48 protein-coding genes, 9 tRNA genes, 1 other RNA gene and 2 pseudogenes (2 of these 60 cut by a window edge) are annotated in these 55,689 nt (G+C 70.6%); 30 read left to right on the plus strand and 30 right to left on the minus strand.

Going from position 1 to position 55,689, the window contains the following annotated elements; translation table 11 throughout:
• The 5 genes in view from ACIBNA_RS08045 to ACIBNA_RS08065 are tightly spaced (at most 60 nt apart) and all read left to right on the plus strand, a layout consistent with a single transcriptional unit that may run on beyond the window.
• A protein-coding gene (locus ACIBNA_RS08045; RefSeq protein WP_399164415.1) for a hypothetical protein crosses the window boundary here: on the plus strand, positions 1–94 show its final stretch. It extends 425 nt beyond the left edge of the window; only the last 94 of its 519 coding nucleotides appear in the window; its start codon lies beyond the left edge, outside the window; it ends in the stop codon at positions 92–94.
• Between the two features lie 60 nt (positions 95–154).
• A complete protein-coding gene (locus tag ACIBNA_RS08050) occupies positions 155–1,048 on the plus strand; it encodes an N-acetylmuramoyl-L-alanine amidase (protein WP_399164416.1) in 894 nt (297 codons plus the stop codon).
• 3 nt (positions 1,049–1,051) lie between these two features.
• Complete coding sequence (locus ACIBNA_RS08055; RefSeq protein WP_399164417.1) at positions 1,052–1,252, plus strand: hypothetical protein; 201 nt, start codon at positions 1,052–1,054, stop codon at positions 1,250–1,252.
• 9 nt (positions 1,253–1,261) lie between these two features.
• On the plus strand, positions 1,262–1,531 hold the full coding sequence (locus ACIBNA_RS08060) for a hypothetical protein (protein WP_399164418.1): 270 nt from the start codon (positions 1,262–1,264) through the stop codon (positions 1,529–1,531).
• On the plus strand, positions 1,528–2,235 hold the full coding sequence (locus ACIBNA_RS08065) for a collagen-like protein (RefSeq protein ID WP_399164419.1): 708 nt from the start codon (positions 1,528–1,530) through the stop codon (positions 2,233–2,235). The genes ACIBNA_RS08060 and ACIBNA_RS08065 overlap by 4 nt, the downstream gene beginning before the upstream one ends.
• Positions 2,236–2,295: 60 nt before the next feature.
• Here the strand turns inward: ACIBNA_RS08065 and ACIBNA_RS08070 are convergent, their stop codons facing one another.
• Entirely contained in the window at positions 2,296–3,063 is a 768-nt protein-coding gene (locus ACIBNA_RS08070) for a GntR family transcriptional regulator (RefSeq protein ID WP_399164420.1), read from the minus strand.
• 140 nt (positions 3,064–3,203) lie between these two features.
• Between ACIBNA_RS08070 and ACIBNA_RS08075 the strand changes: the two genes are divergently transcribed.
• Genes ACIBNA_RS08075 through ACIBNA_RS08085 form a run of 3 tightly spaced genes read left to right on the plus strand, consistent with a single transcriptional unit; the run spans position 3,204 to position 3,971 of the window.
• A complete protein-coding gene (locus ACIBNA_RS08075) occupies positions 3,204–3,542 on the plus strand; it encodes a hypothetical protein (RefSeq protein WP_399164421.1) in 339 nt (112 codons plus the stop codon).
• A 46-nt stretch (positions 3,543–3,588) separates the two neighbouring features.
• Complete coding sequence (locus ACIBNA_RS08080; protein ID WP_399164422.1) at positions 3,589–3,813, plus strand: hypothetical protein; 225 nt, start codon at positions 3,589–3,591, stop codon at positions 3,811–3,813.
• The gene (locus tag ACIBNA_RS08085) at positions 3,810–3,971 is read left to right on the plus strand and encodes a hypothetical protein (RefSeq protein WP_399164423.1); all 162 of its coding nucleotides are present in this window, start codon (positions 3,810–3,812) and stop codon (positions 3,969–3,971) included. Before ACIBNA_RS08080 ends, ACIBNA_RS08085 begins: the two co-directional genes overlap by 4 nt.
• Positions 3,972–4,305: 334 nt before the next feature.
• On the opposite strand, the gene ACIBNA_RS08090 is transcribed toward ACIBNA_RS08085, so the two are convergent.
• The 4 genes from ACIBNA_RS08090 to ACIBNA_RS08105 all read right to left on the minus strand — a co-directional run bounded on the left by ACIBNA_RS08090 (position 4,306) and on the right by ACIBNA_RS08105 (position 8,021).
• Positions 4,306–4,378: transfer RNA gene (locus tag ACIBNA_RS08090), tRNA-Lys, on the minus strand.
• A 185-nt stretch (positions 4,379–4,563) separates the two neighbouring features.
• Positions 4,564–6,687 (minus strand): DEAD/DEAH box helicase, encoded by a 2,124-nt coding sequence (locus ACIBNA_RS08095; RefSeq protein ID WP_399164424.1) that lies wholly within the window; start codon positions 6,685–6,687, stop codon positions 4,564–4,566.
• Between the two features lie 350 nt (positions 6,688–7,037).
• On the minus strand, positions 7,038–7,583 hold the full coding sequence (locus tag ACIBNA_RS08100; RefSeq protein ID WP_399164425.1) for a hypothetical protein: 546 nt from the start codon (positions 7,581–7,583) through the stop codon (positions 7,038–7,040).
• 87 nt (positions 7,584–7,670) lie between these two features.
• Complete coding sequence (locus tag ACIBNA_RS08105; protein WP_059420586.1) at positions 7,671–8,021, minus strand: metallopeptidase family protein; 351 nt, start codon at positions 8,019–8,021, stop codon at positions 7,671–7,673.
• A gap of 83 nt (positions 8,022–8,104) precedes the next feature.
• On the opposite strand from ACIBNA_RS08105, the gene ACIBNA_RS08110 reads away from it, so the two are divergent.
• From ACIBNA_RS08110 to ACIBNA_RS08140, 7 genes are all read left to right on the plus strand, one after another.
• A complete protein-coding gene (locus tag ACIBNA_RS08110) occupies positions 8,105–9,691 on the plus strand; it encodes a metallophosphoesterase (RefSeq protein ID WP_399164426.1) in 1,587 nt (528 codons plus the stop codon).
• 80 nt (positions 9,692–9,771) lie between these two features.
• A tRNA-Glu gene (locus ACIBNA_RS08115) sits at positions 9,772–9,844 on the plus strand.
• Between the two features lie 37 nt (positions 9,845–9,881).
• Positions 9,882–9,956 (plus strand) — tRNA-Asp (locus ACIBNA_RS08120).
• Positions 9,957–9,980: 24 nt separating this feature from the next.
• Positions 9,981–10,054: transfer RNA gene (locus ACIBNA_RS08125), tRNA-Phe, on the plus strand.
• Between the two features lie 145 nt (positions 10,055–10,199).
• Positions 10,200–14,168: an ATP-dependent RNA helicase HrpA gene (hrpA, locus tag ACIBNA_RS08130; protein ID WP_399164427.1), complete on the plus strand. Its 3,969-nt coding sequence runs from the start codon at positions 10,200–10,202 to the stop codon at positions 14,166–14,168.
• 93 nt (positions 14,169–14,261) lie between these two features.
• Positions 14,262–14,336 (plus strand) — tRNA-Asp (locus tag ACIBNA_RS08135).
• A 192-nt stretch (positions 14,337–14,528) separates the two neighbouring features.
• Positions 14,529–14,729 carry a DUF6274 family protein gene (locus ACIBNA_RS08140; protein WP_086601707.1) on the plus strand — a complete coding sequence of 67 codons (201 nt, stop codon included), beginning with the start codon at positions 14,529–14,531 and terminating at the stop codon, positions 14,727–14,729.
• A gap of 461 nt (positions 14,730–15,190) precedes the next feature.
• Here ACIBNA_RS08140 and bldC read toward each other — a convergent pair whose 3' ends face one another.
• Together bldC and ACIBNA_RS08150 are read right to left on the minus strand one after the other, a co-directional pair.
• Complete coding sequence (gene bldC / locus ACIBNA_RS08145) at positions 15,191–15,397, minus strand: developmental transcriptional regulator BldC (protein ID WP_003949541.1); 207 nt, start codon at positions 15,395–15,397, stop codon at positions 15,191–15,193.
• 596 nt (positions 15,398–15,993) lie between these two features.
• A complete protein-coding gene (locus ACIBNA_RS08150; RefSeq protein WP_399164428.1) occupies positions 15,994–16,839 on the minus strand; it encodes a hypothetical protein in 846 nt (281 codons plus the stop codon).
• Positions 16,840–17,061: 222 nt separating this feature from the next.
• On the opposite strand from ACIBNA_RS08150, the gene ACIBNA_RS08155 reads away from it, so the two are divergent.
• Together ACIBNA_RS08155 and ACIBNA_RS08160 are read left to right on the plus strand one after the other, a co-directional pair.
• Entirely contained in the window at positions 17,062–18,165 is a 1,104-nt protein-coding gene (locus ACIBNA_RS08155; RefSeq protein ID WP_399164429.1) for a Leu/Phe/Val dehydrogenase, read from the plus strand.
• 299 nt (positions 18,166–18,464) lie between these two features.
• Positions 18,465–18,716, plus strand: coding sequence for a DUF3073 domain-containing protein (locus tag ACIBNA_RS08160; protein ID WP_020277200.1), 252 nt, complete (start codon positions 18,465–18,467; stop codon positions 18,714–18,716).
• Between the two features lie 84 nt (positions 18,717–18,800).
• Here the strand turns inward: ACIBNA_RS08160 and purM are convergent, their stop codons facing one another.
• The 9 genes and pseudogenes from purM to purS all read right to left on the minus strand — a co-directional run bounded on the left by purM (position 18,801) and on the right by purS (position 27,679).
• On the minus strand, positions 18,801–19,868 hold the full coding sequence (purM, locus tag ACIBNA_RS08165) for a phosphoribosylformylglycinamidine cyclo-ligase (RefSeq protein ID WP_399164430.1): 1,068 nt from the start codon (positions 19,866–19,868) through the stop codon (positions 18,801–18,803).
• Between the two features lie 45 nt (positions 19,869–19,913).
• A complete protein-coding gene (gene purF, locus ACIBNA_RS08170) occupies positions 19,914–21,443 on the minus strand; it encodes an amidophosphoribosyltransferase (protein ID WP_399164431.1) in 1,530 nt (509 codons plus the stop codon).
• 63 nt (positions 21,444–21,506) lie between these two features.
• Complete coding sequence (locus ACIBNA_RS08175; RefSeq protein ID WP_399164432.1) at positions 21,507–22,280, minus strand: META domain-containing protein; 774 nt, start codon at positions 22,278–22,280, stop codon at positions 21,507–21,509.
• 72 nt (positions 22,281–22,352) lie between these two features.
• Positions 22,353–23,150 (minus strand): sterol carrier family protein, encoded by a 798-nt coding sequence (locus ACIBNA_RS08180; RefSeq protein ID WP_399164433.1) that lies wholly within the window; start codon positions 23,148–23,150, stop codon positions 22,353–22,355.
• Positions 23,151–23,198: 48 nt separating this feature from the next.
• A pseudogene (locus ACIBNA_RS08185) lies at positions 23,199–23,804 on the minus strand (M23 family peptidase); the annotation flags it as partial.
• A gap of 23 nt (positions 23,805–23,827) precedes the next feature.
• Entirely contained in the window at positions 23,828–24,328 is a 501-nt protein-coding gene (locus ACIBNA_RS08190) for an ArsR/SmtB family transcription factor (RefSeq protein WP_399164434.1), read from the minus strand.
• A gap of 155 nt (positions 24,329–24,483) precedes the next feature.
• Positions 24,484–26,742 (minus strand): phosphoribosylformylglycinamidine synthase subunit PurL, encoded by a 2,259-nt coding sequence (gene purL / locus ACIBNA_RS08195; protein WP_399164435.1) that lies wholly within the window; start codon positions 26,740–26,742, stop codon positions 24,484–24,486.
• Positions 26,739–27,419, minus strand: coding sequence for a phosphoribosylformylglycinamidine synthase subunit PurQ (gene purQ, locus ACIBNA_RS08200; RefSeq protein ID WP_274817449.1), 681 nt, complete (start codon positions 27,417–27,419; stop codon positions 26,739–26,741). The genes purL and purQ overlap by 4 nt, the downstream gene beginning before the upstream one ends.
• Entirely contained in the window at positions 27,416–27,679 is a 264-nt protein-coding gene (gene purS / locus ACIBNA_RS08205) for a phosphoribosylformylglycinamidine synthase subunit PurS (RefSeq protein ID WP_010045045.1), read from the minus strand. The genes purQ and purS overlap by 4 nt, the downstream gene beginning before the upstream one ends.
• 267 nt (positions 27,680–27,946) lie before the next feature.
• Between purS and ACIBNA_RS08210 the strand changes: the two genes are divergently transcribed.
• From ACIBNA_RS08210 to ACIBNA_RS08245, 8 genes are all read left to right on the plus strand, one after another.
• Complete coding sequence (locus ACIBNA_RS08210; protein WP_399164436.1) at positions 27,947–28,264, plus strand: Lsr2 family protein; 318 nt, start codon at positions 27,947–27,949, stop codon at positions 28,262–28,264.
• 134 nt (positions 28,265–28,398) lie between these two features.
• Positions 28,399–28,470: transfer RNA gene (locus ACIBNA_RS08215), tRNA-Gly, on the plus strand.
• 82 nt (positions 28,471–28,552) lie between these two features.
• Positions 28,553–28,625 (plus strand) — tRNA-Gly (locus ACIBNA_RS08220).
• A gap of 130 nt (positions 28,626–28,755) precedes the next feature.
• Entirely contained in the window at positions 28,756–29,727 is a 972-nt protein-coding gene (locus ACIBNA_RS08225) for an ABC transporter ATP-binding protein (RefSeq protein WP_399164437.1), read from the plus strand.
• Positions 29,724–30,527 carry an ABC transporter permease gene (locus ACIBNA_RS08230; RefSeq protein WP_399164438.1) on the plus strand — a complete coding sequence of 268 codons (804 nt, stop codon included), beginning with the start codon at positions 29,724–29,726 and terminating at the stop codon, positions 30,525–30,527. The genes ACIBNA_RS08225 and ACIBNA_RS08230 overlap by 4 nt, the downstream gene beginning before the upstream one ends.
• A 22-nt stretch (positions 30,528–30,549) precedes the next feature.
• Positions 30,550–31,845 carry a sensor histidine kinase gene (locus tag ACIBNA_RS08235; RefSeq protein WP_399164439.1) on the plus strand — a complete coding sequence of 432 codons (1,296 nt, stop codon included), beginning with the start codon at positions 30,550–30,552 and terminating at the stop codon, positions 31,843–31,845.
• Positions 31,842–32,462, plus strand: coding sequence for a response regulator (locus ACIBNA_RS08240; protein ID WP_399164440.1), 621 nt, complete (start codon positions 31,842–31,844; stop codon positions 32,460–32,462). The genes ACIBNA_RS08235 and ACIBNA_RS08240 overlap by 4 nt, the downstream gene beginning before the upstream one ends.
• 22 nt (positions 32,463–32,484) lie before the next feature.
• Positions 32,485–32,560 (plus strand) — tRNA-Gly (locus tag ACIBNA_RS08245).
• Positions 32,561–32,615: 55 nt separating this feature from the next.
• On the opposite strand, the gene ACIBNA_RS08250 is transcribed toward ACIBNA_RS08245, so the two are convergent.
• The 6 genes from ACIBNA_RS08250 to ffs all read right to left on the minus strand — a co-directional run bounded on the left by ACIBNA_RS08250 (position 32,616) and on the right by ffs (position 41,575).
• Complete coding sequence (locus ACIBNA_RS08250; RefSeq protein ID WP_399164441.1) at positions 32,616–33,515, minus strand: phosphoribosylaminoimidazolesuccinocarboxamide synthase; 900 nt, start codon at positions 33,513–33,515, stop codon at positions 32,616–32,618.
• 68 nt (positions 33,516–33,583) lie between these two features.
• Positions 33,584–35,059, minus strand: coding sequence for a N,N-dimethylformamidase beta subunit family domain-containing protein (locus ACIBNA_RS08255; RefSeq protein ID WP_399164442.1), 1,476 nt, complete (start codon positions 35,057–35,059; stop codon positions 33,584–33,586).
• Between the two features lie 249 nt (positions 35,060–35,308).
• Positions 35,309–37,144: a hypothetical protein gene (locus ACIBNA_RS08260; RefSeq protein WP_399164708.1), complete on the minus strand. Its 1,836-nt coding sequence runs from the start codon at positions 37,142–37,144 to the stop codon at positions 35,309–35,311.
• A gap of 330 nt (positions 37,145–37,474) precedes the next feature.
• Positions 37,475–38,725 (minus strand): phosphoribosylamine--glycine ligase, encoded by a 1,251-nt coding sequence (gene purD, locus ACIBNA_RS08265; protein ID WP_399164443.1) that lies wholly within the window; start codon positions 38,723–38,725, stop codon positions 37,475–37,477.
• 201 nt (positions 38,726–38,926) lie between these two features.
• Positions 38,927–41,422 carry a DNA polymerase III subunit gamma and tau gene (locus ACIBNA_RS08270; protein ID WP_399164444.1) on the minus strand — a complete coding sequence of 832 codons (2,496 nt, stop codon included), beginning with the start codon at positions 41,420–41,422 and terminating at the stop codon, positions 38,927–38,929.
• A gap of 54 nt (positions 41,423–41,476) precedes the next feature.
• Positions 41,477–41,575, minus strand: an RNA gene (ffs, locus tag ACIBNA_RS08275) — signal recognition particle sRNA small type.
• 72 nt (positions 41,576–41,647) lie between these two features.
• On the opposite strand from ffs, the gene ACIBNA_RS08280 reads away from it, so the two are divergent.
• Positions 41,648–41,735: transfer RNA gene (locus tag ACIBNA_RS08280), tRNA-Ser, on the plus strand.
• Between the two features lie 161 nt (positions 41,736–41,896).
• On the opposite strand, the gene ACIBNA_RS08285 is transcribed toward ACIBNA_RS08280, so the two are convergent.
• The 7 genes from ACIBNA_RS08285 to ACIBNA_RS08315 form a co-directional block, all read right to left on the minus strand.
• Complete coding sequence (locus tag ACIBNA_RS08285; RefSeq protein WP_399164445.1) at positions 41,897–42,448, minus strand: hypothetical protein; 552 nt, start codon at positions 42,446–42,448, stop codon at positions 41,897–41,899.
• A gap of 384 nt (positions 42,449–42,832) precedes the next feature.
• Positions 42,833–44,188 carry an ABC transporter substrate-binding protein gene (locus ACIBNA_RS08290; RefSeq protein WP_399164446.1) on the minus strand — a complete coding sequence of 452 codons (1,356 nt, stop codon included), beginning with the start codon at positions 44,186–44,188 and terminating at the stop codon, positions 42,833–42,835.
• Positions 44,185–45,159 carry a hypothetical protein gene (locus ACIBNA_RS08295; protein ID WP_399164447.1) on the minus strand — a complete coding sequence of 325 codons (975 nt, stop codon included), beginning with the start codon at positions 45,157–45,159 and terminating at the stop codon, positions 44,185–44,187. Before ACIBNA_RS08295 ends, ACIBNA_RS08290 begins: the two co-directional genes overlap by 4 nt.
• Positions 45,156–46,733 (minus strand): VWA domain-containing protein, encoded by a 1,578-nt coding sequence (locus ACIBNA_RS08300; protein ID WP_399164448.1) that lies wholly within the window; start codon positions 46,731–46,733, stop codon positions 45,156–45,158. Before ACIBNA_RS08300 ends, ACIBNA_RS08295 begins: the two co-directional genes overlap by 4 nt.
• Before the next feature lie 66 nt (positions 46,734–46,799).
• Positions 46,800–49,001 carry a tetratricopeptide repeat protein gene (locus ACIBNA_RS08305; protein WP_399164449.1) on the minus strand — a complete coding sequence of 734 codons (2,202 nt, stop codon included), beginning with the start codon at positions 48,999–49,001 and terminating at the stop codon, positions 46,800–46,802.
• Positions 48,998–50,623 (minus strand): trypsin-like peptidase domain-containing protein, encoded by a 1,626-nt coding sequence (locus tag ACIBNA_RS08310; RefSeq protein WP_399164450.1) that lies wholly within the window; start codon positions 50,621–50,623, stop codon positions 48,998–49,000. The genes ACIBNA_RS08305 and ACIBNA_RS08310 overlap by 4 nt, the downstream gene beginning before the upstream one ends.
• A gap of 448 nt (positions 50,624–51,071) precedes the next feature.
• Positions 51,072–51,503: an arsenate reductase ArsC gene (locus ACIBNA_RS08315; protein WP_399164451.1), complete on the minus strand. Its 432-nt coding sequence runs from the start codon at positions 51,501–51,503 to the stop codon at positions 51,072–51,074.
• A gap of 114 nt (positions 51,504–51,617) precedes the next feature.
• Between ACIBNA_RS08315 and ACIBNA_RS08320 the strand changes: the two genes are divergently transcribed.
• The 3 genes and pseudogenes from ACIBNA_RS08320 (at position 51,618) to ACIBNA_RS08330 (ending at position 54,171) form a co-directional block, all read left to right on the plus strand.
• Positions 51,618–51,926 (plus strand): ArsR/SmtB family transcription factor, encoded by a 309-nt coding sequence (locus ACIBNA_RS08320; RefSeq protein WP_399164452.1) that lies wholly within the window; start codon positions 51,618–51,620, stop codon positions 51,924–51,926.
• Entirely contained in the window at positions 51,923–53,032 is a 1,110-nt protein-coding gene (gene arsB, locus ACIBNA_RS08325; RefSeq protein ID WP_399164453.1) for an ACR3 family arsenite efflux transporter, read from the plus strand. The genes ACIBNA_RS08320 and arsB overlap by 4 nt, the downstream gene beginning before the upstream one ends.
• Before the next feature lie 106 nt (positions 53,033–53,138).
• Positions 53,139–54,171: pseudogene (locus tag ACIBNA_RS08330) on the plus strand (ArsO family NAD(P)H-dependent flavin-containing monooxygenase).
• 7 nt (positions 54,172–54,178) lie between these two features.
• On the opposite strand, the gene ACIBNA_RS08335 reads toward ACIBNA_RS08330, so the two are convergent.
• Positions 54,179–54,556: an ArsR/SmtB family transcription factor gene (locus ACIBNA_RS08335; protein WP_399164454.1), complete on the minus strand. Its 378-nt coding sequence runs from the start codon at positions 54,554–54,556 to the stop codon at positions 54,179–54,181.
• A gap of 145 nt (positions 54,557–54,701) precedes the next feature.
• Here ACIBNA_RS08335 and ACIBNA_RS08340 point away from each other — a divergent pair, with 145 nt between their 5' ends.
• A protein-coding gene (locus ACIBNA_RS08340; protein ID WP_399164709.1) for an FAD-dependent oxidoreductase crosses the window boundary here: on the plus strand, positions 54,702–55,689 show its 5' portion. It continues 386 nt past the right edge of the window; the window shows 988 of its 1,374 coding nt (coding positions 1–988); its start codon is at positions 54,702–54,704; its stop codon lies beyond the right edge, outside the window.

Raw genomic sequence — 55,689 nt, forward strand, 5'->3', positions numbered from 1 at the left:
GACCGTCGCGCTGGCCTGGGCTCAGGAAACCAGCAACGCGACCGCCACCAAGGTCGCCGCCGGCAGCTACGGGCGCCTCAAACGCGTCGCCTGACCCCGCACACCGTCCGCCCCGAGCCCGCCGGCCGGGGCCTTTCTCATGTCTGGAGGCCCCATGGCCTGGTACGCCCGAGCCACCAAGATGGAGCTGCAACCGGAATCGGACGCACAGCCCGCGATCCGGCCGACCCAGCTCATCGTTCACAGCATCGTCGGCCCGTGGACGCCTCGGCGTACTTACGAGTACTGGCGCGACTCGACGTCCCTCGAAAGCCACTTCGGGCTCGGCTACGACGGTGACATTGCGCAGTACATCGGCACGGAGACCCGCGCGGACGCCAACGCGCAGGCCAACCGGCGCCCCGACGGTACGGGCGCCGTGTCCGTCGAGACCGCGTCCAATACCAGCGCGAGCGACCCGTGGACCGACGAGCAGGTCGAGGAACTCATCCGGCTCGGCGTGTGGATGCACCAGCGTCACGGGGTCCCGCTGCGGATCTGCCGCACGCATTCCGACCCGGGGTTCGGCTACCACAGCCTGTTCCCGCAGTGGTCGACATCCGGCACGGCCTGCCCGGGCCCGGCCCGCATCAAGCAGTTCAGGACGGTCGTGTTCCCGGGGATCGTCGCCCGGGCCACCGGCAAACCCACCGAGGAGGACGACGTGGCACTGACCGACGCCGACGTCAAGAAGTTCTGGTACGGCGACCACATCCCGGCCGTCGCCCCGCCGTACAACAACGCCGACTGGAACGAGGGCAACCGGACCTGGACGGCGAAGTACGCGCTCCACACGGTCGCCGCCTCCGGGCGGGAGACCCTGGCCCGGGTCAAGGCACTGGAACACGCGGCGAAGCAGCTGCTCGCCCAGGGCGCCGCCCGGGACGCGGTGCTGGCGAAGCTCGCCGAAGGCGGCGGACTTACCACCGCCGAGATCAAGGCCGCAGCAGAGGCCGGCGCACAGGCCGCCCTCGACAAGCTCGGCGACGCACTCACCAAGGAGTCCTGACCCATGAAGATCTCCCGCATCGCCAAGGCCGTCGTGTCCGGCATCGCCGCCGGATCCGCGGCCGCCCTCACCGCCGCACAGGACAGCGTGATCACCACCGGCGAGGGTGTCACCATCGCCCTGGCCGTCCTCGGCGCGTGGGGCATCACCTACGCCGTGCCCAACCGCCCGACCCAGACCCGCTCTCTGCCGCGCGACCTGTAGGGAGCCACCTTGGACGCCACCACCATCGGCAGCGTGATCGCGCTCGTCGGGGTGCTGTCCGGCAGCGTGGTGGCGTACCTCGGCAAGCGTGGCGAGAACGCGACCACCCGCTGGAACGCGGAGCTCGACCAAGTTCAGGAAGAGCGCGACAAGCTGCGCGAGCAGCTCACAGCCCGGGACCAGAGGATCGAGCAGCTGCTTGAGCAGCGCATCGCCGACCGGGAAGAGAACGCGCGTCTTCGCATCCAACTCATCAACCTGGGAGGCGATCCACCGTGACCCGTGCAGAACGGGCGCTCGCCGGGCGCTGGCGGTGGATCGCCGTCTTCTGCTGGCTGCTGGCCCTGTCCGGGGCTGCGGTCATCGTGTGGAGCCGCATCGACGCCGAGGCGACCGCACGACAGGAGGCGGTCGCAGAGGCGAACCGCAGAGGCGAGGCGGTCTCCACCCTCGCGACCGACGTGCGGCAGCTGCGGGAGCAGGTGAAGAGCGAGGGGCAGACACCCGTCGCCCCCGATCCGTCCGTGGCCGTGGACGACCTGCCCGACCGGGCCGAGGTGCCCGTGCCCATACCCGGTCGGCAGGGCGACCCCGGCAGGCCAGGGCAGGACGGCTCGCCGGGCGCCGACGGACAGCCTGGTGACGATGGCGCACCGGGCACGCCCGGCCAGGACGGCGACCCCGGCGAACCCGGGGAGGACGGTGCACCCGGAGCGGACGGCGCGCAGGGACCGGCCGGACCGGAGGGACCGCAGGGACCGCCCGGCGAGCAGGGAGAGCAGGGCCCCCGCGGGGAGCAGGGGCCTCGCGGTGACCAAGGTCCGCCCGGCCCAGACTGCCCCGACGGCTACTCCCTCCAGGCCCCGAGCTGGGACCCTGACGCCCTCATATGCCGCCGCGACGGTGCACCACAGCCGAGCCCGAGCGACGAGGGCAACCTGCTCTCCATAGGCCTCGATCCGTACCGTCGCCAGTACCCATGATGTTCGTGAAGCGGCCCCGCTCTCCTCCGGGAGGGCGGGGCCGCTTCGTCATGTCTGGGGTCAGTCGTCGAGGTCGATACGGAAGTCGACCACCGTCGTGTCGCCCCTCCTGACGATCGGGTGGGCGACCTCGACGACCCGGCCGGTGTCGGCGATGTGCCTGCGGGTGTACCGGAGCACGGGCACGCCGGCACCGATCCGGAGTGTGGCCGCCTCCAGCTCGGTCGGCATGGCCGCCGTGAAGCTCTCGGTGATCTGCGTAACGTGGATGCCGAGGCTTCCCAGCTGGGCCCTCGTGCCGCCCGGCCAGGGCTCGTTGATGGGGTCGGCGACCGGAGTGCCGGCCACGTCGGACCACCGCACATAGCTGGTCGACATCTGGGTGGGCTGGTCGTTGTCATAGAACACAAAGTGCCGTGCGAGCAGTTCCTCACCCGGCTCGCACTCGAACAGCGCGGCCAGCTCGGTGTCTGCCTGGACCCGCTCGAACCGCTTGTCGAGCCGGTACTCACTCCAACCAATGCCCTGATCCCGGGTGTACGGCGTCGACTTGGCTCCCGGCGCAGCCCGGTAGCGGTCGGCCGGCATGCGGTGCACGGGCGGCCGCGGGCGCACGCGCGTACCGGCGCGGGCCCGGGTCTCGATGAGGCCTTCCCCACGCAGGATGCCGAGGGACTGCCGGACCGTCGTCTGCGATACGCCGTAGGTAGCGGACAGCTCGGGGAGCGTCGGCAGTTGCGCGCCGGGCGGGTAGTCGCCAGCGTCGATGCGGGCGCGCAGTTCCGCCGCGATCCGCACGTATTCGGCTTGCTCCTGGCGGTCAGCCACCGCGCCCACCTCCCACAGTGATCCATCCGATTCTGTGCACACATAGTGCCGTGACTGACTTGACCGGCGCCAACACGCCCGCCAATCTGTAAGCAGATAACCACTATCCGCAAGCAGGAACTAGGCGGCGGGGGACAGCTATGCCCGAGTCGGGCCAGACGTGGCAGAAGCCCTTCAAGGCCGAGCCCATCGAGGCGCGCCACGTCCGCCTGTGGGTCGCTGGCCGCGTGAGGCACTCCGACGCCCCGACGGTCGCACACGAGCTGTACGTGGCGATCCTCAGCTCGGGCGCCTCGGCCGTCGACATGACCCTGTCGACGGCCGGGCCGCGCGTCCGCATCACCGCACTCGGACCCGACCCGCTTCCCCTGCTCTACAGCCACGGGCCCGGCTGGCAGATCATCACCGGCCTCGCCACAACGTCCGGGCTCACCACCGACGAATGCGGGCTGTGGGCGCAGTTAGGGACGAGCCGGTGACCGGGGACCTGGAAGCCGCCGACACGCAAGCCGCGAGGGACAGCAGATGAGCAGCATCACCGAGAACCCGCCGCAAGCCATACCCCTGACACCGTGGCAGGAGGCGTTCGTGCGCCTCGCGGACCACTGCATCCGCTGTCCGGAGTGCAGCGCCGTGGACGCGAAGGGCTGGAACCTCAACCTCCCCTGCGCCGGGCGCGACCCGCTGCAAGCGGAGTACCGGCAGGCCTGGCGCCAGGCCGCGGCGACCCGAGAAAGGAGCCGGGCATGATCTGCGCACGCTGCGACGAGCCGCTCCGCGAGGGCGACGACTTCGACGAGCAGTCGGTCGACGGGGCGAGCGGCCCCGGCATCACGATCTACCGCCACCGACAGCCCTGCCGTCCGGCCGTGCCCAGGCAGACGGCCCCCGCGCCGCTGCGACGCTGACCCCCGGTGCCGGCAGCGCCGCCGACCGCGCCGGTAGCGGGATGAGCCCGCCGAAGGTGCTGGGATCGCTCGTGGGACCCTCCCCCGCGAGCAATCCCGGAGAGGACACCGGAGGCGGGGCAGGGTGGCCGCCCCCCGTGGGGCGGCCACCCGCTCCCCTTCCCCCCAGGGGAGTTGAACGGCCCTCAGCTGGGATCCCCGCCAGCTGGGGGCCGTTCGCATGTTCAGCATGATCCTTTGACCCTCGGGCCAGCTACGGGCCAGCTAGCGATCATGGAACTTGCCTATAACGGACAAACCCCAGGTCACTCCTGGGTGACCTGGGGTTTTGCGGTAGGCCCTGTGGGACTCGAACCCACAACCAATGGATTAAAAGTCCACTGCTCTGCCAATTGAGCTAAGGGCCCGGGCGATGTTGCTCCCACGAGCATAGCCGGACGAGGCCGAGTCTCCGATCGGGTATCGGTTCCCGGCCGTGCCGGAGGGGGGAACAGACGCTGTGACGGCCGCGGATCCACCCGTGCGGGACGCAACGGCAAAGCGCCGCGGCCCGCCCGTAGGAGAGGGCCGCGGCGCTCGTCACGCGTCTGTGTCAGCCGTTGCGCTTCCAGCGCGGCTTGTCCTCACGGCGGCCGAAGGAACCGCCGCCACGGTGGTCGTCACGACGGCCGTGCGGACGCTCGTGACCGCCGGCACGGTAGCCCGGACGGTCGTCCCGGCGGTCCCGGTTGAAGGGACGGTCGCTGCCGCGGTGCCCACCGCGCTCGTCCCGGCGGAAGCCGCCGCGGTCGTCACGACGCTCGAACGGACGCCCGCCGCGGTCGTCACGACGCTCGAAGGAACGGCCGCCGCGGTCGTCACGACGCTCGAAGGAACGCCCGCCGCGGTCGTCACGCCGGAAGCCCCCGCGCTCACCCCGGTCGCCCTGGTCGGCCCGGTCGTCCCGGCGGAAACCACCACGGTCGTCACGACGCTCGAACGAACGGCCACCACGGTCACGATCCCGGTCACGGTCCCGGTTGAACCCACCGCGGTCGTCACGGCGCTCGAAGGAACGGCCACCACGGTCGTCACGGCGCTCGAACGAACGGCCACCACGGTCGCGGTCGGAGGAACGGCCGCCACGGTCGTCACGACGCTCGAAGGAGCGGTCCCGGTCGGCGTACCGGTCACGTCCGGACCCGCCGCGCTCCTCGCGCCGCTCCCGCCGCTCGTACGGCGCGGGAGCCTCGGCGCGCTCGGCGTCCTGCGCGGTCCGCTGCTCCGGCACCGAGATCTCGACGTCGGCCGGAACCTCCACGGACGCCTCGGACACCGCCGCCTGCGGCTCCTCGCCGCGCTCGCGAGCGACCCGCGCGAGCAGCCGGTCGGACTCCTCACGCAGCTCGTTCGCACGCCGCTGCGCCCGCTCCAGCTCCTTGGTGAGCTGGGCGACCTCGCGCTCGGCCTGCTGCGCGGCGTTGCCCACGGACTCGGCCTGGACCTCGGTCATCGACCGGGCACCGGTGATCTCGGCGACCTCCGGGTCGAAGGCCGCGCCGCCCTGGATGATGTGGCGCGTGGCGTCGACGCCCGCGTCCTCCATCAGCCGGAAGATCTGGCGCCGCTGGTGCGGCAGGGACAGCGACACGACCGTGCCGGTGCGGCCGGCACGCGCCGTACGGCCCGCGCGGTGCAGGTAGTCCTTGTGGTCGCCGGCCGGGTCCACGTTCAGCACCAGGTCGATGCCGTCGACGTGGATGCCGCGCGCCGCGACGTCGGTCGCGACGAGCACGTTGACGTACCCGTCCTTGAAGTCGGCCAGGGTCCGCGTGCGCGCGCCCTGCGTCATGCCGCCGTGCAGCGCGTCGGCCTTCACACCGGAGTCGCGCAGCTGCTCGGCGACTCGGTCGGCGCCGAGCTGGGTGCGGACGAAGATGATCGTGCGGCCCTTGCGGGAGGCGATGGCCGCGGTGACCGGCGCCTTGTCCTTGGGCTTCACGATGAGGATGTGGTGCGACATGGTCGTCACCGCGCCCTGGGCGGCGTCCACCTCGTGGTGGACCGGGTCCTTCAGGTACCGGTCGACGAGGGTCTTGATCTCGTTCTCCATGGTCGCGGAGAACAGCATCCGCTGACCGCCCGCGGGCACCTGGTCCAGCAGCTCCGTCACCTCGGGCAGGAAGCCCAGGTCGGACATCTGGTCGGCCTCGTCGAGAACGGCGATCTGCACGTTCTCCAGCGAGCAGGCGCCGCGGTTGATGATGTCGCGCAGCCGGCCCGGGGTGGCGACCAGGACGTCGACGCCCTTCTCCAGGGCGTAGATCTGGTTGCCCATGGACGTACCGCCGCAGACGACCTTCATCTTGAGGCCGAGGACGTCGCCGTAGGGCTGGAGCGCGTCGGCGACCTGCATGGCGAGTTCACGCGTCGGCGTGAGGATGACGGCCCGCGGCTTGTGCTTCTCGGTCCGGCCGCCGGCCAGCGTGGCCAGGGCCGGCAGACCGAAGGAGAGGGTCTTGCCGGAGCCGGTGCGGCCACGGCCGAGGATGTCCTTGCCGAGCAGGGCGTCCGGGATGGTGGCGGCCTGGATCGGGAAGGGGGTGGTCACGCCGTTCTGCGCGAGCTTGCGGACGACGCCCTCGGGCAGACCGAGGTCGGCGAAAGTGACCTCGGGGGCGTCGTCGGCTGCCTCGTTCTCGGGCAGGACGATGTGATCAGTACTGGTGATGGACATGCGAATGCGAAACCTTCCGGAGTCTCGTCGGCACGCGCCCGTCAACTCCGTGATTCGCGATTCGCAATACGACCGCCTCAATGCGGTCCACCACGGCAAGGGAGAGAGTACGCGCCACACGGCGCGCTCTGCGGTGGCGCCGGGCAAGATGGGATCAAACGATCTGCCACCATACGCACTCCGGGCCCCGCAAGGCAAACCGGAACTACGCAGAAGACAGCGGGATGCTCTCCGACGACCGGAAAGCCTCCCGACCGCTCCCAACCAACCTCCGGCCGGAAATGTTCCCGCCGCGACGGCACACTCCCCGCCCGACGGCGGCGACCCGCCGCAACTGCGCACTCCCGGCCCTACGCCGGCGACCCCGCCTGCGGTGCCGGTTCCCGCTGGGCGAGCTGCGGCTCCGGCGGCTCGTGCGCCGACGACGACGGCTCCGGCTTGTCCGTCGGCTCCGGCGAGGTCGTCACCTCGGTCGGCGTCGGCGATGGGTCGGGATCGGCCGACCGGGTGGGCGCCGGCGGAGCCGGCGGCTTCGGCGGCTTCGGCGACGGCCTGGCCAGCTTGCCCGGCTTCTCGCGCCCCGGCGCGGACGCGCTCACCACGGCGGACGGCGACACCCCGGGAGCCGCCGACTCCCCCGGCTCACCGCCCTTGCCCTTCTCGCCCTTCTTGCCCTTGCCGCGCCCGCGCTCGCCGTCGGCCGCCGCACCGAGCCCGGTACCGCCGCCCGACACCGCCGAGCCACCGTCGGGCGCCTCACCACCGGGCTGCCCGGCGGAGTGCGACGGCTTGACGCTCCCGCCCGCGTCGTCGTCGCCGACGCTCATGCAGCCGGCGGCAGCGGCGACGGCCACGACCGTGGCGGCCAGACGGACGGGTACGTACAAGGGGCGCACGGGGCCACCTCCGGGAAGGGTGATGGAGTCAACACCTCCAACTCCCGCCGCCCACAAGAGGACACGCGCCCCGTGCTCACAACCCGCTCAGCCGTAACCCAGGGCGTGAAGGCGCGCGTCGTCGATGCCGAAGTGGTGCGCGATCTCGTGCACCACCGTGATCTCCGTCTCGGCGACGACGTCCTCCCGCGACTCGCACATCCGCAACGTCGGATTCCGGTAGATGGTGATGCGATCCGGCAGCACACCGGCGTACCACTCGCCCCGGTCGGTCAGCGGAGTCCCCTCGTACAGCCCGAGCAGCTCGGGATCGTCCGACGGCGGATCGTCCTCGACGAACACCGCGACGTTGTCCATCAGTCGCGTCAACTCCGGCGGGATCCGGTCGAGCGCCTCGGCGACCAGTTCCTCGAACTCCTCGCGCGTCATCTCCAGCACAGGCCCATTGTCGGCCACGACACAGCCGAACGAGAGCCTTCCGGCGCCGCATATCCGGCCCGCTACTTGGGCATACGGGACCAATGGCCCGCGTCCCCGCCGCAGTCCTGAGTGTCCTGAACCCGATCCGCAAGGCCCCGCACACCCTCGCCCGCCGCTACCGCTCCCGTCAGGCCCCGGCCACGATCGAGCTCGTGCCGCAGCCGCACCCGTGGTCCCGGGCGGTGGGACTCGTGGCCGTGGTCCTCCTCGGCGCCTGGCTGGGCCTCCTGGTCGTGGGCAATGTCCGGGTCCCGGTCGGCCCCATGAACACCACCATGACCCTGCGCCCCTCCTTCACCGGCGGCACAAAGATCAACATCTCGCCCCTGGGCGCCCTCCAGCTGGACAGCCACATCGCCCCGGTCCGCCTGGACGTGAACGTCGACCAGCTCGACCCGGTCCGCTCCCAGGTCCTGGTCGACCACCCCGAGCGGCTCTCCGGCCTCCAGGACGAGGTCACCGAGGACGTCGGGCGCGGCACTCTCGACCTGGCCGTCCGCTCGAGCGTCGCCGTCGTCGGCGGCGCCACCGCACTCGGCCTCGCGGTCTACCGCCGCCCCCGCCGCGCCCTGGCCGCCGGCGGCCTCGCCCTCACCCTCCTCGCCGCATCGGGCGGCACGGCCTACGCCACCTGGCACCCCGACTCCGTCCTGGAGCCCAAGTTCTCCGGACTCCTCACCTCGGCCCCCTCCCTGGTCGGCAACGCGCGCAGCATCGTCACCGAATTCGACGTCTACCAGAAGGAATTGGCCCGCCTGGTCACCAACGTGACCAAGCTCTACGACGCCACCTCGACCCTCCCGGTCTACGCGCCCGACCCCTCCACCATCCGGGTCCTGCACGTCTCCGACATCCACCTGAACCCGGCGAGCTGGAAGATCATCGCCTCGCTGGTGGAGCAGTACAAGGTGGACGTGATCGTCGACTCGGGCGACACGATGGACCACGGCACGGCCGCCGAGAACGGCTTCCTGGACCCCATCGAGGACCTCGGGGCCCCCTACGTCTGGGTCCGCGGCAACCATGACTCGATGATCACCCAGCGCTATCTGGAGGGCCTGAAGAACGTCCACGTCCTGGACGGCGGCCGGGCCAAGACGATCAAGGGCCTGCGCTTCGCGGGCATCGGCGACCCGCAGTTCACCCCGGACCGCTCGAAGCAGCCGGGCAACGAGCAGTCCCAGGAGCTGGCCGGCGCCCGCCTGGCCACGGCCCTGCGCGACCAGCGCACGGCCGGAACCCCGGTGGACATCGCCATCGCCCACGAGCCGTCGGCGGCCCGCGAGGTCGACGGCGAGGTACCGCTGGTGCTGGCCGGCCACGTCCACCACGACGAGATGGAAGTCCTGAAGTACGGCACCCGACTCCGTATCGAGGGCTCCACGGGCGGCAGCGGCCTGCGCGCCATCGAGGGCAAGCACCCGGACCCCATCGAGGCGTCGATCCTGTACTTCGACCGGGACACCCGCCACCTCCAGGCCTGGGACGAGATCGAACTGGGCGGCCTCGGCCTCACGACGGCCGAGGTCAGCCGCCACCTCCCGGCGGAGAACCAGCCCGGCGCCACCCAGTCCCCGACCACTCCCACGACACAGTCCCCGTCGGCGTCCCCGACGCCCTCCTCCTAAACCGTTTTGGCGATAGCTCCCGCCATCCCATATGCTTCTCACGTCCCCGACGCGCTGAGAAGCGCCCAGGCGGGCCGATAGCCCTCATCGTCTAGCGGCCTAGGACGCCGCCCTTTCAAGGCGGTAGCACGGGTTCGAATCCCGTTGGGGGCACGCACCACCCTGTGCGACACTGTCGTACGACACGCTTGGTCCTGTGGAGCAGTTTGGAGTGCTCGCCACCCTGTCAAGGTGGAGGCCGCGGGTTCAAATCCCGTCAGGACCGCTGAGGTTTCACGTGAAACCTCGTGGCTGGGTAGCTCAGTTGGTACGAGCGTCCGCCTGAAAAGCGGAAGGTCGCCGGTTCGACCCCGGCCCCAGCCACAACGGAAGCCCCCGTCGAGATCTCGACGGGGGCTTCGCTTTGCCTTCCCCCCCCAGAGGTCCGAAAGGGCGCGTGACCCGGCCAAACCGCCGGAGACAAAAGCGTTAGCCACGAAAATCCGCGGGATGAGATCCTGGATCGCGTATGTCTACGCAATCCGCCCCCGCCCTCGGCGCCCTCGCCTCCCGCCTGACCGAGCTGTCCCTGCGCGACGCGCACCGGCTCGGGCGCAGGCTCGAAGGTGCGCGCAAGATCCGTAAGCCGGAGGCCCGGGCCGCCGTGCTGGCCGAGATCGAGGCCGAGCTCGGCAAGGCCGAGGAGCGGATGACCGGGCGACGCAGCCGCGTACCCGACATCACGTATCCCGAGCAGCTGCCGGTCAGCCAGAAGAAGGACGAGATCGCCGACGCCATCCGCGACCACCAGGTCGTGATCGTCGCCGGTGAGACCGGTTCCGGTAAGACCACGCAGATCCCGAAGATCTGTATGGAGCTCGGGCGCGGGGTCCGCGGCATGATCGGGCACACCCAGCCCCGCCGTATCGCCGCCCGTACCGTCGCCGAGCGCGTGGCGGAGGAGCTGGACACCCCGCTGGGCGAGGCCGTCGGCTGGAAGGTCCGCTTCACCGACCAGGTCGACCCGGACGCCACCTTCGTCAAGCTCATGACGGACGGCATCCTGCTCGCCGAGATCCAGACCGACCGCGAGCTGCGCGCCTACGACACGATCATCATCGACGAGGCCCACGAGCGCTCCCTCAACATCGACTTCCTGCTGGGCTACCTCGCCCAGCTGCTGCCGAAGCGACCCGACCTCAAGGTCGTCATCACCTCGGCCACCATCGACCCCGAGCGCTTCTCCCGGCACTTCGGCGACGCCCCGATCGTCGAGGTCAGCGGCCGTACGTACCCCGTGGAGGTCCGCTACCGGCCGCTCCTGGAGGAGGACGGCGACGACGCCGACCGCGACCAGATCACCGCGATCGTCGACGCCGTCGAGGAACTCCAGAAGGAGGGCCAGGGCGACATCCTGGTCTTCCTCTCCGGCGAGCGGGAGATCCGGGACACGGCCGACGCCCTGACCAAGAAGAACTACCGCTTCACGGAGATCCTGCCTCTCTACGCCCGGCTCTCCCACGCCGAACAGCACCGCGTCTTCCAGCCGCACACCGGACGCAGGATCGTTCTGGCCACGAACGTCGCCGAGACCTCCCTCACCGTCCCGGGCATCAAGTACGTCATCGACCCGGGCTTCGCCCGCATCTCCCGCTACAGCCACCGCACCAAGGTCCAGCGCCTCCCCATCGAGCCGGTCTCCCAGGCCAGCGCCAACCAGCGCAAGGGCCGCTGCGGCCGTACGTCGGACGGCATCTGCATCCGCCTCTACAGCGAGGACGACTTCAACGCCCGCCCGGAGTTCACGGACGCGGAGATCCTCCGTACGAACCTCGCCTCCGTCATCCTCCAGATGACCGCGGCCGGCCTCGGCGACATCGAGAAGTTCCCCTTCATCGACCCGCCGGACCACCGCAACATCCGCGACGGCGTGCAGCTCCTCCAGGAGCTGGGCGCCCTCGACCCGGCGCAGAAGGATCCCCGCAAACGGCTCACCGACACCGGCCGCAAGCTCGCCCAGCTGCCCGTCGACCCGCGCCTGGCCCGGATGGTCCTGGAGGCGGACAAGAACGGCTGCGTGCGCGAGGTCATGGTCATAGCCGCCGCGCTGTCCATCCAGGACCCGCGCGAACGCCCCGCCGACAAGCAGACCCAGGCCGATCAGCAGCACGCCCGTTTCAAGGACGAGACCAGCGACTTCCTGGCCTACCTCAACCTCTGGCGCTACATCCGCGAGCAGCAGAAGGAGCGCGGTTCGTCCTCCTTCCGCCGGATGTGCAAGCAGGAGTACCTCAACTTCCTTCGCATCCGCGAATGGCAGGACATCTACAGCCAGTTGCGCACGGTCGCGAAACAGATGGGCATCCACCTCAGCGAGGACGACGCCCCGGCCGACCGCATCCACGTCTCCCTCCTCGCTGGCCTGCTGTCCCACATCGGCATGAAGGACGTGAAGGACGCCGGGGCGGAAAGCGGGAGAGGCACCGGGAAGAACGAGTATCTGGGCGCCCGCAACGCCAAGTTCGCGATCTTCCCCGGCTCGGCCCTCTTCAAGAAGCCCCCGCGCTTCGTGATGTCCGCCGAACTCGTCGAGACGTCCCGCCTCTGGGCCCGCGTCAACGCCAAGATCGAGCCCGAGTGGGTTGAACCCCTCGCCGGCCACCTCCTCAAGCGCACGTACAGCGAACCGCACTGGGAGAAGGACCAGGCCGCGGTGATGGCGTACGAGAAGGTCACGCTCTACGGCGTGCCGATCGTGGCGCAGCGGAAGGTCAACTACGGCCGGATCGACCCGGAGATCAGCCGCGGGCTGTTCATCCGGAACGCGCTCGTCGAGGGCGACTGGCGCACGCACCACAAGTTCTTCTCGGACAACCGCAGACTCCTCACCGAGGTCGAGGAGCTGGAGCACCGGGCCCGGCGCCGGGACATCCTGGTCGACGACGAGACGCTGTTCGACTTCTACGACCAGCGGATCCCCGAACACGTCGTCTCCGGCGCCCACTTCGACTCCTGGTGGAAGCACAAGCGGCACGAGCAGCCCGACTTCCTCGACTTCGAGCGCGAGATGCTCATCAACGAGAAGGCGGGCGAGGTCACCAAGGACGACTATCCGGACTCCTGGCGCCAGGGGAACCTCAAGTTCCGTGTGACGTACCAGTTCGAGCCGGGCGCGGACGCCGACGGCGTGACCGTCCACATCCCGCTCCAGGTCCTCAACCAGGTCACGGACGAGGGCTTCGACTGGCAGATCCCGGGCCTGCGGGAGGAGCTCGTCACGGAGCTCATCCGGTCCCTGCCCAAGCCGATCCGCCGCAACTACGTGCCCGCGCCGAACTACGCGAAGGCGTTCCTCGACCGCGCGGTGCCCCTCCAGGAGCCGCTCACCACGACCATGACCCGCGAGTTGCGGCGCATGGTGGGCGTGCCCTTCGAGGCGGACGACTTCGACTGGTCCAAGGTCCCCGACCACCTCAAGGTCACGTTCCGGATCGTCGACGAGCGGCGCCGCAAGCTCGCCGAGGACAAGGACCTTCAGGCGCTGAAGCTCAGGCTCCGGCCGAAGGCCCGCAAAGCCCTCTCCCAGGCGGCGGCCGCCACGGCGGAACGCCAGGGCGGCGAGTCCCTGGAGCGCAAGGGCCTCACGGACTGGACGATCGGCACCCTCACCCGCGTCTTCGAGACCCGGCGAGCCGGCCAGCCGGTGAAGGCGTACCCGGCGCTGGTCGACGACGGCGACACGGTCTCCGTACGCCTCTTCGACACGGAGGCCGAGCAGCAGCAGGCCATGTGGAAGGGCACCCGCCGCCTGATCCTGCGCAACATCCCGGTCAACCCGGCCAAGTTCGCCTCCGAGAAGCTGACGAACGCGCAGAAGCTGGCGCTGTCCGCAAATCCGCACGGCTCCATACAGGCGCTGTTCGACGACTGCGCGATGGCGGCCGCCGACAAACTGATCGCGGACTTCGGCGGACCGGCGTGGGACGAGGAGTCGTACCGCAAGCTGTACGACAAGGTGCGCGCCGAGATCGTCGACACGACCGTCCGCACAGTGGGCCAGGTGCAGCAGGTCCTGGCCGCCTGGCAGTCCTGTGAACGCCGCCTGAAGGCCGTACGCAGCCCCGCGCTGCTGCCGAACCTCCAGGACGTACGGAGGCAGCTGGACGCCCTCGTGAAGCCCGGCTTCGTGACGGAGGCAGGCCTGCGCCGCATGCCGGACCTGATGCGCTACCTGGTGGCAGCGGACCGGCGTCTGACGCAGATGCCGACGAACGTCCAGCGGGACACCACGCGGATGCAGAAGGTCCACGAGATGCAGGACGAGTACGCCTGGCTCCTGGAGCAGATGCCGCAGGGCCGGCCGGTGCCGTCGTCGGTCCTCGACATCCGCTGGATGATCGAGGAACTCCGGGTCAGCTACTTCGCCCACGCGCTGGGCACGGCGTACCCCGTCTCCGACAAGCGGATCGTGAAGGCGATCGACGCGGCGGTGCCGTAACGGCGTGCGCACGCAGAGTGAGTTCGACCAGGGACCCACCCTCCTGTACAGTCTCTTCTCGCAGCGCAACGCACGAATGGCGCCGCGAAACCTGGTCCTGTGGAGCAGTTTGGAGTGCTCGCCACCCTGTCAAGGTGGAGGCCGCGGGTTCAAATCCCGTCAGGACCGCAAGTGAAAGAGCCCGGATCTTCGGATCCGGGCTCTTTCGGTTGCCCGAACCCCGCCGCGCCCAGGCTCCTTTGTGCGCCCCTGACCTGCGAGATGCCCCTTCCCGGTCCTTCACGCCGTCTTGACGGCCTGTCGTTCCCTCGGTACCCAGAAACCAGGGCCGTTCCCCGTTCGGCCTTCTGGAGGTGGCGTATGGCGGCATCGGCTAGGCATGAGACGCGGGCCCTGCTCCGCGCGCACCTGGCGGCCGCGTCGTCGTACCGGCATCTCACTCGCCACTGTCCGATCTGCCATCACCTGCTGCGCCTGGCGATGGAGTCCGCCCAGTCCGCCCCTCGCACCGCCCAGGCCTCCCAGGGGGCCGTCGAGAACGAGAGTCCGGCGCGAGCCTGACCGAAGGCCGGCCTCAACACCCGTTCGTACGCGGGGCGCTGGAGCCGATGGTTCCACTAACGCACCCGCGGCGGAGCTAACAAGCCGCTTGGTATGTGACGGGTGTCACTGCATGAGTTTTGGAATGTGCGGTACTTACACCCCGCCTACAACAGGTCAATTTAATATGTGCAATTGCACCCCTTCGACGGTGCTGCACACAGGGGATCCGACACCCCTCCCCAGACTCCGACAAGGCCGCTCACAACTGGGCTCAGCAGGCCGACAGCCGGCGCACAAAAAGGTCGCGCTGGACCCGGCGGAGTCCAGCGCGACCGACGACGCACCCTGTTATATGCCTGGATAGCTCTGACTGGCGTGGGCGTGGGGCCTGTTGGGGCAGGACCCGCGTCGCTTGGAGCCGTGGTTCCGGACCTCTCGGCTGATGGGGGACCAGCCGGTTTGCCCGGTTATTCAGTTGTTCAGGCCTCGCTGCGCTGCTGCGGAATGCCCGCGAGCAGAGCACGGACCTCTGCCTCGCGGTAGCGGCGATGCCCGCCGAGCGTTCGGATCGACGTGAGCTTGCCGGCCTTCGCCCACCGCGTGACCGTCTTGGGGTCGACGCGGAACATGGTGGCGACCTCAGCCGGGGTCAGCAGCGGCTCGGCATCAGGGGTGCGAGCGGTCATGAGCGGCCTCCTCGGGAGAACCGAACCTTCTCGGTTCTTTCCTCTAAATTCTGCACCTTGACCCGCGTTGCCCGAAATGGCGGACGCGAGTCGAGTCGGTTATAGGACGAACGGCTTGTCCTCGGCACTACAACTACACCATCTGTCCAGCCGCGTCGGCCAAACCGATGGAATTGCCCTCCCAGGTGTTCATCAGCGACGGAAGCCGATGGACCATGCCATAGCGGACAGTCACGCCACTGTGACGATCAGTCACAGGACAATCAGGAGTCACCAGACCCCCCAAAGCGTGCAATGCTGAGATTCCGTCCACAATGCAGCACAACGGGACGGAAGGAGCCCCCCGGACTCCTTGTCCTATTTTGGCATGAGGAGGGGCAAGGGGCGCAAGGGCCATGTACGTGCAGTCCGTCACGTTTGGCCTACTTGGGAGGTACGCCCGGATCGGGACCTACGTCCGTTGTTGACAAAGCGTCAGGAAACGCGGAGTGCACTTCAGGAACGTCGGTGCGAGGACGAAACCCCAAAACGGGCGGTACGTCAAACGCCTGTTCGTGACCGACCGCGAGCGGTCCGTAGGGACCGAAGGTCAGAGGTCAGTTCGCCGACCGCAGATCCCGCACGGAACGCCACCGCTCCACCAGACGTGCGTACGCCTCCCCGGCGGCCGCCCCGTCGCCGCGGCGCAGCGCCGCGATGCCCTCGGCCACGTCCGCGGCCGAGTGGTCGCCCTCCAGCGCCCCGGTCGGCACGGCGTGCACCAGGCCGCCGTAGTCCAGCTCCACGAGCGAGCGCGGGTGGAACTCCTCCAGCCAGCGCCCGACGTCCACCAGGCCGTCGATCAGCGGCCCCTCGTCCATGGCCTCCTTCAGCGCCCGCAGGCCCCGGGCGACGCGCCGCCGGGCCTGGACCATGGGTGTGCGGTAGCGCAGCACCGGCGGGCTGTCCACGCTGTCGCCCTTGTCGTACTCGCGCTCCTCGTCGGCGACCAGCACGAACCAGTTGATCGGCACCTGCCAGGTCGCCGTCCGGATCCACGGCCGGGCGTCCGGGTTCTCCGCCAGCCAGCGCTCGTAGTCCTGGGCCGCCTGGCGGCGCAGGAAGGGCGGCAGGACCGCGTCCAGGACCGGCGGCGGCAGCTCCTCGGAGAGCTCCTCCAGGGCCTGCCAGCCGCGCAGCCGGGTGCGCCAGGGGCAGACACAGACGACGCCGTCCACGTCCAGGACGAAAGCGTCCTGGCTCTCGTGCACCGGCACCAGGACCGGTGGGGTGGGCGCCAAGTCGGCCAGGGCGCGGCGCAGTTCGTCCTGGTACGAGGGACGGTCCGGACGGCGGGCGTAGCGGGCCCAGTGGCTGCGCTCCGGTTCCGGGAAGGCGGCCAGCGGTTCGTACACGCGCAGATAGGTCGCGTAGGGGACGATCACCGAGGACACCTTGGGCACGCCTGCTCCCTCCCCCGCCCATCGTCGCGAAAACCTGCGGAACCCACTCACAAACGCGCGGGAAATCTATGCAAATCGTCGCACGGGTGTACTCCGGTCGGAGGTGATCCTGAGCACTGTGCGGCCGACGGGCCCACCAGGCTCTAATCTCGTGCTCAACAGCCCCGCCACCCGCACGGGAGCTGGTCTCCACCCGCCGCAATTTACTCAGGAGTCACCACAGTGACCGACGTAACCGGCGCACCTGCTGATGTACTGCACACCCTGTTCCACTCGGACCAGGGCGGTCATGAGCAAGTCGTGCTCTGCCAGGACAGCGCGAGCGGCCTCAAGGCCGTCATCGCCATCCACTCCACCGCCCTGGGCCCCGCGCTCGGCGGTACGCGCTTCTACCCGTACGCGAACGAGGCCGAGGCCGTCGCCGACGCGCTGAACCTCGCCCGCGGGATGTCGTACAAGAACGCCATGGCCGGTCTCGACCACGGCGGCGGCAAGGCCGTGATCATCGGCGACCCGGAGCGGATCAAGACCGAGGAGCTGCTCCTCGCCTACGGCCGGTTCGTCGCCTCCCTCGGCGGCCGGTACGTCACCGCCTGCGACGTCGGCACGTACGTCGCCGACATGGACGTCGTGGCCCGCGAGTGCCGCTGGACCACCGGCCGCTCCCCGGAGCACGGCGGCGCCGGGGACTCCTCCGTCCTCACCGCCTACGGCGTCTACCAGGGCATGCGGGCCTGCGCGCAGCACCTGTGGGGCGACCCCTCGCTGCGCGCGAAGCGGGTCGGCATCGCCGGCGTCGGCAAGGTCGGCCACCACCTGGTGGAGCACCTGGTGAAGGAGGGCGCCGAGGTCTTCGTCACTGACGTGCGCGAGGACGCCGTACGGCGGATCACCGAGCGGCACCGGGACGTCATGGCCGTGCAGGACACCGACGAGCTGATCCGCATCGACGGTCTGGGCATCTACGCCCCCTGCGCGCTGGGCGGGGCGCTGGACGACGACACCGTGCCGGTGCTGACCGCCGAGGTGGTCTGCGGCGCCGCCAACAACCAGCTCGCCCACCCGGGCGTGGAGAAGGACCTCGCCGACCGCGGGATGCTCTACGCGCCGGACTACGTGGTGAACGCCGGCGGTGTCATCCAGGTGGCCGACGAGTTGCACGGCTTCGACTTCGAACGGTGCAAGGCGAAGGCGGCGAAGATCTTCGACACCACGCTGGCCATATTCGCACGTGCGAAGGACGACGGCATTCCGCCGGCTGCAGCGGCCGACCGGATCGCCGAGCAGCGCATGCACGACGCGGCCATGGCCCGCCGGGCGCGCTGATTCGAAAGCGTCCTCGTACGTTTGGCCGGTACCCGTCGGTGGGCAGTTAGAGAGAACTCTCACTTCTACCGGCGGGTCGACCGCCGATAAGTGGTTAAAATCGCGGTTGACCAGCGAGGACGGGGCGCCTCGAAGGTCCTGGGCGCGGGCACGTCATGCGGGCGACGTACCGTATGGGCGCGGGCTCAGGTACCGTGGAAGCCCTACGGACCGGTCTCTCCGCGGAGAGTCCGTGCCGGACCATGAACGCGTGTCAAGACTCTGGGGCCGTCGAGCCCCGTCGTTGAGGGGGTCGAGCCATGGGGCGCGGCCGGGCCAAGGCCAAGCAGACGAAGGTCGCCCGCCAGCTGAAGTACAACAGCGGTGGGACTGACCTCTCACGCCTGGCCGAGGAGCTGGGTGCATCGCCTTCGAATCCGCAGCCGCCTAACGGCGGGCCGTTCGAGGACGATGATCAGGACGACGACCTGTACGCACGGTACGCCGACCTCTACGAGGACGACGATGAGGACGAGGACGACCAGTCTTCGCAGCACCGTCGCGGCGCTTGACCTTGCACTGAGCATTTACCCGGTCGGTGACTTCGGTCACCGACCGGGTTCTGTGCTGCCCGCAGGGTTACGGCCCTCCGTGCCTCAGTTCGCGTAGTCACCGATCAGGGCGGCGCCGGTGGTGTGCTCGCCCCGGTCCGTGATCTCGCCTGCCACCCAGGCGTCCACGCCACGGTCGGCCAGGGTCGCCAGGGCCACGTCCGTGGACTCCTGCGGCACGATCGCGATCATGCCGACGCCCATGTTCAGGGTCTTCTCCAGCTCCAGGCGCTCGACGCTGCCCGTCCGGCCGACGAGGTCGAAGACCGGGCCCGGGGCCCAGGTGGAGCGGTCGACGATCGCGTGCAGCTCGTCCGGGATGACCCGGGCGAGGTTGGCCGCGAGTCCGCCGCCGGTGACGTGGCTGAAGGCGTGCACCTCGGTGGTGCGCATCAGGGCCAGGCAGTCCAGCGAGTAGATCTTCGTCGGCTCCAGCAGTTCCTCGCCGAGGGTGCGGCCGAGCTCGTCGATGTGGGTGTCCAGGGCGAGGCCGGCCTGGTTCAGCAGGACATGCCGGACGAGGGAGTATCCGTTCGAGTGAAGACCGGAGGACGCCATGGCGACCACCGCGTCACCCGTCCGGATACGATCCGCGCCGAGCAGCCGGTCGGCCTCCACGACGCCCGTACCGGCACCGGCGACGTCGAAGTCGTCCTCCCCCAGCAGGCCCGGGTGCTCGGCCGTCTCGCCGCCCACCAGGGCGCAGCCGGCCAGCACACAGCCCTCGGCGATGCCCTTGACGATGGCGGCGACACGCTCGGGGTGGACCTTGCCCACACAGATGTAGTCGGTCATGAACAGCGGCTCGGCGCCGCACACCACGATGTCGTCCATGACCATGGCGACCAGGTCGTGGCCGATGGTGTCGTAGACGCCCAGCCGGCGGGCGATGTCGACCTTGGTGCCGACGCCGTCCGTGGCCGAGGCGAGCAGGGGCCGCTCGTAGTTCTTCAGGGCGGAGGCGTCGAAGAGGCCGGCGAAGCCGCCGAGGCCGCCGAGGACCTCGGGGCGCTGGGCCTTCTTCACCCACTCCTTCATCAGCTCGACGGCGCGGTCGCCCGCTTCGATGTCGACGCCCGCGGCTGCGTAGCTGGCACCAGTTGTCTCAGACATGGCTAATGAGAACCTTCGTGTCGTACAGCAGGTATTGCGGGCTGCCTACGGGCGGCGGATCGCGTCGGCGGCGGCCGTGGCGGCCGGGCCGGCGGCCAGCTCCGTCTCCAGGAGCTGCTTGCCGAGCAGCTCGGGGTCCGGGAGGTCCATCGGGTACTCGCCGTCGAAGCAGGCGCGGCACAGGTTCGGCTTGGCGATGGTGGTCGCCTCGATCATGCCGTCGATGGAGATGTACGCCAGGGAGTCGGCGCCCAGCGAGGTGCCGATCTCCTCGATCGTCATGCCGTTGGCGATGAGCTCGGCGCGGGTGGCGAAGTCGATGCCGAAGAAGCAGGGCCACTTCACGGGCGGTGAGGAGATCCGGATGTGGACCTCGGCTGCGCCCGCCTCGCGGAGCATGCGGACCAGGGCCCGCTGGGTGTTGCCGCGCACGATCGAGTCGTCGACGACGACCAGGCGCTTGCCCTTGATGACTTCCTTCAGCGGGTTCAGCTTCAGGCGGATGCCCAGCTGGCGGATGGTCTGCGAGGGCTGGATGAACGTACGTCCGACGTAGGCGTTCTTCACCAGGCCGGCACCGAAGGGGATGCCCGAGGCCTCGGCGTAGCCGATGGCCGCCGGGGTGCCGGACTCCGGGGTCGCTATCACCAGGTCGGCCTCGACCGGGGCTTCCTTCGCGAGCTTGCGGCCCATCTCCACGCGGGAGAGGTAGACGTTCCGGCCGGCGATGTCGGTGTCCGGGCGGGCCAGGTACACGTACTCGAAGACACAGCCCTTGGGCTTCGCATCCGCGAATCGCGACGCGCGCAGGCCGTTCTCGTCGATGGCGACGAACTCGCCCGGCTCGATCTCGCGGACGTAGGAGGCGCCGCAGATGTCGAGGGCGGCGGACTCGGAGGCGACGACCCAGCCGCGCTCAAGACGGCCGAGGACCAGCGGGCGGATGCCCTGCGGGTCGCGGGCCGCGTAGAGGGTGTTCTCGTCCATGAAGACGAGGCTGAAGGCGCCGCGCACCTGCGGAAGGACCTGGCCGGCCGCTTCCTCGATGGTCAGCGGCTTGCCGTCCTCGTCGACCTGGGCCGCGAGGAGCGCGGTGAGCAGGTCGGTGTCGTTGGTGGCCGCGACGCGCGGGGTACGGCCGCCCTCCTGCTTGGGCAGGTCGGCGACCATCTCGGCGAGCTGGGCGGTGTTGACGAGGTTGCCGTTGTGGCCGAGCGCGATGGAGCCGTGCGCGGTCGCACGGAACGTCGGCTGGGCGTTCTCCCACACGGAGGCGCCGGTGGTCGAGTAGCGGGCGTGACCGACCGCGATGTGACCCTGGAGCGAACCGAGCGAGGTCTCGTCGAAGACCTGGGAAACCAGGCCCATGTCCTTGAAGACGAGGATCTGTGAGCCGTTGCTGACCGCGATTCCCGCGGATTCCTGGCCTCGATGCTGGAGGGCGTAGAGCCCGAAGTACGTGAGCTTGGCGACCTCTTCGCCCGGAGCCCAGACACCGAAGACGCCGCAAGCATCCTGGGGGCCCTTCTCACCGGGGAGCAGGTCGTGGTTGAGTCGTCCGTCACCACGTGGCACGCCACCGAGTGTAGGCGAGGTCGTCCACTGGTCCGAATTGGGGATACCGGACTTTTCAGTGGATCACTGCTCGGCGACGGCTCGGACACTCGTGCCGTTTTCGCTGGTCAGCGTCAGAGTTTGGTGATCGACTCCGTACTTCAGCTTCCCGTCGAAAAGTCGCAGCAGGGCCTTCTCGTCGGACATGAGTGAGTCTTCGCACATCATTCGGGTCGTGGACGGGGGGCCGAGGGTGATATGGCCGTCGCGGACGGTGGCCTCGGCGTTGACCTTGTTGCAGCCGAGGCTGCCGGCGACGGTGCCCTTCTTCTCGTCGAAGGTGAGGTGGGCGCGGCCGTCGGTCCGCGGGGTCGTGACGGTCCACTTGGTGCCGCTCAGCGGGGCGTCCTCGGCCTCGGTCAGGCGGACGGTGTCCCCCTGGTCGGTCGTCAGGGTGAGGCGCTCGCCGTCCACCCGGGCCTTGAACTCCCGGTCGGAGAGGGTGCGGGCGAGGGTCTCCTCGAACTCCATCGGCTTGTTCTCGCAGGCCATCTCCGTGGCCATGGTCTTGCTGAGCCGGATGCGGTCGCCGTCGACGGTGGCCTCGGCGCCGAACTTGTTGCAGCCGAAGCTGCCCTCGGCCCGGCCCTTGTCGATGGTCACGTGGGCGCCGGTCGGGGCCTTGTGGGTCCTGCCGTCCGTGGTGACGCTGTCCACGCTCCACCGCACGCCCGTCACCGGCTGCTCGGCACCGACCGAACCACTGCCGCTGTCCGCCTTCTCGTTGCCGCAGCCCGCCATGAGCGGGACGAGCATGGCGGCGGCCGTCAGGGTCATGCGCTGCTTCTGCCTGTCCATGCCACTTCGACGGGGGACCCGGGGGGATCGGTTCCCCTTACGGCGCGCGTGTTCCTTCTGCTGCCTGAGCGCCTATGCCATGAGCGGCAGGTGGGCCGACAGATCCGCCCGCTCCCCGCTGGCGCTGACCTGGGCGTCCCGGAGCGCCTGTGCCCAGTCCAGCCGTCCGGTCGCCAGCCGGATCCAGGTCAGCGGGTCCGTCTCGACGACGTTGGGCGGGGTGCCCCGGGTGTGCCTCGGGCCCTCGACGCACTGCACCACGGCGTACGGCGGAACCCGTACCTCCGTCGAGCCCCCGGGTGCCTTAGCCGCCAGCGCGTCGGCGAGCAGCCGGGTGCAGGCGGCGAGGGCCTGACGGTCGTAGGGGATGTCCAGGCCGGGGACGGCGGCGTTGAGGTCGTCGGTGTGGACGACGAGTTCGACGGTGCGGGTGACCAGGTAGTCGGCGAGGGTCATGGCGCCGGTGCGTGTGGCGAGCAGGCGGGTGCCGGGGGCGTCCGCCAGCTTCTCGGTGAGGCTCTCCCCGGTGCAGGCGTAGAGGGCGTCGAGGTCGGGGTGGGCCTCGGCGAGCTGCCGGGTGTCGTCGGCGATGCCGGCGGCGCGGGCGGCGGTGGCGAAGGGCCAGTCCAGGAGGGCGAGCTCAGGCTTCGCCGGCTCCTCGCGGTCGAGGTTGCGGCTGACGCTCTCCACTGCCAGCGTCACGTGCGCCGCCAGCTCCCTGACCGTCCAGTCACCGAGCCGCGTCTGCCGCGCCAACTGCTCGGGGCCGAGGGCGCGGACGGCCTGCCGTACGTTCCCGAACTGGGCGAACACGGCCGTGCGGATCTTGGCGGGGTCGTAGCTGCGGGTGCGCTTCTTGGCCGGGGGCATGGCGTCAGCCTAAAAGGCGAGTCAGGGCTGTCCACGTGTGCCTTCACGGCTGCCGGGGGCGCCTCGTACCTGCCCGGCGTGCACGCGCTCGCCCTCGGGGTTGCCGAGGATGTGGCGGACGCCGGACATCTCTCGGACCGAGCCCTCGATGAGCATCAGGTACAGCAGGCCCGGCAGCGAGTTGCGGCTCAGGTGGTCGCGCCGGCCGTCGGCGGCCCGTACGACGGTGCCCTCGGCGACCGCGAGGATCGGGGCGCCGAAGGCCGGGAAGGCCTGGGGGCGGCGGGCGAGCGGCCACAGCGGGCGGAACGCGGGGCGGGAGCCCGGCTCGGGCTCGGCGAGGATGTCGATGGCGTACGACTGCCCGTGGGCGTGGATGCCGTGACTCGGGGTGCGGTCGGCCGGGCTGTTCAGCGCGGACCAGCGGCCGGTGACGGGCGGGGCGACCTCGACCGGCTCCCGTGCCCGGCGAGGGCTGTCGGGGGCACCGCCTCACCGGTTGGCGACCACGACGACGACGTACGCGAGGGCCGGCAACAGGCAGTTCCACAAGATGTCGTAGCCCCAGCCTAAGCAGATGTGGGCGATCACCAGCGCGATGAAGGCCAGCTGAAGGCCCTGGAAGGTCACCATGCCGAGCTTGCGTGCGGACATACTCTCCCCCGGTTCGGTCGCCGTCACGGGCGTGCCGTCGTCACCGCCACCAGCAGTGGTACGACCCGCTCCGACGGCACCTCGTAGCGGCCCCGGACGGTCGTGCGCAGCCAGCCGGTGCCGGTGAGCTGGCGCAGGTGGTGGTAGATCTGGCCGGTCGTGCCGACCTCGTCCAGCTCGGCGAGTTCCGCCGCGGTGCGCCGGCCGCCGAGGATCTCGCGGAGCAGCCGCAGCCGGACCGGGTGGCCGAGCGCCGCGAACGACTCGGCGACCGGGCTCCAGTCGTCCTCCATCAGCCCTTCCGTCAGCGTCCCCATCTGCCACGCGTGCTCCTCGCCCCCTGGCAGGCGTACGAAGCCGGTGTAGAGGACGCCTCCGTCGGCGGCTTCCAGCTCGGACAACTGCTCCTTCAGCCCGTTCAGGGCCCAGAAGTCGCCGGCGTCGAGGCGGGGTCCGGCGCGGTGGGCGCCTTCCAGGGCCGCCAGCCGGCGCTCGAGGTCGTCGACACGTTGCTCCAGTTCCATTCCGTCGAGATTACGGAACTACGTAATTACGCGCAAGAGCCTCCGGGCCTGACCGGGAGCGAGCACGCGGCCGGCAAGCGGGGTCCCGGAACATGCGAAGGCCCCGCCGGTCGCCATGACCGGCGGGGCCTCCGTCGTCGTTGCTGTCTCCGTCGCTACGCCAGCAGCGCCGGGATCGTCCCCTCGTGGGTCTCGCGCAGCTCGGCCAGGGAGAGCGTGAACTCGCCCTGGACGTCCACCGAGTCGCCGTCCACGACACCGATGCGGGTGGCCGGCAGGCCCCGCGCACCGCACATGTCGTTGAAGCGGACCTCCTCCGAACGCGGCACGGCCACGACGGCGCGGCCCGCCGACTCGGAGAAGAGGAAGGTGAAGGCGTCCAGACCGTCCGGGACGATCAGGCGGGCGCCCTTGCCGCCGAGCAGCGCCGACTCGACGACCGCCTGGATCAGGCCGCCGTCGGACAGGTCGTGCGCGGAGTCGATCATGCCGTCGCGGGAGGCGGCGATCAGGATCTCGGCGAGCAGGCGCTCGCGCTCCAGGTCGACCTTCGGGGGAAGGCCGCCGAGGTGGTCGTGGACGACCTGCGACCAGGCCGAACCGCCGAACTCCTCACGCGTGTCGCCGAGGAGGTAGAGGAGCTGGCCCTCCTCCTGGAAGGCGACCGGCGTGCGACGGGCGACGTCGTCGATGACGCCCAGGACCGCGACCACCGGGGTCGGGTGGATGGCCGCCTCGCCCGTCTGGTTGTAGAGCGAGACGTTGCCGCCGGTCACCGGGGTGCCGAGCTGCCGGCAGGCGTCCGCCAGACCGCGCACGGCCTCCGCGAACTGCCACATCACCGCGGGGTCCTCGGGCGAGCCGAAGTTCAGGCAGTCGGAGACGGCGAGCGGCTTGGCGCCGGTGGTGGCGACGTTGCGGTACGCCTCCGCCAGCGCGAGCTGCGCGCCCGCGTACGGGTCGAGCTTGGCGTACCGGCCGTTGCCGTCCGTGGCCAGGGCCACGCCGAGGCCGGTCTCCTCGTCGATCCGGATCATGCCGGAGTCCTCGGGCTGGGCGAGGACCGTGTTGCCCTGCACGAAGTGGTCGTACTGGGAGGTGATCCAGGACTTGGAAGCCTGGTTCGGGGAGCCGACCAGCTTCAGGACCTGGTCCTTCAGCTCCTCTGAGGTCCGCGGCCGCGGCAGCTTGTTCGCGTCGTCCGCCTGGAGGGCGTCCTGCCAGGACGGGCGGGCGTAAGGGCGCTCGTAGACCGGGCCCTCGTGGGCCACCGTGCGCGGGTCGACGTCGACGATCTTGCCGCCGTGCCAGTAGATCTCCAGGCGGTCGCCGTCGGTCACCTCACCGATGACGGTGGCGATGACGTCCCACTTCTCGCAGATCTCCAGGAAGCGGTCGACCTTCTCCGGCTCGACGACCGCGCACATGCGCTCCTGCGACTCGCTCATGAGGATTTCCTCGGGAGAGAGCGTGGAGTCGCGCAGCGGGACGTCGTCCAGGGTGACGCGCATGCCGCCGGAGCCGTTGGAGGCCAGCTCCGAGGTGGCGCAGGACAGGCCCGCCGCACCCAGGTCCTGGATACCGACGACCAGCTTCTCCCTGAAGGCCTCCAGGGTGCACTCGATGAGCAGCTTCTCCTGGAAGGGGTCGCCGACCTGGACGGCCGGGCGCTTCGAGGGCTTGGCGTCGTCGAACGTCTCGGAGGCCAGGATCGACGCGCCGCCGATGCCGTCGCCGCCGGTCCTGGCCCCGTACAGGATGACCTTGTTGCCCGCGCCGGACGCCTTCGCGAGGTGGATGTCCTCGTGCCGCATCACGCCGATGCATCCGGCGTTGACCAGCGGGTTGCCCTGGTAGCAGGAGTCGAAGACGACCTCGCCGCCGATGTTGGGCAGACCCAGGCAGTTGCCGTAGCCGCCGATGCCCGCGACGACACCCGGCAGCACACGCTTGGTGTCGGGGTGGTCGGCGGCGCCGAAGCGCAGCGGGTCGACGACCGCGACCGGGCGGGCGCCCATGGCGATGATGTCGCGGACGATGCCGCCGACACCCGTGGCCGCGCCCTGGTAGGGCTCGACGTACGACGGGTGGTTGTGCGACTCGACCTTGAAGGTGACCGCGTAACCCTGGCCGACGTCCACCACACCGGCGTTCTCGCCGATGCCGACGAGCAGGGCGTCGCTCTCGGGTGCCTTCTCGCCGAACTGGCGCAGGTGCACCTTGCTGCTCTTGTACGAGCAGTGCTCCGACCACATCACCGAGTACATGGCGAGCTCGGCACCGGTGGGCCGGCGGCCGAGGATCTCGACCACGCGCTCGTACTCGTCCTTCTTCAGGCCCAGTTCGGCCCAGGGCAGCTCGACGTCGGGGGTCGCGGCCGCGTGCTCGACCGTGTCCAGAGGCGTCCGGCTCATGCGTTGACCAGCTTCTTGAGGATCGAGGTGAAGAACGGGAGACCGTCGCTGCGACCGGTTCCGATCAGCGGCTCGACGGCGTGCTCGGGGTGCGGCATGAGGCCCACGACGTTGCCGGCCTCGTTGGTGACACCCGCGATGTCGTTGTTCGAGCCGTTGGGGTTGACGTCCAGATACCGGAAGGCGACCCGGCCCTCGGACTCCAGCGCGTCCAGCGTGCGCTGGTCGGCGACGTACTGCCCGTCGATGTTCTTCAGCGGGATGTGGATCTCCTGGCCGGCGGTGTAGTCGCTGGTCCAGGCGGTCTCGGCGTTCTCCACGCGCAGCTTCTGGTCACGGCAGATGAAGTGCAGGTGGTTGTTGCGCAGCATCGTGCCGGGCAGCAGATGGGCCTCGGTGAGGATCTGGAAGCCGTTGCAGATGCCGAGGACCGGAAGGCCGGCCTTCGCCTGCTCGATCAGCGGCTCCATGACCGGCGAAAAACGGGCGATGGCCCCGGCGCGCAGATAGTCGCCGTAGGAGAAACCACCGCACAGCACCACGGCGTCGACCTGCTTGAGGTCCTTGTCCTTGTGCCACAGGGCGACCGGCTCGGCGCCCGCGAGCCGGATCGCGCGCTGGGTGTCCCGGTCGTCCAGACTGCCGGGGAAAGTGACGACGCCAATACGAGCGGTCACTTCACGGCCTCCGCGACTTCCTCGACCCGGACCGTGAAGTCCTCGATCACGGTGTTCGCGAGGAACGACTCCGCAAGATCGTGAATGCGGGCGAGGGCGGCCTCGTCGACCGGCCCGTCAACTTCCAGTTCGAAACGCTTTCCCTGGCGGACATCCGAGATCCCTTCGAAACCCAGCCGCGGCAGTGCGCGCTGCACCGCCTGGCCCTGGGGGTCGAGGATCTCCGGCTTGAGCATGACGTCGACTACGACGCGTGCCACTGGCACTCCCGGTGTGTGGTGCTGAGCAGGTTCCTTCAGACTACCCGCACAAAATTTCTACGCGCGTCGACTTGTAGGAATCTACGTGACGGTCATCACGATCCGGCATCAACGTGCCCACACACGAAAATTTCCGGGAAAGATTCCGGGTCGACACCCGAAACCTATTGCGTTCGGACACGCGGAAGGATTTAGTCGGGTTTCACATTGCATTGCCAGGCACTGTAGAAATGAATTGGCAAGTGCCGCAGGAAGGGACCGATATTCGTGGCGCAGAAGGTCGTGGTCACTCTCTTTGACGACATCGACGGCTCGGAAGCGGCGGAAACGATCGCCTTCGGACTGGACGGCAAGTCGTACGAGATCGACCTGAACGAAGTCAATGCCGGCGCACTGCGGAAGGCGCTCGCGCCCTACGTGGAAGCCGGCCGCAAGCGGTCCCGCTCGGGCAGGACGTACCGGCAGACGGAGGTCGCCCCCGACCCGTCGGCCGTGCGCGCCTGGGCCCAGGCCCACAAGATGGAGGTCCCCGCGCGCGGGCGCATTCCCAAGAGGGTCTACGAGGCGTTCACCGCCGCGCAGTGACCGCCCGGTGAGACCGGGCGGACGACCGGTCACCCGCCCCTCGCGGCAACCGACTTGCGCAGCACCCCGGCTGATCAGCTAGAGTCTGGAGCACGCCGAGGGGCGAGGCCGAAAGGCCCGGCTCACGGAAACACGCGGGTGTAGTTCAGTAGTAGAACATCCCCCTTCCAGGGGGAAGGCGCAGTGTGCGATTCCTGTCACCCGCTCTGCATCGCCAGTACCGACCACTCTTGTGGATCAGGTAGGCTGGTGCCCGCACCGATCGGTGAGAGCCGGTCGGGAGCAAATGCGGACGTAGCTCAGTTGGTAGAGCGCAACCTTGCCAAGGTTGAGGTCGCGAGTTCGAGCCTCGTCGTCCGCTCGGGAATGAGACCCCGGTCCTGATGGACCGGGGTCTTCTTCGTGTTTCCTTCTCCGCTTCTGACATTTGTCATGCCGAGTGATGACAGCGCGCACTGCTCCCGGGGCCGTGCGGCCGGGACGCTGAAGACATGGAAACCAACGGACACGAACACGTGATTGAGGTCACTGACCTGCGGCGTGTGTACGGGGGCGGGTTCGAGGCGGTAAGCGGAATCAGCTTTTCCGTACGACGCGGGGAGATCTTCGCCCTGTTGGGCACCAACGGCGCGGGCAAGACGTCGACCGTCGAACTGCTGGAGGGACTCGCGGCCCCTGCGGACGGCCGGGTGCGGGTCCTCGGGCACGACCCGTACACCGACCGGGCCGTCGTACGGCCCCGCACCGGGGTGATGCTCCAGGAAGGCGGCTTCCCGTCCGAGCTGACCGTCGCGGAGACCGCGCGGATGTGGGCGGGATGCGTGAGCGGGGCCCGGCCGTCGGCGGAGGTCCTGGCGCTGGTCGGGCTGGAGTCGAAGGCCGGCACCCGGGTCAAGCAGTTGTCCGGTGGCCAGCGGCGCCGGCTGGATCTGGCCCTCGCGCTGCTCGGCGACCCCGAAGTGCTCTTCCTGGACGAGCCGACCACCGGCCTTGACGCGGAAGGCCGCCGCGACACCTGGGAGTTGGTGAGCGCGCTGCGCGACGGCGGTACGACGGTGCTGCTGACCACGCACTACCTGGAGGAGGCCGAGCACCTCGCCGACCGGCTGGCGATCATGCACGAGGGCCGCATCGCCACCACCGGGACCCCGGCCGAGGTGACCGCCGCCGAACCGTCGCGGATCTCCTTCGAGCTGCCCGAGGGCTACTTCGTCGCCGATCTCCCGCCGCTCGGCGAGCTCGGCGTGACCGGGCACGAGACCGACGGCCGGATCATCCGGCTCCGCACCCGTGAACTGCAGCGGACGGCCACCGGTCTGCTGACGTGGGCCGCGCGGGCCCGGGTGGAGCTGCGCCGCCTGGACGTGCGGTCGGCCTCCCTGGAGGAGGCGTTCCTCGGGATCGCCAAGAGCGTCTCCGCGCAGCAGGCCATGGGGATGACGACGAAGGAGTACGCGGCATGAGCGCCACCCGCACGACCCCCCGCCCGGCGCCGGCGGTGACTACTCCACTGAGCCGGATGGCGGCGCTCGCCCGTGCCGAAATGACCCTGCTCGGGCGGACCAAGGGCGCGCTCGTCGCCGCGCTGTTCGCACCGCTGGTACTGCCGGTCACCACCTCGCAGATGTCCAACGAGATGGACCTCGCCGAAGTCGGGCTGAGCACCGGCACCCTGGTGCTGCCTGCCTCGGTCGGCTTCTCCCTGCTGTTCGCCGTCTACTCGGTGCTCGTCGGCGCCATCGTCGTCCGGCGTGAGGAACTGGTCCTCAAGCGGCTGCGCACCGGTGAGCTGAGGGATGTCGAGATCCTGGCCGGTTCCGCGCTGCCGGCCGTTCTCACCGGGCTCGTGCAGTGCCTGGTGCTGGCGGTGGGCTGCTCGGTCCTGCTGGATCTGCCCGCGCCGGCCGCGCCCCATCTGGCCGTCGCCGGCCTGCTGTCGGGGCTCGTGATGTGTGCCGCGCTGGCCGCCGCCACCGCGAGCTTCACCAGGACCGGCGAGAGCGCCCAGGTCACGCCCATGCCGCTGCTGATCATCTCGATGATGGGCTCCGGCATGTTCTTCCCGCTGGAGCTGCTGCCGGACCGGGTGGCCTCCGTCTGCGAACTCCTGCCGCTGACACCCGTCGTCACCCTGGTGCGCGGCGGCTGGACCGGCGACCTGCCGGTGTCCGAGGCGCTGGGCGCCGTCGCGACGGCGGTGGTCTGGATCGTCATCGCGGTGTTTGCTGTACGGCGGTGGTTCCGCTGGGAACCGCGGCGCTGACCGAAGGGGGAGTGACGGGCTGATGCGCGGGCCGGGCGGGTGGTGGCGGCGGCAGAGCAAGCCGGAGAAGGTCGAGACGTACACGCGGTGGTCGTTCCACTTCTTCGCGGTGGTCGAGTTCGTCACGGTCGGGCTCATGGCGGTCACCCTGGGGGCGTGGCCGGGGGCCGGGCTGCTGCTGGTGCTGGGCGTGCACACCGCGGTCTGCTTCGTCACCGTGTCACGGTCGCTGGACTGGACGCGGGGCAGGCGGCCACAGCCCGTCCGGCTGCTGTGGACGCTGGCCGCCGTCACCGCCGCGGTCGGCGTCACCGCGATCGGCATCGCGGACCGCGGACCGGACGGCGAGCACGTGGACACCGCCGCGGGCGGGGCCTTCGGGGTGGTCGTCATCGTCGGGACCGGCATCATCGCGCTCGGCATCCGTGAGCGGAAGCGCGTGTTCGCCGTCGTCGGGGCCTTCGCTGCGGGCTCCTGGGCCGTGGCGTTCACTCGGGGCGCCCCGGCGGGCGAATCGCTCCTCGCGTCGGTGATGGTGCTGTTCTGCGGTGGGGTCATGGCCTTCACGGCCATCATCTCGGTGTGGCTGCTCAACATCGTCTATGAACTCGACGAGGCACGTGAGACCCGGACCCGGCTCGCCGTCGCCGAGGAGCGGCTGCGGTTCGGGCGGGATCTGCACGACGTCATGGGGCGGAACCTCGCCGTCATCGCGCTCAAGAGCGAACTGGCCGTGCAGCTCGCCCAGCGGGACCGACCGGAGGCCGTGGCGCAGATGGTCGAGGTGCAGCGGCTCGCGCAGGAGTCGCAGCGGGAGGTCCGCGAGGTCGTCCGGGGCTACCGGGAGGCCGACCTCACCTCGGAAGTCGCCGGTGCGCAAGGCGTGCTGACCGCGGCCGGCATCGACTGCACGGTGAGCGGGCGGACCCCGGCGGGGCTGCCGGCCGGGGTGCAGTCCGCTCTGGGGTGGGTGGTGCGGGAGGCCGCGACGAACGTCCTGCGGCACGGGGACGCGCGGCGGTGTGCGGTGAGGCTGCGGGTGCTGGAGGGGCACGTGGTGTTGTCCGTGGAGAACGACGGGATCACCGAGGCCGGGGACGGGTCGTCCGACTCGACCGGCTCCGGGCTGGCAGGACTGCGGGAGCGGCTGGCGGAGATCGACGGGACGCTGGAGGCCGGGCCTACGGGCAAGGGGGTGTTCCGGCTGACGGCACAGATTCCACTGCCGTCGCAGAGTTCGCTGCCGTCGCAGTCCGACCCTTCCGGCCCTTCCGGGTCCATAGCCGCTGTGCGTTCTGTGAGTGAGGTCATGCCATGACGGCCGTGGAGCCCGTGCGGCTGCTGCTCGCCGATGACGAGCACCTCATCCGTGGCGCGCTCGCCGCGCTGCTGTCGCTGGAGGACGACATCATGGTCATCGCCGAGGCGGCCACCGGGCCGGAGGCGATGGCGATGGCCCGGGCGCACAAGCCCGACGTCGCCGTACTGGATCTCCAGATGCCCGGCGCCGACGGTGTGAAGGTCGCCACATCCCTGCGCACCGAACTGCCCGGCTGCAAGGTGCTCATCGTCACCAGCCACGGGCGGCCCGGGCATCTGAAGCGGGCCCTGGAGGCCGGGGTGCGGGGGTTCGTGCCGAAGACCGTGAGTGCGCAGCGGCTCGCGGAGCTCATTCGCACGGTGCACGCCGGGAACCGTTACGTCGACCCCGAGTTGGCCGCCGACGCGATCGCCGCCGGGGACTCGCCGCTGACGGCCCGGGAGGCCGAGGTGCTGGAACTCGCAGCCGACGGCGCGCCCGTGGCCGAGATCGCGGAGCGGGCCGCGCTGTCGCAGGGGACCGTGCGGAACTACCTGTCGTCGGCCGTGTCGAAGCTCGGGGCTGAGAACCGGCATGCCGCGGTGCGGCTCGCGCGGGAGCGAGGTTGGGTATAGTGGTTCTCGCGCCACGGCGCATGCGAACGTAGCTCAGTTGGTAGAGCGCAACCTTGCCAAGGTTGAGGTCGCGAGTTCGAACCTCGTCGTTCGCTCCAGCGAGAAGCCCCCCGGTTCCGGCCGGGGGGCTTATCCGTGTCCTGGGTCCAGGTCCTACGTCCAGCTGGTGCCGGTCAGGCGCTCGTACGCCTCCACGTACTTGGCGCGGGTGGCGTCGACGACCTGCTGCGCCAGCGCGGGCGGCGGCTGCTCGCTCCTGCGGTCCCAGCCGGACTCCGCCGAGGTCAGCCAGTCGCGGACGTACTGCTTGTCGTACGACGGCTGCGCGCGGCCCGGCTGCCACTGGTCGGCCGGCCAGAAGCGGGAGGAGTCCGCGGTCAGGACCTCGTCCGCGAGGACCAGGGAGTCGCCGTCGAAGCCGAACTCGAACTTCGTGTCCGCGAGGATGATGCCCCGGTCACGGGCGATTTCCCGGCCCCGGGAGTAGGCGGCAAGGGTCGCCTGGCGCAGTCGGGCGGCGGTGTCGGCGCCGACCTGGCGGGCGACCTCCTCGTAGGAGACGTTCTCGTCGTGCTCGCCGACGGCGGCCTTGGTGGCAGGGGTGAAGATCGGGGCGGGCAGCTCACTGCCGTCGACCAGGCCTTCCGGGAGGGCGAGGCCGCAGACCGTGCGCGACTCGTTGTACTCGACCAGGCCCGAGCCGGTCAGGTAGCCGCGGGCCACGCACTCCACGGGGACCATCTGGAGGGACTTGCAGACGAGCGTGCGGCCCGCCCAGTCGGCGGGGGCGCCCGCGGGCAGTTCGGTGCTCAGGACGTGGTTCGGGATCAGGTCGGCGAGCTGGTCGAACCACCACAGGGAGAGCTGCGTGAGGATCCGGCCCTTGTCGGGGATCTCGGTCGGCAGCACCCAGTCGAATGCGGAGATGCGGTCGCTGGCCACCATCACGAGGTCGCCCGCCTCGTTCTGGTACAGCTCACGCACCTTTCCGGTGTGCAGATGCACCAGGCCCGGAACCTGGATCGGCTCGGGCTTCTCTACGAATCCGGACACGGTTCCTCCCCGTGGTTCTGTCCTATGGGTCGATTCTCCCGTACGCGGGACTGATCACGGACAGTGGGTCAGTCGCGTTTGCAGATGCGGTCGAGGAGGTTTGCGGTGGCCCGTTGGATGCGGGGGTCGACGTGGCCCGGGCGGTCCAGGGCCGGGGTCCAGGCGAACGTTCCGGATGCGAAGACCCAGGCGCCGGAGGGGGCGCGGTACAGGGACGTCTCCTGGTGGCGGGGTGCGCCCTCCTTGTCGGTGTACGGGGAGTGGGCGAGCAGCACGCGCTCCTCGTACTCGGGCAGCGGGGTGCGCGGGAAGTAGCGGTCGGCCTCGCCGGCCACCATGCCCTCGATCTCGTCCCCCTCCTGCGCCCCGGTCGCCTCCCACAGCCAGTGGCCGGCGTTGCGCACGATCAGCGGATGGGGCACGGGGACGGGCCCGGCGTACTGGATGCCCATGAGCTGCTGTTCCGCCCGGTCGATCTCCCGCCACAGCACCGGCTTGCCGGGGCCCCTGCGCTTGCGGCAGGTCAGCAGGCGGTCGGGGACGCCGGACGGGGAGGGGCCCAGCTCCACCTGCCAGTACATCGAGTTGGCGGAGAGGAACACGAGCGAGGTGCCGGCGTCGCGGGCGAGCTCCACGGCGCCGCGCATCGGGACCGACCAGTACTCGTCGTGGCCGGGGAAGACCAGGCCTCGGTAGCGGGTGGGGTCGACGCGGCCCGCGTGCAGGTCGCCGGCGGTGGCGTAGGCGACGTCGTAGCCGTAGCGCTCGGCCCAGCGGATGAAGTCGTAGGCGTGGCCGACGTGCAGGGGCAGGCCGGCGCCCGCGTACGGGCGGTCGAAGGAGACCGTGGTGGCGGCCTCGGACTCGCCCAGCAGCCGGCCCTTCTCGTCCCAGGCGTGGTAGAGGCTGGCGCCGGTGCGGCCGTCCTCCGGGTAGAGGTTGTACGCCTGCCAGGTGATGTCGGGCAGGACGAGGAGCAGGTCGGCGGGCTGGTCGTGGCGGACCGTGAACGGGACGTGGGAGCGGTAGCCGTCGGCGGTGGTGAGGACGGCGACGTACGCGCCGATGTTCCAGTACGACGGGATCTGAAGCCGCCAGGACAGCCACCAGTGGTGGCAGGAGACCGTACGGTCCGCCGTGAGCAGCGGGGGCTGCACCATGCCGGACAGGCGCGGGCTGGTGGTGATCTTCGCGGCGCCGTCACCGCCGTAGTGGCCGATGCGGTAGATGTCGACGCCGAACTCCTGGGGCGGGTCGACGGTGATGTGGAAGTCGATGGCCTCGCCGGGCGCGACCGCGCCGGTGGAGGTGAAGCCCTTGATCTGGCAGTGGACGTCGTCGGCCGCGCGGGGGCCGCCGGAGCGGCTGCCCTTCTTCGGGGCCTGGGCCGGATCCTGGTCCACGTACCAGGGGACGACCTGGCCACTGTCGTCGATGTACGTCACGTTTCCGCGCAGCCACGGAACGGGGCCCTGCCCGAAGGGATCCGTCACGACGTGCGCCAGCGCTCCCGACTCCCAGCGGCGGATCTGCTCCGAACCCATGGTTGCTTCCCCTCCCCTTCGCCCCCGTGGTTGTGCGTGCTGGTGTGCGTTGCCTACTGGTGTGGTGTCTGCGTGTTCTGCGGCCTGTGCTGCGTTCTGGGGGCTGTGCGGTCCCGTCGTGCTTATGTGCTTGTCGTATGTCGCAAGCCCTTGCCATGTGCGCGAACGGTCCAAGCACATCACATAACGCGCGCACTTCGTCACTGTTCGTTTCGAATTGGCCAGAAGCGGAAGCGGGTGCTCCGGCGGTCAGCCGAGCCGGACCGGCTTCTCGGGGCGTATCCCCAGCTCGGCCAGCCAGGCCCGCAGGGGGGTGGAGTCGCCGTCCTCGATCAGGGTGAGGACCTTGGGCGCCAGGTCGGCGGTGCGTTCGCCGTTGTGGAGGAGGGTCGGGCCGTCCAGCCAGTCCAGGCCCGGTGTCGCACCGGCGGTGTCCATCGCGGCGCAGCAGATCATCGCCGTGAGGTGGTCGGCGAGCAGTTCGCGGGCCGTGCGCGGGGGCTGGAGGGGGAAGAGGGGGAGGGTCCGGTCGTCCCAGAGGGCGGGGTCCGGGGTGGCCGGGGAACCGGCGGGTGAGGAGGCCGCGGTGGAGGGGACGGTCGAGGGAGCGGTGGCTGACGGGCTCGGCGTCGCGGTGGTCTCCTCGCGGGACAGTGCGGCGCTGAGCCGGGCGGCGAGGGTGGCGCTGCGGGGGGTGGTGCCGGAGAGGTCTTCTTCGTCGTCGTCGGGGGGTGGTTCCGGGCTTCGGGGTGGTTCCGGACTTCGGGTGGTGAAGGGGGTCTCTCCGGCTTGGTCCGTCAGACGGTCCGCTCGGTCCGTCAGGTGGTCGAGGACGCGGGAGAGGGTCGGGCCGCCGGTGTTCGGGGCCGTGCTTCCCGGGGCCGGGCGGACGCCCATGGTGTCCAGGACGCGGTGAAGGCGGGCCGCGTCGACGCGCCACTTGCGGTCCACGACCTCCTCCGGATACTCGCTCCAGCCCACCGGCGACCAGTCGGGACCGGGCCCCGCGGGGCCGCCGTGGAAGAGGCGGGCGGCGAGGAGGGAGGCGGCCTCGTCGACCGCGCCCGGCTCCTCCAGCAGGTCGCAGGCGGGCCGCTCACCGAGACGGGAGGCGAAGCCCTCGGCCAGGCGGTCGCGCCGGGACAGCTCCGTGAGCGCCGCCACCACACCGGCGTCCAGCCGGGACGGCCAGCGGCCCATCCGCCAGGCGGGCAGCGCCACCCGGGTCAGCAGCCGGTCCCAGCCCGCGTACGCCAGGCCCACCTGCTCCTGCGCGACGATCCGCAGCCCGTAATCCACAGCCTGTGCACGCTCCGCGGCCGCGGCGGCCACGCCCCGCTCCAACTCGACGGCGTGCACACGGCAACTGCGCAGCAGAAGCCGGGCCACCCAGCCGACACCGGCCAGCCCGGCCCGCGACAGGCGCCCGCGGTGCGGCGCCGAGGCCACGGCCACCGCGGCGTCCAGGCCGCGGACGAAGCGCCGGGCGGCGGCTATGTCCGGGTGCGCCGAGGGGCCCGTACCGGCGACGACCGGGGCGAGGACCGCGCGCAGCTCGCCGACCCGCATCCACCACAGGAAGGGCGAGCCGATGACGAGGACGGGGGCGACCGGGTGACGGCGGTGGGTGTGTGTTCCACCGCCCGCTATGTCGTCGTGCTCCTCGGCGGGGGGCGGGCCGTGGGCCCGGTGCGTGCGGTCCTCCAGCCAGCTGTCGCAGTCCGGTGTGAGCGCTATCGCGGAGGGCGCGGGGACGTCGAGGCGGTCGGCGAGGTCGCGCACCATCCGGTACAGGTCGGGGGCCGCCTCCTCGTTGACCGGGATGGTCGGGCTCATGGCGGGGCGGGCCCGGGCGACGACCAGGGCGACACCCGCGGCGGCGAGCAGCACGAGGACCGCGACCGGCGTCAGGATCCAGCGGGCGGCATCCCAGCCGGGGCCGACGAGGCGGCCGGTGGCGGCACCCGCCAGCAGGATCACGGCGACGGCGGCGGGCAGCAGGGCGACGGCCAGCGCGCGGCTGCGGATGCGCAGCACGACGAGCGCCCGTGACCGCGCGGCCTGCGCGCCTGCCTCCACACCCATTCCGGTCACGACCGACCTCACCCCCTCCCCGTTGGCCTGACGCTTTCCTTGCTCACTCCCCCACTGTGGCACCCGTCACTGACATCGCAATGCCGGTGGGCCAAGTGCCGGAACGCTTGCGCCGCACCCTAGTTGGGGCTCCGCCCCCCGTCAGCCGGATAGGGCATCGGTCACTCGATGGAATGGCTTTGGGGAGAGGTGGATGACGGACAGCGAGGATCGGGCCCCGCATACCGAAAACTTCAGGCCCCGGATCCTGAGACGGATCCGGGGCCTGTGGGGTTCATCGCGCGGGGGCGGTTTCCCAGCCCGGTGGGGGCATGGGACCGGTTACGCGCCTGCCGCCTTCGCGGCGATGTCCGTGCGGTGCTGGGAACCGTCGAGCCGGATGCGGCCGACGGCCGTGTAGGCGCGGTCACGGGCCTCGGCGAGGTCCTTGCCGGTGGCCGTGACGGACAGGACGCGGCCGCCCGCGCTGACGATCGCGTCGCCGTCGCGCTTGGTGCCGGCGTGCAGCACGTACGCGTGCGGGGCGTCCTGGGCGGCGACCTCGTCGAGACCGGTGATCGGGTCGCCGGTGCGCGGGGTGCCGGGGTAGTTGTGCGAGGCGACGACCACCGTGACGGCCGCGTCCTCGCTCCAGCGCAGCGGCTCCAGGTGGGCGAGGTTGCCGGTGGCCGCTGCCATCAGGAGACCGGCCAGCGGCGTCTTCAGCCGGGCCAGGACGACCTGGGTCTCGGGGTCGCCGAAGCGGGCGTTGAACTCGATCACGCGGACGCCGCGGGAGGTGATCGCGAGTCCGGCGTAGAGCAGCCCGGAGAACGGCGTGCCGCGGCGCTTCATCTCGTCCACGGTCGGCTGGAGGACGGTCTGGAGCACCTCGTCGACCAGCTTCGGGTCGGCCCACGGCAGCGGGGAGTACGCGCCCATGCCGCCGGTGTTCGGGCCCTGGTCGCCGTCCAGCGCGCGCTTGAAGTCCTGGGCGGGCTGGAGCGGCACGACCGTCTCGCCGTCGGTGACGGCGAACAGGGAGACCTCGGGGCCGTCGAGGTACTCCTCGATGACCACGCGCTCGCAGGCGGCGGCATGGGCCCTGGCCGTGTCGAGGTCGTCGGTGACGACGACACCCTTGCCGGCGGCGAGCCCGTCGTCCTTGACGACGTACGGGGCGCCGAAAGCGTCGAGGGCCGCGTCGGCCTCCTCGGGGGTCGTGCAGACGTACGACCGTGCCGTGGGCACCTCGGCCGTCGCCATGACGTCCTTCGCGAAGGCCTTGGAGCCCTCGAGCCGGGCGGCCTGCCCGGACGGGCCGAAGACCGGGATGCCGGCCTCGCGGACGGCGTCGGCGACACCGGCGACCAGCGGCGCCTCCGGGCCGACGACCACGAGGTCCGCGCCGAGCTGCTTGGCCAGCGCGGTGACGGCCGTGCCGTCCAGGGCGTCGACCTGGTGCAGCTCGGCGACCTCGGCGATGCCGGCGTTGCCGGGGGCGCAGTGCAGCGCGGTGACGTCGGGGTCGTGGGACAGGGAGTGGCACAGGGCGTGTTCGCGGGCGCCGCTGCCGATGACGAGGACCTTCACGGGGGTCAGCCTAACGGGAGGCGGCGGGTTTCCTTTGTGCGGGCTTCCGAAGGGTGTGGGGATCTTGGGTTGGAGGTTCCTCCAGGTGGGGGTGTGCAGGGTCCCCTCGGGCAGGGTTGTCCGCTCGGGCAGGGTTGTCCGCCCGGGCAGGGTTGTCCGCCCGGGCAGGGCTTGTCTGCCGCTCAGGGCTTGCCCGGTCGATCAGGGCTCGTTCGAGAACTCCTCCACCACCGTCGCCCCCAGCTCCCGGACGATCAGCTCCTGGCCGGAGAGGGCCGACTCGTCGAGGTCGGGGTCGTCGTCCTCGGGGATGTCGTCCTCGACGGAGACCGAACGGGGCTCCGGGGCGGAGGGCTGGGGTACGGGGGCAGTGGGCGCGGGGGTCGGGGCGGAGCTGCGGGTGGGCGCGCTCGACTGCTGGGCGGGGGTGGACGGGGCCGCCGACTGGGACGTGGCAGGGCGCTGGGCGGTCGCCGTACCGCCGCTGCCGGGGCCGGGGCCGGTGTTGTATCCGCCGCCACCGCCGTAGCCACCGGCGCTGCCGCTGTGGCCGCCGGCGCTGCCGCTGTGGCCGCCGTGGCCACCTCCGAACCCGGAGGGGCCGCCCGGGGCCTGCGGCGCGGAGCCGCCGGAGGGGTCGACGATCGCCTCGATCTTCCACTGGACGTTGAACTGCTCGCCCAGCGCCTGCCGCAGCACGTCCTCACTGCCGCTGCTCAGGAAGTTGTCGCGCGCGCCGGCGTTGACGAAACCGAGCTGGAGGGTCGTGCCGTCGAAGCCGGTCACCTGGGCGTTCTGGCTGAGCAGGATCCAGGTGAAGCGACGGCGGTTCTTGACCGCTTCCAGGATGTTCGGCCAGAGCATGCGGGGGTCGAGACCGCCGGGCGCCGGGGCGGGGGCGGCCGGTGCCGGGGCCGAGGGTGCCGGTGGGGTGGTGGGCGGGGGCGCGCTCGGAGCGGGGGTGCTCGCTGCCGGGGGCATCGACGCGGGTGCGGGAGCGGGCGCGCCCGAGGCGGCCGTGGGCCAGCCGCCGGGGCGGCGGCCGCTGCCTGCGGAAGCCGCGGTGGGCCAGGCGCCGGGGGCGGGGGCGGAGGCGGCTGCGGGAGTGGAGGGAGCGGGAGCCTGAGCGGGCGGTGCCTGGGGTGGCTGCGCGGGCTGGGCCTGGGCAGGCTGGGCGTGCCGAGCGTGCCCGCCGTCGGCGGGGCCGGAGGGGGTTGTCGGGTCGGCGGGAGCGGGGTCGGCGGGAGCGGGCGTACCCGACACCGCCGGCTGCTGCGCGCCCTGACCCGCCGCAGCGGGGGCATGCGCATGCCCGCCCGCAGCCGCCGCATGACCGCCACTGCCACCGCCACCACCGGGACTCCCGGGGCTCCCGGCACCCGGCGCTCCGGAGGCACGGACCGCCGCCCGGGCCGCGGCCGGACCGCCACCCGGCGGAACGGCGGCGGCCGCCGGACCGGCCGCCGCTGCCCCATGCCCCTCGGGCCCGGGCGCGTACCCCATGGCGGGCATGCCGGCGGGGCCCTGGGAGGAGAAGTTCACGCCGCGCTCGATCCGGTCCAGGCGGGCCATGACGGACCGCTCGTCACCGTAGGCGGCGGGGAGCAGAACGCGTGCGCAGATCAGCTCCAGCTGGAGGCGGGGCGAGTTGGCGCCGCGCATCTCGGTCAACCCCTCGTTGACGAGGTCGGCGGCCCGGCTCAGCTCGGCGGCGCCGAAGGTGCCGGCCTGGGCCTGCATGCGCTCGATGACGTCGGCGGGGGCGTCGATGAGCCCCTTCTCGGCCGCGTCCGGGACGGCGGCGAGGATCACCAGGTCACGCAGCCGCTCCAGCAGGTCGGCGACGAACCGACGGGGATCGTTCCCGCCCTCGATCACACGGTCGACGACTTCGAAGGCCGCGGCCCCGTCACCCGTGGCGAAGGCCTCGACGACGGAGTCCAGGAGGGAGCCGTCGGTGTACCCGAGCAGGGAGGTCGCCATGGCATACGTCACACCGTCCGCGGCGGCGCCGGCCAGCAGCTGGTCCATGACGGACATGGAGTCACGCACGGACCCGCCACCGGCGCGCACGACGAGCGGCAGCACACCGTCCTCGACCGGGATGGCCTCCTTCTGGCACACCTCGGCGAGGTACTCCCGCAAGGTCCCGGGCGGGACGAGCCGGAACGGATAGTGGTGGGTCCGCGACCGGATGGTCCCGATGACCTTCTCGGGCTCGGTGGTCGCGAAGATGAACTTGAGATGCTCCGGCGGCTCCTCGACGACCTTCAGCAGCGCGTTGAAGCCGGCCGACGTGACCATGTGGGCCTCGTCGATGATGTAGATCTTGTACCGACTGCGCGCAGGTCCGAAGAAGGCCTTTTCGCGCAGGTCACGGGCGTCGTCCACGCCACCGTGGGAAGCGGCGTCGATCTCGATGACGTCGATGGAACCGGGTCCGTTGCGCGCGAGGTCCTGACACGACTGGCACTCACCGCACGGCGTGGGCGTAGGGCCCTGCTCGCAGTTCAGACACCGGGCCAGGATCCGCGCACTGGTCGTCTTGCCACAGCCGCGCGGCCCGCTGAACAGGTACGCGTGGTTGACCCGGTTGTTCCGCAGCGCCTGCTGCAACGGGTCGGTGACGTGCTGCTGCCCGATGACCTCGGCGAAGGTCTCCGGGCGATAGCGGCGGTACAGAGCGAGAGACGACACGCATACGAGGTTATAGGCGCCCACTGACAACGGACCCCGCCACAGGAAGCCCGGAACGCAAACGCCCCCCACGCACCCGCCAGAGCCAACCTACCCTTGCTGCCTTCCGGCCCTGGGGGAGTTCAGTCAGATAGCGCCGCGTGAGGGGCTGCGCCAAGGCTACCTGATGTCGGGGGCAGGGAACGAGTTCGCGAGCACTCCTCTCGGTCATGTAATGTTTCCGGCGGAGGATTCGCCTAGAGGCCTAGGGCGCACGCTTGGAAAGCGTGTTGGGGGCAACCCCTCACGAGTTCGAATCTCGTATCCTCCGCCAGTGCCTCACCGGGCACGATGTCGAAGGGCCCCACCGCTTGCGGTGGGGCCCTTCGGCTTGTCCGTCTCAGTTTCCGTCTCATTGGTTTTCGGGAGCTCCCACAGCGCGTCGCCGACCTGCTGCGCGACCTTGAGGGCTTGGGATCATCCATGCATCACAGATCACTGCCCTGTGATGCCCAAGCGTTCGGCGCCCCACGGTGAGAACGTCATGGGGCCGGCCCATCCCTGCTGGATCTGAGCTACCTGGGACGGCACCGGACTCACCGGGTATACATCCCTGCCTCGCGCCCAGTTCGCCAGCAACCCCAGCGTCGTATCGACCGACGAGACCACCATGGTGACCCTCGCCCCGCCCTTACCCCAGGTGTTCCACAGTGCCCAGCCCTCGGCGCGGGCTTCGACACCGAGGCGGGCACACGCCTCCTCGTAGGTCTCCTCCGTACCCGGAGGCAGAGAGGTCGGCCGGAGCACCACCACGCCCGCCAACCGCACCGGTGGACGGTCCTCCTCGGGCAAACAGCCGTCGCCGGGAAAGTGGTAGTGCCGGATCTCGCGTGCAAGTGCGTTTACCGCTCGCTGCAGCGGCGTGGCATCGTCCGGGTCTGGTGCGTAAGACAGGTGGCCCTCGGCGGACGCCGCAGCGGTCACCGCCCTGGCAAGCCGCTCGATCTCCCGCAGGTAATCCAGCTCAGAGAGTTCAGGTCGAGGCACGCGACGGAGTCTCGCACCCCAGGAAGCGCCGTCTCAGTTCCCGTCTCATTCAGCCCCGTTCACGGCCGTTCAGGCGGGACACGCAGTCGCCCCCTCACCGGCTGTCAGTCGGCCATGAACGCAGGCGAACGCCCCTGCACACCGCACCGCAGGCCACCAACACAGTTGGAAAGCGTGTTGGGGGCACCCCCTCACGAGTTCGAATCTCGTATCCTCCGCAGCCGCCTGAACAGGCGAAACGAGGACCCCGGCCGCTCAGCGGCCGGGTCCTCGGCATGCCTGGTCTCAGTTTTGATCTCATTTATTTCCGACGTTCAAGGCATTCCTCTCAGGCGAGGCGTCGGCAGCGCCACCCGCGGAGGCATGGCCGGCTGTCTGGAACATTCAGCCGCAGACCGAGGGCAGCCATGTTCCGTTCGCGTCGGCCACCTGGCTGCGCACGTGTTCCAGCCGTTTGAGCAAGGTGTCGAGTTCACCGGACGAGGAGAGATAGGTGTCGGGGGAGGAAATGAACGTCAGAACCGCGTGGTGGAAGGCGTCCCGCATGGGCGGGGGCATGGAGTCGGAGGCATCCAGACACCGGGTCCCGGTGCCGCGGAGGGTGGCGGCGATCCGGCTGGTCACCTGGTCGGCGGCATACGTGCTGGGCGGGACCTCCCGATTGGCGGACAGCGGACGCGGCAGGTCATCGGGGGTACTGACGGCCCACTCCCGCTGTGCCGGGGCAGAGGCGAGAAAGCGCATCAGCTCCTTTGCTTGTGCGGTGGCTCGGAACATCCCGGCGAAGTCCGCCGACACCTCCCATGCGGTCTGGTCGGTCCGGTCGGTCCCCTCGGGGATGAGGAAATGGGAGGAGGGCAGGTAGTCGGCCCGTGGCGCCGACGCCCCGTCCTCCGGCCGCTCGTAAAGGCCGCGGATGAAGGACCCCTGGTGGTCCAGCGCACAGCTGGACGGCTGCGCGAAGAGGCCCCGGGAGGCCGTCTCGAAGTCGGTGGTGAGGGCTTCGGCGAAGGCCTCGGAGCTCTCGCCGGTGAGGATCCGTCCCCAGGCCCGCCAGGCCTCCCGAACTTCGTCGGAGGTCCAGCTGCCAGGTTTGCCGGTCGCCCAGTCCGCATAGACGCGGGGGCCGGACCGCTGCAGCAGGATGTCCTCGATCCAGTCGGTTCCGGGCCACCCGGAGGTGGCGTCGTTGCCCATGCCCAAGCACCATGCCTCACCGTCGTCGGCCAGCCGGGTCAGCAGACCCTGCCGCGACGCGGGGTAGCGCTGGGCGTCGTACCAGACGGTGCTCTTGAGGTCGGCCTTGACCGGGACCCAGTAGACGTTGTCCTCGCCGTTCTCGCCTGTGAGCTCCAGCCGGGGGATCCACGGTTCGCCGTACTCGGCACGCCGCTCGCTGCCGATCACGGAGCCCAGCGGCAGCAGATCACCACGCGCCGCGTACTCCGCGAGTTCGCCGGGGCTCGGCAGGATCGCGATATCGGGCGGGGTGCCCGCCTGGACACCGGCCTGGAGCACCTCGCGCTGCGCGGTGGTGCCCTGGTAGTCGACACGGATGCCGGTGCGCTCGGTGAAGGTGTCCAGGACCTCACGGAACGCCTTCTCCTCGTCCCCGGTCCAGGAGGCCAGGACGGAGACGCTGCCCGGCGTGGCGGTGGTGCGGACCGCACCGACGACGACGGCGCCGAGAACGACGCCCAGGACCAGCACGAGAACGCTGAACGCGTGCGGGCGCCTCATCGCGACTCGTACCTGTACTCGGCGATACGCGGCTGGAGCCCCCGTACGATCAGGGCGGCGAGCAGCAGCCCGAGAACCGGGGTCCAGCCGGCCAGATCAGCCCGCCAACCGGTGTTCCGCATCTGTGTGCCGACCTCCTCGGCCGTGCTCTTGATGGTGTCGCCGACGGCCACCACCTCGGTCCGCGACGAGTCCGCCCGCTGCCAGGTGCTGACGGTCCGGGCGAGATGCTCCCGGCTGCGGTCCATGTCGGACTGGGTTTGTACGGTGAACACGGTCAGCGGCACCACCACGAGCGGTACGAGGGTGGCGCTCAGCAGCCAGGGATTGACGCGCCGCCGGAAGCGGCGCCGCACGAAGCGCTGGGTCTCGATGAGCAGCCCGGCCAGCGCGAGGAAGAGCCCTCCGGTCACGATCCAGCCCAGCCAGAGCGGCCAGTCGAACGCCGTCTGCCGGTCCAGCGTCCGGCGCTGCTCGGCCTGCAGCGCATCGAGCCGGGCCAGGATGCCGCTGTCCGGGCGGGTCAGCATGCGGTCGGCGTAGTAGAGGTAGGCGGTGCGCAGCCGGGAGTCGGCCCGCGACCGGCCGGCCTGCTCGATCCAGCCGGTGTAGGAGGTGATCAGCCCGACGACGGTCTGCAGAGCCCGGCGCCCCGACTCGCCCGCCACGTTGCTCTGAGCCGCCCGGGCCAGGCTGTTGTTGGCCACCGCGAGTTGGCTGCGGTACGCGCTGCCGGCGCCGACCAGCTCTCCCTGCTCGGTGCGCAGGCTGTCCCGGGCGGCGCTGTTGGCCAGCACCAGCGCGGTCTGGGCCGCGGTCACATCGAGCACGGCGGGGGCGGTGTCGGTACGCAGCGGCGCTGAGCTGCGGTGTACCCCCGCGTACGACATGACCAGGGCGCTGACGGCTGTGACTGTGAGCGCCAGCAGCACTGTCAGGCGGCGGGTCAGGGAGCGCCGGGTGCCGCTCATACGGTCCCTCCCTCCACGGCGCCGTCGTCCTGCCCGTCGGGCTCTGCCACGGGCCGCTGGCATTTGATGCAGAAGCGCGCGTCCGGGGGCAGCAGCGCGTCGCAGTCGGGATTCAGGCAGGAGCGCAGTTGGGCCGGTCCGTCGGGGCGGGGTGCGTCGGCTGCCGGGAGAGGATCGAACCGCTCGGGCGGTGTGCCGGTCCGCGGACCGGGCGGGGGTGCGTGCTCGGCCTGCGGCCGGGGCTCGGAGTCCAGGCCGGGTGTGATGGTGGTGTGGCTGCTCACCATCAACAACCGCCCCATCCGGACCCCGTCGACCGGCTTCCTGAGGCGCACCAGGCCCGCCGCCGGGTCGGTGATGTCGAGCAGGTCCGCCAGCCGGCTCAACAACGACTGGTCGCCCAGCTGATGGGCGAGCCGGACGGCCTCGGAGAGCCGGACCTCGGTGGTGGTGAGATCGCCGCCTTCGTAGGCGTCGTAGGCCCGGGAGATCGCCTGGCCCAGCTTGGTGTAGAGGGTGAGGTGCGTCAGGGCGGGGTGCAGTTCGGTGGACGGCCTGGAGTCCTCGGTCCAGTGGACCAGGACGGGGACCGGGTCGGGCGGTGGGATCGTCGCTGATTCGACGAGCACCTGGACGTAGCCGAGCTGGAGATCCTCGTAGCGCGGCGCGCCGTCGGGGTCGGCCTTCAGACAGAGGTGGTACTGGCGAGTCTCGTTGCCCCAGGCACTGGTCGGAAACTCCACCGTCCGTAAGCCCGTCTGCCGACCGGTGTCGGTGAGGTCGAGCTCGGTGGGGAACATCTGCTTGAAGAACCGGATACCGCTGCTGGGCAGGAAGTTCACCCGAATCCGGAGATCGGCAACGGCACGCCCCATGGAGGCGCGCACCATCGCCTCGAACTCGGCGGTCAGATCCGAGTCCTTCAGCACCGCGTCCGCGGTGCCGTGCAGCCGGGTGACGATCCGGGTCAGCTCCCGGGCGTCCCAGTCCTGGCCGATGCCTCTGGCGTCGCAGGTGTAGAGCCCCTCGCCGCGGGCGAGTTCTTCTTCCAGGACCTGCGGCGGACCATTGTGCTGGCCGTCAGTCAGCATGATGGCGTGGCGGATCTGCGCGGAACAGTCCTCCAGCAGTCTGCGGGTCTGGATGAGCCAGGCCCCCATATCGGTGCCGCCGCTCGCATGCAGGTGGCGGGCACGGTCGATGGCCTCGGCACGGGTGCGGGCATCGGCCACCGCCAGGGCCTGCCTGGGCGGATAGACCATCTGGGCCCTTTCGGTGCCCTGGACGATCCCGAACAGAGTGCCGTCGCGCAGCGCGCTCACGGCCGCGACCGTCGCCTCGCGGGCCGCCCGCATCTTCGTCATGGGATAGCCCATCGAACTCGAGCAGTCGACGACGATGACCTCCGCGGCCATCGGCCTCGCCGTGGGCGCGGCGGCGTCGAGCCCCTGCGTGCGGACGGTGAGAACGGCGTGCATCCCGTCCCCGGCGGAGCCGATCGACAGTTCCATGCCCTGGCTCGCGGTCAGGGTAATGGCAGGGCCGGAGTGCGGACCGTCCGGTGTCTCAGCCATCGGCTCTCCTCACGCCTTTCGGTCGCCGTCGCGGGGGCACCGCGAGGGTTGCTCAGCGTCAACGGGTCATCTCAGCGTCAGCGGTCGTACCTGGTTGGCGCGGTCGATCAACGCCTCGTGCTCGTCCCGGGTGGAGGCCTGCCGGGCGAGGTCCCGGAAGGACCGTTCCAGCAGTTCCCTGAGGCTCGTCTCGTCCAGCGGGCTGCCCAGCAGCGGTCCGCCGTCGAGACCGGCCAGGGGCCCGGCTGTGCCCGCCCAGTGCAGGGCGGACTCTCTGATCTCGGCGGTCAGCCGCACGCGTTCCTCGCCGTCCGGCCGGCCGCCGTCCAGCCTCAGGCCTGGGAACCCGTCCAGCGCCCGGCGGACGTCCTCGACAGAGGGCGGCCGGCCCGCGAGCCAGCCCGCGCTGATCCGGAAGGCGGCGAGCCGGGCGGCGTCACGGTACGGCGAGAAGTCCGGTACCAGGCTGAGGACCTGAACGGCGCCTGCGCGGTCCTGCCGGGCGAGGTGGATGCGGGCCAGGCCGAAGGCGGCGCTGCCCTCGGAGTGGTCGCGCTGCCATACCGCCTGGTAGAAGCGTTCGGCGAGGGCCGTGTCGCGGCGCCGCTCGGCGCAGTAGCCCAGGGCGAGTTTGGGCGCGGGCTCACCCGGCAGCGCACTGTAGACAGCGTCGAACCAGTCCGCGGCGCGGGTCCTGTCGTCCGGTTCGAGTCCGAGCGCCTTGTGCACCGGGCTCTTCCCGTCCTGCGGGTCCCCGTGGGCGAGCAGCAGCAGGCCACAGCGCCAGGCGATCCGCCAGTCGTACCGGGCCGCGCCGCGCAGCAGCTGGTACGCGCGTCGGAGTGATGCCGTGGCCGCGTCCAGTGCGCCGCGTGCCAAGGACGCGTCGTGGTTCTGCAGCTCCCGGGCGGCGGCCGGGGCGTCGGTGTGCGGGACCGGTACCGGCAGGCCGGCCGCCACTTGAGCGGGGGACGGCAGACCGAGGTCCAGTGGTGGTGCGCCGTCGGCGGGGCGCAGCCAGTGCCGCAACGGCGGGACGGATCCCAGGCCCGCGTCGAGCAGGGTCGCGTTCGGGGAGAAGACAGCGGACTGCGCGATCTGCTGCTCGCCGGTGGAAAGGGCGCGGATCTCCCGCAGTACGCCCCGCAGTTGCAGCGACATCTCGGCGGCGGATGAGAAACGGGCCTGCTGGTGGGGCGAAACCGACCGCTCGATCAGCCGTACGAAGGATTCCTCGCCGGGGCTGGGAGCGGCGGAGGCCGCCAGCTCCTGGAGCGTCCTGCCCACGGTGTACAGATCGGAAAGCACCGAGAACCCGGAGGCCAGCTCCTCCCGTGGCAGATAGCGTTCGGTGTGGACCCGGGGGGACTCGTGGTCGTCGATCCGCCGTACCGCCCCCAGGTCGATGATCTTGATCCGGCCCCCGTGGTGTATCACGTTGTCCGGCTTCATGTCGCAGTAGAGCAGTCCCCGGCCGTGCAGATACTCCAGCGCGTCGAGGATCCGGCAGCCGTAGGCGGCCACATGGTCCAGCCTCAGCGGTCCGCCGAGCACCTGCTGCTGTGCCTCGCGGTCGAGCAGTTCGCGAAGCGGGCGGCCGACCACGAACTCCATCACGATGTAGCCGGTGGCCTTCCAGGTGACGAAGTTGATGATGCGGACGACGTCGGGGTGGTCCAGGGCGACCAGGAAGCGGCGCTCCGCCTCGGCGACGCTCAACGCGGTGGAGTCATTGGCGTTGATCAGCCCCTTGAGCGCGACATGGTGGCCTTCGAGCTGGGTGTCACGGGCCAGATAGATCCAGCCGAGGCCGCCGTGTGCCACGCAACCGACCACCTCGTACTGGTCGTTGAGCAGTTCGCCGGGGCGGAGTTGCGGTACGAACGAGTAAGGGTGGCCGCAGCGGTGGCAGTAGCCGCTGGGCTCGGCGGGCTGACCGCCGTATCCGACGCCGACGACGGCCGGACAGCCGTCCTTGCCGCAGACCCGGCCGCCTCTGGGCGGCTTGGGATCCGGGACGACCAGGTCGGACGGGTCCGGCACGGCGACGGTCGGCAGGGAGATCAGGCCGTCACCGGTGGCTGAGGCGGCCGAGGAGTACGCGGAGTTCGGGACCGCCGGGACCGGCGGGGCGACCGGGATCGCCACGGTCGCGCCCGGCGCCGCGGTCCCGGCGGGGCGGCCGGAAGCCGGACGGTGGCCGCACTCGTCGCAGAAGCCGGTGGGGGCGATGGTGCCCCGGCAGCCGGGGCGGTCGCAAGCCGTCACGAAGTGACCTCCCGGGTTTCCGGCCGGGCCGACAGCAGCCGTACCGCGGCCAGATAGCACTCGACGGCCTGCTCGGCGGCGGGCAGATCACAGGGCGCCCGCCACAGCAGGTCGTACGCCCGGCGGTAGTGACCGGCCAGCTCGACGTCCTCGGCGGCGCCTGAGTCACGCAGCGCTGTCCGGGAGGCCTCCAGCCGTCCGCGCAGCACATCCCGGCGGGCGAGTGCCGTGTCCAGCCGGGTGATCGCCCGGTCGATACGGGAGCGAGCCTTGCCGACGTCCTTCAGGTACCTGTCAAGATCACGCTCGAGCCTCGTCAGACCGGTCGGTGCGCCGCTCGGCTGCCGGGCGGAGAGGTGCTCCTGCAGGGCGAGCACCCGGGCCACGGCGCGTTCCGCCTGCTCCTCCTCGGCGACGATCCGGGGCAGCCGGTCGGCCAGCTGCCGCCCCCGGTCGGCGGCCTCGGCGAGTCGGCGGGTGAGCAGCCCCAGCCGGTAGCGGAAGGTCAGCTCCGCCCCGACCCGGCGCAGTCTCTCCTCGCCGGCCGTGTGGAAGACCAGCAGCAGCCGGCTGCCCCGCTCTGCGAGGAGTGCGAGCAGTTCCAGCAGCCCTGAGGGGTCGGGGGCCCGGTCCACGCCGTCCACCACGATGGTGAGCGGCAACGTGCTCTCCCGGATGGGCTCCATGAAGGAGCGGTCGGGCCGGGTGCGCAGCCCCATCCGCTCGCAGACCCGCTGGGCGACCTCCGCCGTGGTGCGACGGGTGACATCGACGGCGAGATCGAGCGAGCCGACCGTCGGAACGGTGCCGGGTGGAGCGCTGGACATCAGGTCGTCCCCATCGCCCGGGGACAGCTCCCGGTCGGCAAGCGTGACCGCCCGCCGCAGGGCCGCCGCGCGGGCACTGTCCTCCGGTGCGACCCGGCAGGTCTCCACCGGTTCGGTCTCACCACCCTCGAGCCAGCGGGCCAGCCGCTCGGCGAAGGGCACGTCTCCGATCCGGTCCACAGCCTGCGAGACGAACGTGTCGTCCACCGCCGACTCACCGAGCACCCACTCGCGGACCTGGGGCAGGTGGCGCATCACCGTCTCAGTGGGGATCATGAAGGACAGCCGCAGACCGTCCCGGTCGGTGTACCGGCTGACCACGATGCCGATGACATGGCCGGTCTCCTCGTCGATGACCGCCGCGCCGCTGAAGCCGGGACGGGCTACCTCGCCCGGCGCCTCCGGGTACATCTGCACCCGTCCGTCCCGCCCGCACAGCCCCGCCAGCCGTGCCCGGAACCACACCCCGTGTTCGAGGCCCTCCGGGAAGCCGTACATACGGACCGCTCGGTTCCAGGTCGGCGGCAGCCGGTGGAGAACGGCCGAGTCGGCCTGGTGCGGGTGCTCCAGCCGCAGCAGCGCCACATCACCGCTCGGGTCGCCCCGGCCTCCGCTCTCCGGAATCCATGCCCGGGGATCCGCCCGTGCGGGAACCGGCGCGGCTCCTGGCATCCCCACCAAGTCCACCAGGACCGGCCGGTCGACCGGGACGACATGGGCACAGGTGAGCACCGCATCCGGGCCGAGCAGCACTCCGGCCCCCAGGATCTCCCCGTCACCGCTCCGGATACGCACACGCCAACTCTCATGTGCTGCACGGGAATTGACGAGGACTCTGTTTCCCTCCCCCATACCACTGAAGGATACAGACGCCCTACGCGGCCCCCTAGACTTCTGCCTGCCAAAGATTGCGGGTGGTGGCACGACGCGGCAGGCGAGTGGCCAACGCGGAGCTCGGCGGCGACGCGGCCCGGGACACACCACCCACCGAGTCCAGATGAGCTCGGACCCGAGCACGACGGCGGCACCCTCAGGGTGGGTCGTCGGCCAATGGGCCTGGAGAGACTGGTTCCGGAGTCGATCGCCGTCAGGGCCTTCCTCTCACGCCGAGCGGCGCAGTCTCTTCATCAACGCCGAATACGCAGTCGCTTCAGGCCGCGCGCTACCGCGGCTTCACCGGGGTGGTCGACCGACGGGACAGCACCCGCCCGAGCTGGCTGGAGACCTCGCGACGTGTGTGGTCTCAGTTGCCGCGATGGGGCCGGGGCTTGGCGTCGATCTCGGCGATCAGGGCCTCGATGCGGGTCCTGATCTCGTCGCGGATGGGGCGGACGGCCTCGACGCCCTTGCCCGCCGGGTCCTCCAGGGCCCAGTCGAGGTACTTCTTGCCGGGGAAGACCGGGCAGGCGTCGCCGCAGCCCATCGTGATGACGTAGTCGGACGCCTGGACGGCCTCGGTGGTGAGGATCTTCGGCTTCGCGTCGGCGATGTCGATGCCGACTTCGCTCATGGCCTCGACCGCGGAGGGGTTGACCTGGTCGCCCGGGACGGAGCCGGCGGAGCGGACCTCGATCCGGTCGCCCGCGAGGTGGTCGAGGAAACCGGCAGCCATCTGCGAACGCCCGGCGTTGTGCACGCAGACGAACAGTACGGAGGCGAGCGGGCTGGAGGACATCGGTTCTTCCTTCGTCAGCGATTCTTGCAGGTCGTGCGGGTTGCGGAACCACGCCTCCGCCCGCACATCAGCCCCAGCTGGCATCAGCTCGGACTGATGTGACAGTATCAGCCCATGATGACGTCAGTCGACACTGATCTGATCCGGGTTCTGGCCGACCCGCTCAGGCTCCGGATCGTGACCCTGCTGGCCAAAGAGACGCTGTGCACCACCCACCTGGTGGAGGAGACCGGCGCCCGGCAGACCAACCTCTCCAACCACCTGAGGGTGCTGCGCGAGGCCGGGGTGGTCGAGACGGAGCCGTGCGGCCGGTACACGTACTACAGGCTGCGCCCCGACGTCATCGCCCAGCTCGCCGGCCAGTTCGCCGACCTGGCCGAGTCCGCACGCACCGCCGCCGACAACAAGAGGGCCTGCCCGTGACCCGCACCGAAGCATCCGCGACCGCCGAGGAGTCCTCGGTCGTCGCGAAGCTCTCGACGCTCGACCGTTTCCTCGCCGTGTGGATCCTGCTCGCCATGGCCGTCGGCCTGGGCCTGGGCCGCGTGATCCCCGGCCTCAACGACGCCCTCGCGAAGGTCGAGATCGGCGGCATCTCCCTGCCGATCGCCGTCGGCCTGCTGATCATGATGTACCCGGTGCTGGCCAAGGTCCGCTACGACAAGCTCGACGCCGTCACCGGCGACAAGAGGCTCATGGTCTCGTCGCTGGTCATCAACTGGCTCGTCGGCCCGGCGGTCATGTTCGCGCTGGCCTGGATCTTCCTGCCGGACCTGCCCGAGTACCGCACCGGCCTGATCATCGTCGGTCTCGCCCGCTGCATCGCGATGGTCATCATCTGGAACGACCTCGCCTGCGGCGACCGCGAAGCGGCAGCGGTCCTGGTCGCACTGAACTCGGTCTTCCAGGTCCTGGCGTTCGGCCTGCTCGGCTGGTTCTATCTCGACCTGCTGCCGGGCTGGCTGAACCTCGGCGACGGCGAGCACCTGGACATCTCCATGTGGAAGATCGCCCTGAACGTCGTCATCTTCCTCGGTATCCCGCTGCTGGCCGGCTTCCTCACCCGCCGCATCGGCGAGCAGAAGCTGGGCCGCGAGACGTACGAGTCCGGATTCCTTCCGAAGATCGGCCCGTGGGCGCTGTACGGCCTCCTCTTCACGATCGTCATCCTCTTCGCCCTCCAGGGGAAGACCATCACCTCGCAGCCGCTGGACGTGGCCCGCATCGCGTTGCCGCTGCTGGTGTACTTCGCGGTGATGTGGTTCGGCACCTTCGCGCTCGGCAAGGTCATCGGCCTCGCCTACGACCGCACCGCGACCCTCGCCTTCACCGCGGCCGGCAACAACTTCGAGCTGGCCATCGCGGTCGCCATCGCCACCTTCGGCGTGACGTCCGGTCAGGCGCTGTCGGGCGTGGTCGGGCCACTGATCGAGGTGCCGGTCCTGGTCGCGCTGGTGTACGTCTCCCTGGCCTGGCGGCGGAAGTTCACCGCCGGTCGGCAACTGCCGGCAGCGCCGCAGGAGAGCTGATGCGCTGTCTGGACCGCACCGGCGGCGCCCGGTGCAAAGCCGCCGTCTGCGCCGTCCACGCCGGCCTGGTGCGGACCTCGTGACGGCCGCCCGGCACACGCAGGTGATGATCGTCGGCGGTGGCCAGGCCGGGCTCGCCGCCGGCTATCACCTGCGCCGCCTCGGGGTGGACTTCGTCATCGTCGACGCCCAGGCCGAGCCGGGCGGCGCATGGCAACACGCCTGGGACTCGCTGCACCTGTTCTCCCCCGCCGCCTTCTCGTCCCTGCCCGGGCGGCTGATGCCGCCGCAGCCGGGCGAGGAGTATCCGGATGCCGAGCACGTGGTGGCGTATCTGCGCGAGTACGAGAAGCGTTACGAGCTGCCGGTGGAGCGACCGGTGCGGGTGCTGGGCGTGCACCGGGACGGCGGGCTCCTGCGCGTGGAGACGGACTCGGGAACCTGGCACGCCCGAGTGGTGATCAGCGCGACCGGCACCTGGTGGCGGCCCTTCCTCCCCGCCGTGCCCGGGCGCTCGGCCTTCCAGGGCCGCCAGCTGCACACCGTCGAATACCGGCGGCCAGAGGACTTCACCGGCCGCCGGGTGATCGTGGTCGGCGGTGGCAACTCCGGTGCCCAGATCGCCGCCGACCTCGCCTACGACACCCAGCTGACCTGGGTCACCCAGCGCCCGCCCCGCTTCCTGGCCGACGACATCGACGGCCGGGCCCTGTTCGACGCGGCCACCGCCCGCCGTCGCGCCCTCGACGAGGGACGTACCGACACCGGCGGCGTCGCCTCGCTCGGGGACATCGTCGCCGTACCGCCCGTGCGCGAGGCCCGGGACCGCGGTCTGCTCAAGGCCAGCCCGATGTTCTCCCACCTCACCCGCGACGGCGTCGAGTGGGCCGACGGCACCCGCGCCGAGGCCGACGCGATCATCTGGTGCACCGGCTTCCGGCCGGCCCTGTCCCACCTCGCCCCGCTGCAGCTTCGGGGACGCCGCGGCCGCATCGCCGTAGAGGGCACGCGCGCGGTGGACGAGCCGCGCCTGCACCTGCTGGGCTACGGCGACTGGACCGGCCCCGCCTCCGCCACGCTTATCGGTCGGACGGCCTGCCCGGGACGCAGCCCGGGAGATCGCCGGCCTGCTCGCGTAGTTCGCGGTCAGCTCGCGGCCGACGGGCCGGTCAGCAGCTTGCCCATCGCGGCCAGCACGGACGGCTCGACGCGGTAGTAGACCCAGGTGCCGCGCCGCTCGGAGGTCAGCAGCCCGGCCTCCTTCAGTTTCTTCAGGTGGTGGGAGACGGTCGGCTGCGAGACGCCGACATCGGAGATGTCGCACACGCACGCCTCGCCGCCTTGGTGCGAGGCCACCGCCGAGAACAGCCGCAGCCGCACCGGGTCCCCCAGGGCCTTGAACATCCGCGCGGCCGTTTCGGCCTCCTCCGCGGTGAACGGACGTTCGGTGAGGGGCGGGCAGCACGGTGCCACGGTCTCGGGGACCTCGGCTTCCAGTAGCGGCAGCACCTTCGCATTCGACATACATCTATGTTGACATACATCGAACCAAAGCCCCGGTCATGGTCCATGATTCGATGAATGTCTATGTTGACGGTCGTCGAAGCAGGTGCCATGCTGACAAGGCAAGCCATCGACAAATGTCGAAGCAAAGGGGAACCTCGTGGCCGTGTCGATCAACAGCGTGCCCACCACCGACCAGCTGCCCGTCGTGGTCATCGGAGCCGGCCCGGTCGGCCTGGCCGCCGCGGCCCATCTCGTCGAGCGCGGCCTTGAACCGCTGGTCCTGGAAGCCGGGCCGTCGGCCGGCACAGCCGTACGCGGCTGGGCGCACGTGCGGCTGTTCTCGCCCTGGTCGGAGGTCACCGACCCGGCCGCGGAGAAGCTCCTCGCCCCGACCGGCTGGACCCGCCCGGACGGCTCCGCGTACCCCACCGGCGGCGACTGGGCCGAGAAGTACCTCCAGCCCCTCGCCGACGTCCTCGGCGACAAGGTCCGTTACGGCGCCACGGTGACCGGCGTCGCCCGCGTCGGCCGTGACCGGATCGTCGACTCCGGCCGCGACGAGCAGCCCTTCGCCGTGCACATCCTGTGGGCCGACGGCCGTGAGGAACGGATCGGCGCCCGCGCGGTCGTCGACGCCTCGGGCACATGGTCCACCCCCGGCCCGCTGGGCGCCGACGGTCTGCCCGCCCTCGGCGAGAAGGCCGCCGCCGGACGCGTCTCCTACCGCGTCCCCGACCTGGGCGACCCGGCCGTCCGCGCCCGGTACGCGGGCAAGCGCACCGCCGTGGTCGGCTCCGGCGCCTCCGCCTTCACCGCCCTCGCCCACCTCGCCGACCTGGCTCAGGACGAGCCGGGCACGCACGCGGTGTGGATCCTGCGCCGCGGTATCACCGGCTCGACGTTCGGCGGCGGCGAGGCCGACCAACTGCCCGCTCGCGGCGCCCTCGGCCTGCGGGCCAAGGCCGCGGTGGAGGAAGGCCGCGCGAGTGCGGTCACCGGGTTCCGTACGCGGGCCGTCGAGCCGGACGACGACCGGCTGGTCCTGGTCGCCGAGGACGGGCGCCGCCTCGACCCGGTCGACGAGGTCATCGTCCTGACCGGTTTCCGCCCGGACCTGTCCTTCCTCTCCGAGATCCGACTCGGCCTCGACG

The organism is Streptomyces sp. NPDC050164 (assembly GCF_044459945.1).
Lineage (GTDB): Bacteria > Actinomycetota > Actinomycetes > Streptomycetales > Streptomycetaceae > Streptomyces > Streptomyces coeruleorubidus_A.

What these genes read in the sequence shown, in the direction of transcription:
- ACIBNA_RS08050 (WP_399164416.1), top strand. Translation starts at nt 155, where the DNA reads ATGGCCTGGTACGCCCGAGCCACCAAGATGGAGCTGCAACCGGAATCG.
- ACIBNA_RS08055 (WP_399164417.1), top strand. Translation starts at nt 1,052, where the DNA reads ATGAAGATCTCCCGCATCGCCAAGGCCGTCGTGTCCGGCATCGCCGCC.
- ACIBNA_RS08075 (WP_399164421.1), top strand. Translation starts at nt 3,204, where the DNA reads ATGCCCGAGTCGGGCCAGACGTGGCAGAAGCCCTTCAAGGCCGAGCCC.
- ACIBNA_RS08080 (WP_399164422.1), top strand. Translation starts at nt 3,589, where the DNA reads ATGAGCAGCATCACCGAGAACCCGCCGCAAGCCATACCCCTGACACCG.
- ACIBNA_RS08085 (WP_399164423.1), top strand. Translation starts at nt 3,810, where the DNA reads ATGATCTGCGCACGCTGCGACGAGCCGCTCCGCGAGGGCGACGACTTC.
- ACIBNA_RS08095 (WP_399164424.1), bottom strand. Translation starts at nt 6,687, where the DNA reads ATGTCCATCACCAGTACTGATCACATCGTCCTGCCCGAGAACGAGGCA.
- ACIBNA_RS08110 (WP_399164426.1), top strand. Translation starts at nt 8,105, where the DNA reads ATGGCCCGCGTCCCCGCCGCAGTCCTGAGTGTCCTGAACCCGATCCGC.
- hrpA (WP_399164427.1), top strand. Translation starts at nt 10,200, where the DNA reads ATGTCTACGCAATCCGCCCCCGCCCTCGGCGCCCTCGCCTCCCGCCTG.
- ACIBNA_RS08140 (WP_086601707.1), top strand. Translation starts at nt 14,529, where the DNA reads ATGGCGGCATCGGCTAGGCATGAGACGCGGGCCCTGCTCCGCGCGCAC.
- bldC (WP_003949541.1), bottom strand. Translation starts at nt 15,397, where the DNA reads ATGACCGCTCGCACCCCTGATGCCGAGCCGCTGCTGACCCCGGCTGAG.
- ACIBNA_RS08160 (WP_020277200.1), top strand. Translation starts at nt 18,465, where the DNA reads ATGGGGCGCGGCCGGGCCAAGGCCAAGCAGACGAAGGTCGCCCGCCAG.
- purM (WP_399164430.1), bottom strand. Translation starts at nt 19,868, where the DNA reads ATGTCTGAGACAACTGGTGCCAGCTACGCAGCCGCGGGCGTCGACATC.
- ACIBNA_RS08175 (WP_399164432.1), bottom strand. Translation starts at nt 22,280, where the DNA reads ATGGACAGGCAGAAGCAGCGCATGACCCTGACGGCCGCCGCCATGCTC.
- ACIBNA_RS08180 (WP_399164433.1), bottom strand. Translation starts at nt 23,150, where the DNA reads ATGCCCCCGGCCAAGAAGCGCACCCGCAGCTACGACCCCGCCAAGATC.
- ACIBNA_RS08190 (WP_399164434.1), bottom strand. Translation starts at nt 24,328, where the DNA reads ATGGAACTGGAGCAACGTGTCGACGACCTCGAGCGCCGGCTGGCGGCC.
- purL (WP_399164435.1), bottom strand. Translation starts at nt 26,742, where the DNA reads ATGAGCCGGACGCCTCTGGACACGGTCGAGCACGCGGCCGCGACCCCC.
- ACIBNA_RS08225 (WP_399164437.1), top strand. Translation starts at nt 28,756, where the DNA reads ATGGAAACCAACGGACACGAACACGTGATTGAGGTCACTGACCTGCGG.
- ACIBNA_RS08230 (WP_399164438.1), top strand. Translation starts at nt 29,724, where the DNA reads ATGAGCGCCACCCGCACGACCCCCCGCCCGGCGCCGGCGGTGACTACT.
- ACIBNA_RS08235 (WP_399164439.1), top strand. Translation starts at nt 30,550, where the DNA reads ATGCGCGGGCCGGGCGGGTGGTGGCGGCGGCAGAGCAAGCCGGAGAAG.
- ACIBNA_RS08240 (WP_399164440.1), top strand. Translation starts at nt 31,842, where the DNA reads ATGACGGCCGTGGAGCCCGTGCGGCTGCTGCTCGCCGATGACGAGCAC.
- ACIBNA_RS08255 (WP_399164442.1), bottom strand. Translation starts at nt 35,059, where the DNA reads ATGGGTTCGGAGCAGATCCGCCGCTGGGAGTCGGGAGCGCTGGCGCAC.
- ACIBNA_RS08260 (WP_399164708.1), bottom strand. Translation starts at nt 37,144, where the DNA reads ATGGGTGTGGAGGCAGGCGCGCAGGCCGCGCGGTCACGGGCGCTCGTC.
- ACIBNA_RS08290 (WP_399164446.1), bottom strand. Translation starts at nt 44,188, where the DNA reads ATGAGGCGCCCGCACGCGTTCAGCGTTCTCGTGCTGGTCCTGGGCGTC.
- ACIBNA_RS08295 (WP_399164447.1), bottom strand. Translation starts at nt 45,159, where the DNA reads ATGAGCGGCACCCGGCGCTCCCTGACCCGCCGCCTGACAGTGCTGCTG.
- ACIBNA_RS08300 (WP_399164448.1), bottom strand. Translation starts at nt 46,733, where the DNA reads ATGGCTGAGACACCGGACGGTCCGCACTCCGGCCCTGCCATTACCCTG.
- ACIBNA_RS08315 (WP_399164451.1), bottom strand. Translation starts at nt 51,503, where the DNA reads ATGTCCTCCAGCCCGCTCGCCTCCGTACTGTTCGTCTGCGTGCACAAC.
- ACIBNA_RS08320 (WP_399164452.1), top strand. Translation starts at nt 51,618, where the DNA reads ATGATGACGTCAGTCGACACTGATCTGATCCGGGTTCTGGCCGACCCG.
- ACIBNA_RS08335 (WP_399164454.1), bottom strand. Translation starts at nt 54,556, where the DNA reads ATGTCGAATGCGAAGGTGCTGCCGCTACTGGAAGCCGAGGTCCCCGAG.